The organism is Natronolimnobius sp. AArcel1 (genome assembly GCF_011043775.1).
GTDB lineage: Archaea > Halobacteriota > Halobacteria > Halobacteriales > Natrialbaceae > Natronolimnobius.
In genome coordinates, this window is the sequence record NZ_JAAKXY010000005.1 from 57,672 (window position 1) to 115,342 (window position 57,671).

Below are 57,671 nucleotides of genomic sequence, written 5' to 3' on the forward strand. Positions count from 1 at the left end.
ACCTCGTCGACATCATGATCGCCATTACCGATGCCGTCGTTATCACCGCTCAACCCACTTCGTTCGGTGTCCCAGTATGATTTCTCGACTGTTCCGTTGAAGTCGTCGAGGTTGAAGCCGACCAGCCCACCGATATCATCGTCTCCTGTGATAGTCCCAGTGGCGTAGGACTGCTCGAGTGTGCCCCGGTTGAAGCCGACCAGCCCGCCGACATTGTTTCCGTCTCCTGTGACAGTCCCGGTGGCGTACGACTCGCTGACTGTGCCTTCATCACTGTTCCAGCCGACCAGCCCGCCAACATGGACGTATCCTGTGACAGTACCAGTGGCGTACGACTCGCTCACTCCGCCAAAGTTGTCGCCGACCAGCCCGCCGACCGATAGGTCTCCTGTGACAGTCCCGGTGGCGTACGACTCGCTGACTGTGCCGTCGTTGTCGCCGACCAATCCGCCGACATCATTGTTACCGTGGATGTCGACATCTTCTAGTCCGACGTTCTCGATGCTCGCGTCTTCGTCAGTCCCACCAAACAGGCCCACATGGTTCTCGCCACTGCGGTTGATGATGAGATGCGAAATGGTGTGCTCGTCACCGTCGAACGCTCCTGTGAATCTGTCTATATCATCTCCAATCGGGTCGAAGCCATCCCCATCGTTCCAGTTCTCGGTATCGCTCGAATCAATATCGTTCCCGAGTTCGTAGTGTGCACTCAGATTACCACTCATCGCCTGCAACTCCGAGGCGTTCGTGATGATGTAGGGATCACCGTCGACACCCTCACCGTCCAGATCAGTATCGGGATCGAGGTCGACCGAATCGGCCGCTACCGCTCCCACAATTCCGACAGCGAAAACGCTTGCTGCGATGATAAAAACCATCGCCCCTAACCAAAGGACTCTCATTGCCCCTCCGGGGCCAGTATTGGTTCTGAAACAGTCTGGCGTCCTCGAGCACTCTGCCAATCAATCCAGAGGAGACGGACAGTCTCACACAGGTTTTGGCAATTCTGTGACAATCGAAGCCAGGTGGATACCGAGTGAAGAAGATCTTGCATTGCGTACGCAAACCGTACTGTTACAGTCATCATAAACTGAATACCAGCGGATAGTGGTATGCGAAAATGACGTGCTGAAACGGTTTCTGTCTACTACACGCCCATTATGTGTCTTGAATGACTAATGTTGAACCGATAAGGTCCTACTGCCCGATGAGAAAGACACGCATAAATTCATGTATATCACCGGGCTGCTCGCCTATGCTGGCTCAGCACTCATTGGCGGCCTGCTCGCCGTCTCGTTACTAGTCAAATACGACCGTCGACAGCCAGCCTTCACGTTCGGCCTGTTTCTGCTCGTTATCGGCTTCTGGGCAACTACCTACGTCGGCTATCTCGTCGCAACCACCGAGGCATGGCTGCTGTTTTTTATCCAACTATCGTATCTCTCTGTCGTCACAGCCCCAGTTGTCTGGGTCGTCTTCGCTCTCCAGTACACCGATCGTGAGGCGTGGCTCTCGCGACGGCGGATGGTCTTCCTATCGGTCGTTCCGGCAAGCGTTCTCGCGCTCGTCTGGACCGCTCCATACCACTCCTGGTTCTACGCCGAGATGTTCGTTCGGACGGTCGATGGTATCGCCTTACTCGAGACACCACCCGAAATCGGCCACCGGATCAATATCGTCTACTCCTACGGCCTGCTCCTGATCGGGACGGGCCTTATCGTCGGTGAGACCGTCACGAACAACCGGCTGTACAGACGCCAGTCGCTGGTGCTTTTTGGCTGTCTGAGCGCACCGTGGCTCGCCAATGGCCTGTTCCACCTTGGTTACCAGCCAATTCCGACAGCGGACCTCACACCAGTTGTCTTCGTCATCATCGGCATCCCACTGGCTGCCATCGTTCAGCGTGCCGAACTCACCGGGTTTGTCCCGGTTGCCCATGAACGAGTGTTTCACACCCTCGACAATCCGGTGTTCGTCATCACTACGTCAAACCGGATTTTGGATGCCAACCGTGCCGCACAGCGATTGGTCGATGCTGATGGCGACCAGGTTGGGGGACGTGACCTCACCACGATCCTTCCGGACCCACTGCTCGAGGGCGGCAATCTCCATCCGGAACTCGAGGAGGCAATGGAGTGTGTGATCGAGGTCGATGGCGTCCCACGGCAGTATATCGCCCGACTCAGGGGCACCGAGACGGCTCCCCAAGGAAATCCTCGCGGCTGTATCCTCTCGTTGACCGATATCACGCTTCAAAAGCGTCAACAGGAGAGCCTCGAAGCCAAAAACGAACAGCTTGAACGACTCGCGAGCGTCGTCTCACACGATTTGGCGACACCGTTGGCGACTGGCGAGAATCTCCTCCATCTGATAAAATCGGACCTGGATTCGTCCCACTCCGAAATGCAACAGTCGCTGTCGGATCTAGAAACCGTCCACCATCGGCTCCGAGCCTTTGCAGAGGGCCTTCCAGCGCTCGCTCGCGAAAGCACTGATGTGGAGACACCAATTGACTGTGATCTCGAAACAGTCGCTTGGGAAGCGTGGGAGGTGGTTGACACCGGCGATCTTCGCCTGTCGATTGACTCGACCGACACACTACAGGCAGACCCCAATCGGCTCCAGCAAGCATTTGAGAACCTGTTTGGGAACGCCGCCGAACATGCGGTCAGTGGGCAGGCAGGAGCGACAACTGTCCGAATTGGGCGACTGCCCGCTGCTTCGGGATTTTATCTCGAGGACGACGGGCCAGGAATTCCTGCGGGTAGACGCGAGGATTTGTTGGCTTTTGGGGTGTCGACCGGGAGCGGATCCGGCTATGGGTTAGCAATTGTCCGGACAATTGTTGAAGCCCATGGCTGGTCACTATCGATCACTGATGGCGCTCAAGGCGGTACGCGCTTCGAGATTGAGACAGCTTCACACGCTCGGCAAGCCAGTTCTTCCGTGTAGCATACCACCATGCCGTGGCATACGGTTTAATACTCTCTCCTAATACTATCAGCTGTGATGGAGTATATTCGAAATGGTGTGGTCGTCGCAGGTCCCAGTCAACGGGTATGTGGAGTGTGCCCGTGACCGAGACGGCAGATTCAGTTTCGCCACCCACGTCGCAGCGGTCGATTTCAGTGCTCCTAATCGACGACGACGAGACGTGGGCCCGGACACAGCGTCGACTGCTCGAACGCTCCCACGAGCACCTCACTGTATCGACGGCAACTAGTTTCCAGGCGGCCCGAGACGCGCTCGAAGCCACCGAACCGGACTGTATCGTCTGTGACTACCAACTCGGCGACGGCACCGGTGTCGAACTGTTGGCCGAGGTTCGTGCCACCGAGCCCGAGTTGCCGTTCATCCTGGTAACTGGACAGGGTGACGAGGCGGTTGCCAGCGATGCGATCGGCGCACAGGTAACCGACTACGTCAGAAAGATGGATCTCGGCAAGCAGCCCACCGGGTTAGTCCGGCGGATCGAAACAGCTGTCCAAGCTGACCGGAGCCGCCGGGCGTTGGCCCGTGAACGACGGTCCAAAGAGGCCCTTCTCAAAGCTGTAACCGCCTCGGCCACTCGCTCAGAACTCGGCGGAGTCATCTGCGAACAACTGGTCGACAGTGGATACGCCTGTGCGTCAATCGCTGTTCTCGACGATGACCGCGGGGTTGTCCCACTGGCGGCGGCTGGTGACACCGACTATCTTGAAGCTGCAATCACACCAGGGACACGGCCAGCCGACTGCACCGAACCCACCCTCCGCGCAGTCGACGAAACCGAACTGGTCGTCCACTCACTGACACCTATCGAGGAAATAAAGACTGAGTCGACCAACTGGGAGCAGGTTGCCGTCGCCCACGGGTTTGGGTCAGCGGCTGCGGTCCCGATCAGCCACAATGACGTCTATTTCGGTGCGCTAACAGTTTATAGCTGGACACCACAGATCGACGACCGTGAACAGGTGTTGCTCACCGAGTACGCCGAGACAATCGGCTATGCCTTCCAGACGGCCGCCTGGAAGCAAACACTCCTCTCGTCTGGTACTGCGACTGTCGAATTTGCACTCAGCAATGGGTGCCATCCACTCCTCGAGCTTGCCGCAGCACTCCCTGAAAATCCGACGCTCCACGTCACAACGGTTGTCCCTCGAAGTGACCACGAAGTGCTCTACGTGACGCGTCTCGAGGGGGTCGCGGAAGCCACCCTCTCGGAAATCGTTGAAACGACCGAAATGATTGTCTCAATCGACTACCACCGAACCAATGATGCCATCCAGTGTGGACTCGTCGTCGAATCACCATCTCCCGAAATGCGACTCGTCGATGCCGGGGTCTCGCTATTTCAAACCGTTGTCGACGGCAGGCACGCACGGATTTCGGCCGTCCTTGGTGGGGAGAATACCGTCAATGGGTGTGTCGACGTCCTCTCGGACCTCTATGGTGAAGGTGCGGTGAAAACGCTCTGGACCACCGATGAAGCCACTATGTCACGAACCGAGCCGGTCGCCAATCTTACCGACCGACAGCGACAGGTACTCGAACTCGCCGTTGAGGCAGGCTACTTCGAGCGACCGCGTCACAACAACACGGGCGAACTCGCTGATGCCCTCGACATTTCGCGGGCGACTTTCACTCAGCACCTGCGGGCCGCCCAGCGGAAGTTGTTTGGATCGGGAATTCACAGGTGACTGGCTTCGAACTGTCAGTAACCCACGACTGAAGTCGTGGGCTTCCTCCTTGCATTTCTGTGAGTCGATTTCCTGGCAGGTCTTTCTTGACGTAGTAGTCTGCGGCGCTGTCACAAGTAGGGTTAGAAATTATACTTCTGTGAATTGACGGAAAGACAGTTATCTGCCCAGTCACGGAGCGTTAGACGGAACCGGCCACTAGAACCGTCTCAGGCAGAGACGCTCGCAGCGTACGATGGAATGCGTGGTAGTGTAGAACTCACCCGTGGAGTGTTGCTTGCCGCTGGATTGATGTATGTCACTGACCCGGATGAAGTGCCCGCTACGGAGGTGATAGAGATAATTGATCAGCTTTGAGAACTTGACGGAGCACTCGTCAAACAATCTGACGAAATTGAGCAAATATTCGCAGAAGTAGACGTTTCGGCTTCTCTGGTCGTCTCGCTGTCTACGGACGATGGTCCCAAGTTGGTGGCCATACGGCGAACGATCTCTGATATTACCCACGAGCTTGAAACAAAGCGGATAGATGGACAGCGATACGAGTTCGAAGTTTTCGTAGAATCCCCGGAGAGCGCCTGCAGACGAGGGGAAGACCTCCAACCAATTTTACAGGAAGGTGTTGTTCTCTCGGAGAACGAGGCACTGTGGGAAGTGAAGTACGATCTGTTCGGAGGTGGTGACGAATGACGTCGAAAAAGTTTGAGTCGGCGCTCGGTGATGCGGAAGATGCGTTCCAGAGAAAACCCACAAATCCTGAGGTCGGACTCGAGCACGTTTCCGACTCAACTGTCCTCCAGTTACGGAAGGCCTGTCACCTTCTCGATGCTGTAGGTTTCCTGCTCAATCGTAATGGGCACTTCACAGTCATTATCGAGGCGTGTTTCGTCTCTATCGAGCGCTCGATCCACTTCTACGTTGAAGAGAAGGGATATGATTGAAGTCGAAGAGGCAGCACCACTGAGTCGGTCCTGATGATCTACAGACTAGTATCAAACGCCGCTGAGACCAAATTGTGGACTTACAACAACTGTTCTAGGATTTTTCGCTGTCCAGCCCGGAGATGTTGGGTGAACGTGGCTCGAGCAATACCAAGATGATCCGAGAGCTCTGTTGCACTCGAGCCACGTGGAATCTCGAAGTACTCATCGTAGAACGCGTGCCGAAGGACCTCCTGCTGGCGGTCGGTAAGTGGTTCGAGAATCTCAGTGGTCGACCCAAAGGACTGGGCCTCTGATTCGGTCCCAAACCAGACAATTGAGGCAGTTACGTTGTCGTAGGTTTCCTCGAGAGAGTCGACAATGCTCGCGACAGAACTCGGCTCTGGAACGCTTCCAGAAAGGATGGTTTGCTCAGCAGAAACACTGGTACTGCGATACCTCACACCAGCTTCAGTGAGCGACGTTTCGGGTGTGGGTGGTGATGCAAGTAGATCACAACGGATCGTGTCTGACTCACGTGTCCACTCGAGAAGCTCGAGTCCTTCGCAGCTGTCTACAGCAGACTCGAGTTCGCCGGGGCGAACCCCCTTGACACGAGCCAGGTATAACGTCTGGCCATCGGTGCGCTCCAGGACCGATAACACAGCAATGTCGGTAGAAACTGCCACAGCGCGAGCTAACTGGACGAGAAGAATCTCTTCATCGGTAATCGTGACGTCAATTGAGACTGGGCGAGAAGTGAGAAGCGACTGTTTCCACTCATTTCGTTGCCGGGCGTATCCGATCAATTCTGCAAACTCCTGGAGGAGGGTTCGTTCCTGACTGGTGATCTTCGGTTCAGACGTGTAGACCCCAAGCACACCGAATTGAACGCCATCGTAAGAGATGGGAACGCCGACAGCACTGTTGAATCCATGCTTCAGAGCAATCTGTTGGTAGTCGCTGGTGGTCTCTGTCGCGTTCGAGACGACGAATGATCTGGCAACCAACTCGCCCGACTTGATTGCAGCAATTGCTGGATCCTGATCCTGCGAATCGGGACCGTTTCCCGCAATGACGCTCGTGAGGTATTCATCACACCCAACAGCTGCCTGTGGAACCACGGGACCAGACGCCGTCGCCGTGCCGATCCACGCCCCAGCATACTCGTGCTCTTCGGTTAATAACCGACAGAACTGCTCGAGAACCTCGGACGCGTTTGCCGTTGCAGTGAGCACCTCCACTGCAGCCGCTTTTCCGCTCCGTTCACGCCGGAGTTGTCGGTTGGCTCGATACGAACTGATAATTGTCCGGAGACGATTGGCCAGCACCATGGCCTGGTCGTCGTCGTGGTCTTTGGGGAGGTAATCGGAGACCCCCCTTCTGATGGCTTCACTGGCAATGACCTCATCGCCCCGGCCCGTGATGAGCAAGAACGGCAGATCTGAATCGACCCGGCGAACGTCCTCGAGGAGGCTGAGTCCGGTATCATCACCGAGCTGGTAATCACACAGGACACACTCCGGCGTACGGTTCTCGAAACGGCGCTTTCCTTCGGTGTAGCTATTGGCGACCGTAATGTCGAACGCGGGTTCGGTAGTTTCGAGAAGTCGGGCCGTGACGCGAGCCCACTGTTCGTCATCGTCAACCAGCAAGATGTCTACAGGCTGTTCGAGGGCTTTTGTGGGTTCGCGCGCGGTGTTATCTCCGCTCATCGGGCAGGACACCGCTAGAAGCGATTTCGACCGTCGCAATGGGACGGTGGGTGGTCAAGAGTGTGCGTTCGTCTGAATCCCGATCAATGAGTGTCACGGTTACACCTGTCCTCTCATTTCCTGACGTATGTCGAACTTGGCTAAATGATGGTCGTTTATGTTTGAAAGAATTAGACCGTGAACGTACATACCACTCGCGACGATTGTCGAACATATATAACCCGCACCATCATGTGTCGGTATAGGCCGTGCTGATCTCGAATCGAGCGCCTCCGGTTTCACTGTCAGTCGCCGAAATTCTCCATCCGTGGGCTTCGACGATCGTTCGAACGATCGCCAGGCCGAATCCCGACCCATCGCCCGTCCCCATCCCGTAATCGAAGATCTCGTCGAGCGCGGTGGTACCGATTCCGGGGCCGTCGTCGGCGACGAAGAATCCATGGGGAGTAGAGCCAACACGAACGGTCGTCGCAGCCGAACTGTACTCCCCGGCGAGGTCGTTGCCGCTCGGTGTCGACGATAGTCCACCGTCGCTTTCGTCTCCACCAACGCCGCTTCCCTGGACCTCAGCTACGGCTTCGACGCCGTGACCGACGACGTTCTGAAACAGGTTCTCGAACACCTGCTGGAGTCGACTTGGATCGGCTTCGACGGCACACGTACTCTCGACGACGAGTTCGAGTGAGTGCGTGTCGACGACGTCCCAGGCTGCGTCGGCGACGGCCGCAAGCTCACACTCGCTCGTGTGTTCGACGTTCGTACTCTCGCGGGCAAATCGGGGCAGGTACTCGGTGAACTCCCGCAGTCGGTGATGGATCTGTTCCAGATCGTCGATCGTCTGTAGCACGTCCGGCTCGGCGTCGTCCAGTTCCATGCTCAACAGCGTCGTCGTCTTTTCGGCAGTCGACAGTGGCGTCTGGAGGTCGTGGGAGATGATGCCTGCTAAACGCTCGAGGGTTCGGTTGTGCGCCTCGAGTCGCCGTTCGTACGTTTTCGATTCCGTCACGTCGATGCTCGCGAGCAACACTCGAGAGTAGTCCTCAGCCGTGGTCTGGAGGACGGTGAGTTCGAACAGTTCGTGGCGAATCTCACCGTCCAGGGTTCGATACGTCGTCTCGTCCCGGAGTCTGCAGGCTCCATCCAGCAACTGCTGGACGAGCTGGCGGTTCGTCTCGAGTGACTCGGCCGTCTGGAGATCGGGGAGTTGCTCGACAAGGTCTTTTTTCGAGGACGCACCGTAGGCGTCGAGGGCGTTCTGGTTGACCTCGAGGACGTCGACGAGTTCCAACACCCGTTCGTATTCCTCCGGATGGTCCTCGAGATACGTGGTGAGGTCCGTCGTCTCTGCTGCGATCGATTCCGCCCGATTCATCGCCGCCGAGAGGTCGAGCTCCCAGAGAACGATCGGACTACTCTCGAAGAGCGACCGATACCGTTCGCGACTCGCTTGCAGCGCGTTCTCGCGGGTGACCCGTGCTGTAATCTCGCGGAGGACTATCTGGTGGGCCTCGAGTGTCCCATCCGGTGCGTACACTGGCGAACTCGTCACGTCGAAGTGTCGCTCGCCGTCGCTCTCGGTGTCGAAGGCGACGGTGTCGACGGCAGTCAGCCGTGTTGCCTGCCGAGGAGCGTGGTGAAAAAACTCAGCGATCGGCATCCGTTCCCAGTCCGGCCCAACGGCTGCCAGCTGACGGGCAGCGGGGTTGCTGTCGATCACCGTTCCCCGTGGATCGATCGTGACGAAGGGGTCGGTCATTCGCTCGACGGCGCGGTACCGGGCGGCAGGGATCACGTTCAGAAAGCTGGCGTAGAACAGCACCCAGATCAGCGCGAACGCCTGTGCGAGCCCACCGATCGGTGCCAGATTGAGCGTCGTCAGATCGAGATCCGAGAGCAGGTACAAAAACGAGGGTGGAAAGGCAGTGGCGAACAGTGCAACGCTCTGGAGACGGCGTCGGCCACTCGAGCGAACGGCTTCCCGGAGTGCCAGCATCAGCGCGATGAGTATCAAACTGTAGCCGATCGTTGCGTGTCCCCAGATCAGTATCCGGGCCGCTTCGTGCGGTCCCGTCATCGCGGCGGGATTCAGCGTCTCGTAGGGGTCCCACGCGAGGTGGTGAACCGAGTTGCTCCAGAGGGCGAGCTGAACCGTCACCGGATACATTGCGGCAACGAGGAGCGTTTTGCGCGTGGTTTTCAACACGTTCGCGTAGTCTGCAACCACGAGCGCGTATCCCACGATCGAGAGCTTCGCCCCGAGGAGCGCCAGATTCGCCGCGTAGGTCCACTGCTGTGGCGTCGTGACGCTCTCGGTCAGCCCGAGTCCGACGGTGTAGGCGATGCCACCGACGATCACGATCAGGAGCCCGGGTGCACTCGAGTGGTGTCGATTGCGATAGACCGGAACGAGCAAGATGGCCAACAGGACGACGACGAGGCCACCGACGAGCAGGTAGAGTTCTTGAATCGACATCCGGTCTGACGTGTCCCTGAGTTTATCCGTCTCGTATTTGAGTGTTGTCGTGCCCCAGACCGGCCGCTCGCCTGCTCACCCACGCGTACTCGTCGCCGTGGCGTACTGGTCGCTCGCGGCGCTCTCTAGCATATGATGGTATCGAAGTTATAGCGATCAAGATAGTACGGACGGACTAGATGACGCGTACAGGCTTCGAGTCACGCTGTGCTCTGGAACGGCTGCAGTGGGGGACGTGGCTCGCTCGAGCGGCGGATGCATGTTGGCAGTCCGTCTGTGGTGAGATGGAACGGGCGAACTCGTCGAGAGAGGGACGAACCGGGTGGTCAGCGTGAGGCGTATGGTCGGTCTCGTGGTGGTTCTCCTCGCGGCTCTGGCGCTTGGGATGGCCGGGACGGCAGCGGCCGATCCGACCGCTCCCGACTGTGAGGACGTCGAGTACGAGGAGAACGGCGACTGGTACGAGGTCGAGAACCTGAGCCAGTTACAGTGTATCGACGAGCACGGACTCGAGAAGGACTACGTGCTCGTCGACGACATCGAGGCGAACGAAACCGAAGAGTGGAACGACGACGATGGCTTCGAGCCGATTGGAGACGGTGACAGCAGCTGGGACGTAGAAGGCGACGCATTCAACGGCACGTTCGATGGTAACGACCGGACGATTGCCAATCTGACCATCAACCGCAGTGGAGATGACTTCGTGGGGCTGTTCGAAGTCATCGGTTCCGAAGGAACGGTTTCGGACCTCACACTCGAGTCTGCAACAGTTGAGGGAAACATCAATGTAGGCACTCTCAGTGGAGAGAATTATGGAACGGTTTCGAACCTGACACTCGAGTCTGCGACGGTTAGGGGGAACGATGATCGTATAGAGACAGGGACCCATGGTGTTGGTGGCCTCATCGGTGAGAATGAAGGAAAGATTTCGAACGTCTTCATGAGCGTCGACGTAACGGCTTCAGGGGATACCGGTGGCGTTGTCGGATCGAATTTCGGGGGAACCATTACTGGGACAACCGTCGAGGGAACAGTCTTTTCTGAGCAGGATGCGCCCTTTTCTCGTGTTGGCGGGATCGTTGGCTATCACCAACCTAGCTCCAGTATCGATTCGAGTTCGTTTACGAACGGAACGGTTGATGGGGACGACGAGAAAATCGGCGGCATCGCTGGCGAAGCCGATGGTAGTCCGATCACGAACTCGAGTGCGAACGGAACGATTGGAAACGAGGATGCAGATTCGGTCGGCGGGCTCGTCGGATTCGCAGGGAATGCCGACCTCTCCGATTCGTACGCCACGGCGACCGTTCGCGGGAACGACTCGGTTGGTGGTGTCATCGGTGACGCTACGGGTAGTGCCCTCGAGCGAACGTACGCAGTCGGGGAAGTCGATGGGGACGGAGACGCTGTTGGCGGCCTCGTCGGGGATGGGTTATCGCATTTTGATATCGAGGACTCCTACTGGGACACCGAAACGACAGGGGTGAGTAAATCCTTCGACAGCGACGAGGAAGAACCTATCACCGACGACGAGTACGGACTGACCACCGACGAGATGACCGGCGCGAACGCCCCGCAGAACATGGACGGCTTCGGATTCCCGGACGGCGACGATCGCTGGCACGCCGTCGAAGACGACTATCCCGTCCTCTCGTACGAGGACACCGACCCCGTCTACGGTGTGGAGATCACCGGCACGAACTCTGCCATCGAGGAGGGTGAGATACTCGAGGTTGACGCCACCGTCATCAACTGGGGCCCAGACGGCGGCGCACAATCCATCGAACTGCGGGACTTCGACGGCGACGAGGTGGACACCGAGGAGGTGACCCTCGATAGCGGCGAGGACATCGAGCTGACACTCGAGTGGGAGACCGAAGAGGACGAGGGTGATCTCGACGATGTGACGGTTGCAAGTGAGAACCACACGGACACCAAGACAGTGTCCGTCGGCGCTGGTGAGGTGATCGCACAGTGTCAAAGCATCGATACTGCGGGAGCGTACGAACTGACCGGCGACATCGAAGCGAGCGGGGAGTGCATCGAAATCGAGGCCGATGATGTCTCTCTCGACGGCAACGATCACACGATTTCCGGCAGCGGAACGGGCATCGTTGCGAATGACAACTCCACCGTCACCATCACCAACGTCACGCTCAGCGGATTGGACGTCGGCATTGAGATGACTGAAATTGAGGACGCGACCGTCACCAACACCACCGTCGAGGAGAGTGAGAGCAGTGCCATCGCTCTCGGGGGCGTCGAGGATGCTACCGTCAAATACAACACTATTGAGGGGAGCGACGAGTCCGGACTCGTATTCGAGGACGTTCAGGGCACCACCATCGCCAACAACACGGTAACGTCGGGTGCCACCAGCGGCATCCATCTCGCTGACGCTACAGACACAGCCGTCGAGAACAACACGCTCAGGGAAAACGACGAAAACGGAATGCACGTTGTGAACTCCGAGAAACTCGTCGTCTCGAGGAACGAAGTCGTCGACAACGGGGATGAAGACGAAGATGCAGGTATCTACTTTTCGGGAACCACAGACAGCCATCTCGAGGCAAACAACCTCACGGCCAACGCCCAAGCCGCACTGTTCCTCGAAGAGTCAAGCGAGGATAATGATATTCTAGGTAACGTTATTAACGTATCAAGTATCGATGGGAGCGAGCATTGGAGAGGAATTAAAATTGATGAGTCTTCAGGGAACATAATTTCCGATTCGGTGATCACGGGTAGTGAGCAAGTTTCTATATCGGAATACGGCGAGGATCTCATCTACGTTGACAGCGCAGAGACAGTCGTCACACATAACGAAATCTACGGGCACGCAGGCGTTGGCATCGATATTCGTGGTGAGTCGAATACTGTTGACAATAATTTCATCTCTGGTTCCTTTGTTTCCGTGGCTGGTTTGTATGATACCAACGGCCACGCAATACGAGTTTCCGGCACTGATGATGACTGGTCGGTGACGAACAATTCACTCACCGGCGCGGAAGTATGGGGAGACAACAGCGCAGGAATCGCCACGGTCGGCCAGGAAACCGTCGAAATGCAAAACAACACCGGGACAAAATCTGGCAATGACCTGCAAATTACCCATGTTGAGCAGTCCGTCGAGAACCAACAGCTCACGACACCGGCAGGCGAAACAACGGTGACGTTCACTGGAGTGGAACTGCTTCTCGATGGGAAGGATGAACCACCGAGCATCGAGAGCCCCGACGATGTCGAATCAACTGGCTACTTCTTCAGAGTCTACGAGAGTGGCAGCCAGTTCGGATACATGGATCTCGAGCTCGACTACAACGAAACGCGACTCACAACAGGAGACACAATCGACCCCGAGACGCTCTCGCTCTGGCGACTCGACAACCAAGAGTGGGAAGAGATTGATGACTCCGGTGTCGACACCGACGAGCAGGTTGTCACCGGCAACGTCACCGAGGACAGGAGAATCGGCGTCTTCGGCGAGGAACCAGCCCTCGTCGATCTCGAGGTCGACGACGTAACCATCGAGCAAGGCGAGCCACTCGAGGTCGACCTCGAGGACGCCGAAGACTCGATCGGGGATCCTTATGACGACGAGAGCGAAGTTGTGTTCGGGGCTGGCGTCTTCGACGAGCCGGTCACAAAGAACATCACGTTCGAGGATGGGGACGCAAGCGACGTGGAACTCCTCGGTGCAGATGAGACGGCGGACCTCTCCAAAGCGAGCCCGATCGTCGAAGTCTACACCAAAGACCAGGTCCAGGCAGACACGTTTAACCTCACCGTGGAGGGCGTCCTTGCTGACTTCGATGTCGACGACGACGTAGCAATCGAGCAAGGAGAACCACTCGAGATTGAGCTCGAGAACGCCGAAGACAAGGCTGGCGACCCATACACTGACACGGTCGGCCTGACGGGTGACGATATCCACGGACAGGAGCTGTTGGCCGACGGCGTCGAGTTCGAAAACGACGGTTCCGTGAGCGAGATCGAACTCTTCGAGGCAGAGATCACAGAAGAGATTTCTGCGGGAGCGTACGATGACGTCACCATCGAAGCCGACGAGACCGACGCAACGACCCAGATCAACGTAACACTCGAGGCTGTGCTCACGGACTTCGCCGTCGAAAACGAGGGACTCGAGCAAGGTGACTCACTCACCATGACGGCTTCTGACGCGGTCGACCTGGCCGGAGATGAGTTCCACGGTGAAAAGCCGATCAGCGTCTCGACCGGCGACCTCGAAGGTGTCGAGACAGATATGGAGAAGTCCGTTGACTTCGCGGGCACTGACGACGTAGAATTCGAACTCCTCGAGGCAGACGAGACGGCTACTCTTGCCGCACAGGAGACGAGCATCGACCTCGAGTGGGCTGAGGACACCGACGTGGAAGCGACGTCAGAAGTGACCATCACGGCGGTGCTGGACAAATTCACCGTCGAACCAACGAACGAGGGTATTGAGCAGGGTGATGACTTGACAATCGACGTCACCGACGCCGAAGACATCGCTGGAGACACGTTCACTGGCACCATCGACTTGATGGTCGACGATATCGATGAGGAAGACCCCACCACGACGGACGTCGAAATCAGTGAGGGGGTGGCAACCAGTGTCGAACTGTTCGACGGCGAAACACCAACCCTCACCGCAGGATCGTACGACGACCTCGCGGTGACGTCCCAAGAAGTAGGCGACGAGTTCGACGTGACCGTCGATCCCGTTCTCACAACGCTCGTAGTCGAGAACGCGACGATCACTCGAGGTGAGCCATTGGACATCACGATCACGGAGGCATTCGACCTGGCTGGCGACCCGTTCGAGGAAGAGCGCGAGGCCACCATCAAGATGGACGACATCGGGGGCATCGACAACGAGACCACGTCGGTCGTATTCGACGGCGATGACACCGTCGACCTCACCGGAGTACTCGACGGTGAGACCACACTCGATATCGATGCCGACACGTACACGCTTGAGGTGACTGCCGAATCAGCTGAGGAGGAGTTCGAGCTAAACGTGGAAGACCTCTTTGCCGACGGTGACGGGAGCGCGGACGACCCTTACCTCATCGAAGACTGGGAGCACCTCGACAACACTCGATTCGTACTGGACGCGAACGTCACCCTGGCGAACACTCTCGATGCCGACACGCCCGGTTACAGCGAGGTTGCCAGTGAAAGCGCCAACGACGGTGACGGGTTCGAGCCGATTGGAGAGAACCTTGACGCCTTCGAAGGATCGTTCGACGGGGACGGATCGACGATTTCGGATCTGTACATCGATCGTACTGATGAGTCAGACCTCGTGGGTCTCTTCGGCCAGACGGGCGGGGCGGCCACTATCGAAGACGTCCACCTCGAGAATGCGACTGTTCGAGGCACATCGAACGTTGGCGGGCTCGTCGGCTCTGCAGACGGCACGGTCGCGAACGTCAGCGCGACGGTCGATGCCGAAGGAGACCCGGGCAGTGAACCTGGAGGTCCGTTCGAAATCGGCGGTCTCCTCGGGACCAATAGTGGCCAGGTCGACAACGCCACGGTTGAGGGCTCGGTCACTGTCGAAGACGGAAGCGAGGTCGGCGGCCTCGTCGGATACAGTGCGGAATCTGGCGGCGGAATTGGCGACATCACAGATTCCCACGCGTCCGTCACCGTCGACGCCGAGGACAGCACGAACGTCGGTGGCCTGCTCGGAAACGCTGGTCCGGGTGGCACAGTGAGTGTCTCGTCTGCGACAGGCACCGTCGAGGGCGAAGAGAACGTTGGCGGGCTCGTCGGCGTGGCCCAAAGCGACATCGACAGTTCGTTCGCCAACGGGACAGTTAGCGGGACCAAGAGCGTCGGCGGACTCGTTGGATCGAACAATAACGGTATCGTACAAGAGACGACTGCAAACAGCCCCGTCACTGGTGATGAGAACGTGGGCGGGCTCATCGGAGAGAACGCTGGCGACGTCTCGCAGTCGTATGCCACCGGCGGAATCGACGAAACGGGGGGCAGCATCGGTGGGCTGGTTGGATACGATGAGGGCGACGTCTCTGACTCCTACTGGGACGTCGACGCGACTACCCAGTTTGCTTCCGCAGGCTCAGATGCCGACGAGTACGGCCTGCGGACGGCCGAAATGACTGACCTGAATGCGACCGACACGATGGACAGCCTCGCCTTCCACGATAGTGAGGGGACCTGGTACGCTACCGACGACTACCCCGCCCTCGAGTGGCAAGAAACGGATCCCTTCTTTGAGGTAAACATCACTGAGACGAGCACACCAGCCGAAGAGGGAGACTCACTCAAGGTGACGGCCAATGTTACTAACTGGGCTGACAATGGTGACCAGCGCCTCACCCTCACGAGTGACGCGACATCGATCAATCTCGACGAGGATGACATTGACCTTGTCAGTGGTGAGCGTGCCGGCCCAGTTTCACTCACCTGGGACACTGAAACCGGTGACGCTGGAGATCACACCATCACCGTCTCGAGTGAGAACCATAGTGAGACCGAATCGGTGACTATCGAAACCGCGCCATCACCCTCACCATCGCCACCTGCCCCTGATCCTGCCGATATTTCGGTGACTGAGGCGACTCTCGAGAACACGACTGCCCTCGTGAACGGCCCAGTTCCGGTGAACACTACCCTCGAAAACAACGGAGACGAAGATGGCGAGCATACGGTCGTCTTCTACGCTGATGGCGATGCGTTCGCGAACGAAACCACAACGGTCGAAGGTGGCTCGAGTACGACAGTCACGGCGAACGAAAGTGTCGAGGAAGTTGGCACGTACACCATCACCGCCGATGACGTCGAGGCAGGAAACGTAACCGTTGATCGCCCCGCCTCGTTCGATCTCGAGGCAGTTTCGTTCTCCGAAGACGAAGTCAAACCCAGTGCGGCCGTGACACTTACAGCTGCAATTAATAACTCGGGGACGTTATCAGCTGACCGAAACGTCACCGTTGCCTATCTCGAAGACGGCAAAACAAACGAGACGGGTGAGGACTTAGACAACGAATCGCTCACACTTGAGGGTGGTGAAAACGAGACCCTCGAATTCGGTTTCAAGTCACCCACGACAGAGGGGAACGCGAGCTATCGCGTCAAGACGGGTAATGACGAGGCGATGGCAAATCTCTCGGTCATCGAAGACGAACAATCCAAGTTCACGATCATCTACGCGGACGCAGACTACGGGATTCTCGAACCCGGCGAAGAAGAACGAGTGATCGTCACCGTCGCCAACCAAGGCGACGAAGCAGGCGACGCAAACGTCGCACTTGATCTCGAGGGTGAAGAACAGTCAGAAACCCTCGAGTTGGACCCCGGAAGGGCCGACGATGCCGAGTTCTCGCTGAGTGCTCCCAACGAAGCGGGTGAGTACGAGTATACCATCACCGTCGGTGAGGAAGAAACAACCGAGACGATGATCGTCGAAGCACTAGAACCATCCGAGCCCGACTGGCGCGTGAGTGCCATCTATTCCGAGCCGACTACGGCTGTACCCGGGGAGGATGTGGACATCTGGGTCACAATCGAAAACGAGGGGGACGAAGATGAGACCGTCGAGGTCGAGTTCTATTTCGACGAGGAGACGTCGGAGATACAAACCTTCGATATCGAGGCCGGGGATGGCGAGCTCGTCGAAACTACTCTTTCGGCCCCAGAAGAGGAAGGTATGTACGACTTTGGGGTCGTAATCGCGGAAGGAGAGAGCTTTGTAGACGAAGTGGAGGGGACAAAATCTGTCTCCGAAGACGCTGGCTACGACGATGACGCTGACGACGGATCGGATGGTGAATACGACGATGGACAACCGGGCTTTGGAATCGTCGTGACCCTCGTGTCGATAGCCCTCTTGATATTTACAATCAGATATCGGCGACGGTGACTGCGTACCAGAACCACTTACAGCACTGACTATTCGCATATTCTATACAATAAGAACCACGGATCAACGGCCGTGTTGAGCCGGTCGTTCGCTCGAGATAGGTTTTCACCCCCGAGAGGGCGACGGGGCAACCAAATCACTGCTTCGTCGGAATGGACGATCACTCGAGAGCATCGCAGCAGCAAGCGTCTATGCGGTCTGTCGGTGCAACGGACTCGGACGAAGCCTCGAGGAGATCAGTCATGTAGCGGTGTGTTCACAATCGCATCTCGAGTGTGCGTATGCAGCGATGAACACCGAATTGGAACTGCCCACTGTCGTTCCACAGCCCCAGAGCGTTCTTCCACGACTCGCAAGCGAGCTAGGAGCACCAAATGACGTTCAACATCGAGCACTCGAGTTGGCGGCACTTGGAACGGAGGCCCGAATCACGACTGGTCGTCACCCACACGGATTCGCTTCGGCCTGTCTGTACAGAGCGGGACAAGAACGTGGCTGGCTGGTCACACAACAGGAACTCGCCGCGGTCTCGAACACGTCTCCGAAAACGATCCGAGCGCACAGAGATGCGCTTCTCGAAATTCTCGAGAGATAGAAAGCGGTGTGATGACGGTTGAGTTCGGCTCAGATCTACTGCTCGAGAGTCGGTGTCTGCAAGTCGCGTTTGTCGAGGGAACCTCGACAGGCTGTCAGACTACGTCTGACAACGTCGTTGGAGCAGGAAGCCCCTGCCTCAAGGAACCAGCTTTTGCTGGTGAGTAGGCAGGGGTAGTTCACTGGGGCAGTCAGCGTGACTCACGTGGCGTCCGTCTTCCCGTTATCGTCGTTGAGCCACTGCAACACTGGGAAGCGATCGGGATCAGCTTGGGTGACCCACGTTTCCTCAAAATCTAGCGCGTTCATGTTCTCCGCAGCCCTCTCACCTTGCATCTCGTCGGTTGACAGCCCAACCACATTTCGGTCGCCCTCGCCGTCTCCGACTCCCTCCGTCTGACCCGTCGCCTCGGTGTCCCAGTAGCCCGAAGATACCACAGCGTCTTGCTCCCCGGCGAATCCGCCACTAGTATCGTCGCCAATCACATCGACGGCAGCCCACGATCTCACCACCTCGCCTCCGGCGTTCGCTCCAACAAAACCGCCGACCTGGTCTTCACCAGTCACGTCACCACCAGCACACGATTCCAACACCTCACCGGTGTTCCGCCCGACGAAACCGCCGACCGAGGTCTCACCAGTGATATCGGCCGCACACGTAAACGACTCCAACACTTCTCCGTCTCTGTTCTCCCCAACTAGGCCGCCAACAGTACGCTCGCCCGTGATGTTGGCTTCACACACAGATGACTCCAACACTTCTCCCTCCTCGTTCCTCCCGGCGAGGCCGCCGACATTACGCTGGCCCGTAATATCGGCGTTAGTGACTGTGATATTCTTGATTGTCCCCATATTCCAACTGAAGAGCCCCATCCCTACATGCGATGTCCACCGGCGGTCAATCTTTAGGTCAGCAATTTCGTGGCCGTTTCCGTCAAACGTGCGGTTAAATGCCGACGTAGCATTGCCGGACGGCCGGTTCCCGATCGAGAGCCAGCCCCCATCAGAATTGCCGACGTGTTCGTCGTAGCCCGCGGTTGCTTCATCAAGGTTGGTGATCAGAACGTATTCATCGATGTCAGGGTCCTCGTCGCGGACGGCATTGAGGTCGTGCCAGTCTTCAATTTCCTCGACACCATCATCAGAACCCAAACACCCCGTGACTGCGACTGTACTCACAGCACTGGCAACAAGGAATGCTCGACGATCCAGACCGTGTCGACCGTGTTCCGGGGAGGATCTATCGTTCACACTATTATTTTTAACACACTTGGTATAAGAAAGACGAGCTATATCTTCTGGGAGAGTGAATCCGAAAAGCGCGTTATTCGCTCTCGAGGAGTTCGTCGACGTATTGATCTTCCCACTCACGGCGGGCTTCGATCTCACGTTGACCACGTTTAGTTAGTGTGTAGAAGTTCGTTCGACGGTCTTCCTGGCCTTTCTCGACGAGGCCTTTGTCAACGATTGTATCGAGGTTCGGGTACAACCGACCGTGGTGAATCTCCTTTTCATAGTAGTCCTCGAGTTCGTCTTTGATTGCGAGCCCGTGTGGTTCATCCTGACCGGCAACAGTGTACAAGAGGTCGCGCTGGAAGCCTGTGAGATCGTACATACTGAGACTTTATCTATCGAAGACTAAGTAATTGGTGAAAAATGATACTGACCAGTAGTTAGGCTTTAGACTCTTTGATTAAGATAGTGTCTGGAACTCAGATCTCGTCTTCACCAACGGTCGTGATGCGCAGTTTCTCGTTCACTTCGTAGAGGTAACCACGCTCAATCAGCCGTGTCACTGCGTACTCAGCATCTCCCTGCTCGAGGTCGATCTCGTTGGTGGTTCGTAACAGCGAAATAGTATCGTCGCGCTCGAGTCCTGGGACCTGGCTATTCTTGTCATCATGTCCCTGCTGAGCAATCGCGTCGGTGAGGACATCATATACCCCCATAACCCACTTTGAAAGTGGTGGACGAGGATCGGTAGCCAAGGACATCTGTCTGGACACCTAGTACTAGCCGATTCGGTGTACTCCTGCTTAATTCTACTCCCCAAATTCAGCACTCATGGCAGGCCGAAAGTCGCCTATGGCCTCGAGACGGGACACATAGAGTCAAAACCCATCACACACACACCCATTTCCAATTGATCAACAAGAAATGAGAGCGCCAGACAACGATCTAGTCTATAATAGTAGAATCGTATTTTCTGACTCAGAATGTGGTAGCGATGTTATTGATGTTGTGACGAGAGCATATTGAATAACGATCCGAGAATGAAAGAAGCTACTGCCGAAGAAGTCAGAGACGCAATCCTGGCCCTCGAGGATGACGAGGACGCCGAAGACACTGACGAAATCATCATTGCTGACGAGTGACCGGAGGTGAGGTCAAGGGTCCAGTTCGACCGTCCCGTCTCTGTAGTGTCCCCAAGGGGACAAAGCCGAAAAATACATTGCCACGCCGCTGGCAGGGGTGAAGATATCTTCCTCATGGCGCAAGGAACGACAAGGGATCAGATCTGAAGCATCGCTCTCAATCGGGCAATACGGAAAGAGGGAGCCGTGTACCCTGCCGATGTAGCCGAAAAGGTGGATGTGTCAGAGCGAACGGCTCGAGACTGTCTTAAGTCGATTGCTGGAACCACGAGATGAGAGGGAGTATGGAAGGATGATCCGTCACGATTTGAGTTCCGCCGACGTGATGAACAGGACTCGGTTGTTGACTGTTGAATTGACTGATTCACCGCCTTTAGGAGATCACAGACCACCCCGTAGTGTTGGTAGGTAGTGAAACCTCGAGCGACAGTAATTCGGTCGAGTAACCGCTGGCTGGGTGCAATCCGAGCAAGTGCAGTTGTTGTAGCGTGGCCATTTCCATCAACCCAAAAGGCAGGCCCATTGTAGAGGAGGAGATGATCGAGGACAAGCGACTGTAAGACCGGAACCCCTCGGTCGCCGTCGACGTCCAGGAGCGTCATGCCACCCTCGAGAGAGGGCAGTAGGAGATCATCAGTCGCCGGGTCCGCTCGCTTGACGAGGTCGCGATTGTGATCGGCACCTCGAGTCTGTCGATCGGTCACAAACTGGTTCGACATCGACGTGTCGTTTCTAGACATACTCGACTAGACATCCACTCTTCCAATAAGCCGAAGCGTGTGGCTTCCATGTTTCAAGGAATGCTGATAAAGCGATATTTCGACGCTCTATGCCTGTGTTCCGTATTTTGACCGTCGTTTCCGAGATGGTTTCCTGATTTGGACCGTTCTCGATCTTAACCAACAACTGGCGATAACATACAGCGTTGTGGGTTAACTCTCACAGTTCCAGGATGGCAGCTATCTTCGATATAGCACATCGAAACAGATTCTACAGGCTGTCCGATCCGAGCAATCAGCTTCCTCGCTCCTCACGGTCGGTGATGACTTCGTTCGTAACCCGGTCGCCTGAACTGATCGCTCCTTCCATGAAACCCCGCCACTCGAGTGCGGTCTCTGAACCAGCCCAGTGTACGCGACCGACCGGTTCACGGAGCACGTCGCCGCAGGTTGTAAGCGTCCCCGGTGTCATCGCTGCATTATAGCCGCCTGTCGACCACTGTGTCTTTGACCAAACCTCGTCGGTGTACGTCACTGGTTCGTTCGCTCGAGGCCCGAAGTAGCGACTGAAGTCCTCGAGTACCCGTTCACGGCGCTCGGCCGTGGGTCTATCGCCCCACTCGAGGGCGTTGGCTCCGGCGATGAACCCGACGAGGAGACCCCGATCCGTCTTGGAATGGGTCCCGTCTGCAATCTCCGTCACTACACCGTCGGCTGAAAGCACCGATCCCGAGTAGCCATCATCGCGCCAGAATGGCTCCTCGTACGCAGCAAAACATTTGATAATTGAGCCCATTGGCATTCGCTGGATCAGCCCTTGCCGACGGGCGGGGAGCGGTGGTTCGTGGTCAATGCGTCCGATCAGCGGCGGCGGAATAGCGATGATCGCATCCGAGACGGCATACCTCCCGTCGTCAGAACTAATCGTTACATCACCACCTCGTCGATCAATCCGGCGGACTGGTTCGGACAGTCGAATCGCCTCGACGAGGTCATCAGCCAGTCCTCGGGCGAGCTGCTGGGTGCTTCCAACGAGGCGGTACTCTTCGGCGGCACTGACAGAATCGGCGTTCATTCCGAATCCGCCGGCTGCGTCGACGGTGTCGAGGAGGTACAACAGTGAGATCTGGCTCGGTTCAACGGTGTACTCGGCCCGAACGAACGCGTCGAACGCCTCCCGTGCGGCCTCGGTCTCCATTGTCTCTCGTTTCCACGATTCGAGGGTCGTTGCGTCCCACTTGTCGGAATCGGGTCCCTGGTGAGGGACGTCCCGTCGGAGTGTCTCAATCTGCTCGAGCGCTTCTCGCAGTTCCGCGGCTGATTCTGGTGGCAGCGCCTGGAACCGATTCTCGTGATCGAACAACTCCCCGATAGCACCGATTCTATCGGTACCTGAATCGTACTGCTCGCACAACTCGAGATTGAACTCTTCGACCAGCCCGAGAACACGTTCGTGCTCGGCGCCGATCCACTCTGCGCCACGGTCGATTTCGTCGCCGGTCGACAGTGAGCCCGCAGCTGTTCGGCCACCGACACGCTCTCTTGCCTCGAGGACGACCACCTCGAGTCCCATGTCGGTCAATTCTCTCGCCGCTGTCAGCCCAGCAAGCCCCGCACCGACGATGCCGACATCATAGTGTTTGGTTGCTCGAGAAGCAGTCATATGCGGCTCGTGTATCCGTCCGAAAATAGCGTTTAGGGTTGCAATTTCTGGACTTGGTCGACTCGAGGCAGTGAATGAAACATTCGTTGACTGGACGGCAACCTCCAACAGTGGAGGGCTTATCCGGACGGGGTACATCTAGGGTGTAATGAGTTCGACACCGCTGACGGACACTCTCCGAAATACACTCGCAATCTTCGAGGAAGGCGGGGCGCCTCGGACGACGACCGAGGTCGCCGAACAGTTCGACCTTGGTCGGCGGAGCGCCTACGAGCGACTGGAGCGCCTCGTCAACCACGATCAACTCGAAACCAAGAAAGTCGGTGGAAACGGGCGCGTCTGGTGGCGGCCAGTTGCGGACGAAAGAGCGACTACACGAGGTGCGCAAGATAGCGACCTCGGTGAGGTCTTCGATCGAATCTCGGACAGTTTCTACGCCCTTGACGATGAACTCCGCTTTCGCTATCTGAACGACACCGCAGCAGAGCTTTTTGGACTGGATGAGGATGCAATTGGTTCGGACATTCACACCGTGAATCTCACGGAGACGTTCGAGAACGCGCTGTACGAAGCTCTCGAAACGAAAGAGCCCGTAACCTTCGAAGACTACTATCCGCCGTGGGACGAGTGGTTCCACAATGCCATCTATCCCTCAAAATCAGGCCTGTCGGTATTCTCCCGCGACATCACCGACCGGAAGCAACGCGAACGGGAACTGGCCCGCTACGAAACGATCGTCGAAACGAGTCCGATCGGTATCACGATCGTCGGCAACGATGGCGAGATGCAGTTCGCCAACGACCGTGCTGAGGAAATATACGGTCGGAGCAAAGCCCAGATCGACTCCCTCAGCTTCGACGATTCCGACTGGAGGGAAGTCGACGCTGACGGCGACCCGCTCTCGCGCGACGAGAAGCCCTTCCCGCGGATCATGAAGTCCGAAGAACCGCTGTTCGACCAGGTCCATGGCGTATCAAGACCGGGAGGGGAGCGCGTCTGGATCTCTATCAATGGGGCACCGGTCTACGACGATTGCGGAGAGATCGAGAGCGTCGTGTTCAGTACCGAAGACATCACTGACCAACGGGAACAACAACGCGCGCTCGAGGAGAGCGAACGTCGCTACCGGACGCTCGCCGAAAACTTCCCGAACGGGGTCGTCACCCAGTTCGACGAGGAGCTTCGGTACACGCTTGCCGAGGGGCAGGCATTCGACTACCTCCCACATTCGCCCGACAACGTCGAAGGTCTGGGCCGACGACGTGGCCGAAACGATTGAACCCCTGTATCAGGCCGCACTCGAAGGCGAAAAGCAGTCCGTAGAGGGCGAGTCCGAGGAGCGCGACTGGATTCTCCATGTCGTCCCCCTCGAAGATCAGGATGGTCAGATCCACGGAGGAATGACGATAGCACTCGACATCACCGAACGCAAAGAACACGAACGTGCGCTCGAGGCGTCCGAACGGCGTTATCGGACGCTCGCCGAAAACTTCCCGAACGGTGCAGTCGGCCTGTTCGACGATGACCTGCGGTACACGGCCGTCGGCGGAGAGTTGCTGGACGTGGTCAGTGTCTCTCCGGAGGATCATATTGGAAACAGCGTCTACGACATCTACCCGGACGATCTCGTCGAGGAGAACGAACCGTACTTCGAGGCCGCGCTGGAGGGCGAGGCGAACTCGTTCGAGGTCGAGTATCTCGATCGAAACCTGTTCGTCTACACCTTGCCCGTCAGAAACGCTGACGACGAGGTCTACGCGGGGATGATCGTCGTGCAAGACGTCACCGAACGACGGGAGTACCAGCGCAAACTCGAGGAATCGAACGAACGCCTCGAACAGTTCGCCTACGCCGCCTCCCACGACCTGCAAGAGCCGCTGCGGATGGTGACGAGTTACCTCCAATTGATCGAGAATCGGTATGGGGATGCACTCGACGAAGACGGTGAAGAGTTCCTCGAGTTCGTCGTTGACGGCGCCGAGCGGATGCGCGAGATGATCGACGGACTGCTCGAATACTCCCGAGTCGAGACGCACGGCGATCCGTTCGAACCGGTCGATCTCAATGATGTCCTTGATGACCTTCATCAAGATCTGCGGCTGCAAATCGAGGAGAGTAACGCCGATATCACAACTGACGATCTCCCGCGTGTCGATGGCGACGACAGCCAGTTGCGCCAAGTCTTCCAAAACCTGCTGAGTAATGCGATCGAGTACAGCGGGGACGACCCGCCGCAGGTCGATATTTCTGCCAGGCGTGATGACGACCAATGGATCATTTCAGTACAGGACAACGGTATCGGGATTGATCCAGATAAACAGGAGAGAATCTTCGAGGTGTTCCAGCGACTGCATACACACGAAGAACACTCGGGGTCGGGTATCGGCCTCGCACTCTGCCAGCGAATCGTCGAACGTCACGGCGGTGAGATCTGGCTCGAGTCAGGGCCAGACGAGGGCTCCACGTTCTCGTTTACGCTTCCTGTCGCAGGCGGGAACAAGACGTGACTTTTCTGTACGGAGCGATCACCACTTTCGCAAATCAAGCCAACTCTCGTGCAACATTCGCGCCCTGTACTCAGCAGAGACTGAACGTTCTACTCAGATTCTGTCAGAAACCGCGTGCTGAATCCAGAGGATGAGTCCAGCACTACCGTCAGTAGGATGCGAAAGATGAGCGAGGATCGAGCCACGCCGATTCAGATGCCAGAACATCGATGTCGGCGCTCGCGTCACTCGAGCGGCTCGGCTTCGGGGAACTGATAGCTCCCGTCGAGAATCTCCTCGCGGGGCCCATAGAGCCGGACCAGGTAAAACCAGTCCTCTGGGGTGTAGAGGTAGTTCGGTTGATCGGGGTCACCGCCGAAGTGGATCGTGATACTGCCGTCGTCGTCCGGCTCTGCAGTCACGTTGTTGAACGAGTACGCGTCGTACTCGTTTTCCTCGAGAAACCCCTCGCTGTTGTAGACGGTGACCGACCAGAATCCGTCGACGGGGACGTCGTCGACGGTGAATGTGTATGGCGTGTCACCGTCGTTCTGGTCGGGGACCGCTGGCATATAGATCGTGTCTGGCTCCGGAACGCCGCTCGGTGTCACACTGGCGAGCAAGTACTTCACGGGGTCGACCTCGTCGGCGTCGCCAATCGCGTCGCTGAAGTCCTCCATCGTTTTCATGACGGTAACGAGCGCGCCGAAGAGTTCGTCATGTTCCTGGCGATCCCAGTTGGGGACTTCGAACGTGCCGGCCGAGTCCTGGCTCACTGAGAGTTCGTCCTGTAATCCATGGACGGTCTCTACGTCGTCCGGATCGGTCGGGTCGACGAACGTGCGGATCATGACCCACGTGTACCGCGTCCCGATCTCGTCCTGAGTCAACGTGTACTCGCCGGGATCGTGGTGCGTCTCTTTCACATACGCGTCCTCGTCGAGGACGACCATCGACTGATGGCGGTCACCGACGTCCGGTTTGGTAATGGTGACCGGCTCGGTCAGGTCGAAGACTCCACTCGAATAGAACGTGTCACGGTTGGGTAAGGCCAAGAACCGCACGTCAGGGTCAACTACCGTTCGGAAATGATGAAGCTCGCCGAACCCGCCCTGTTCGACAAGGTTCTCCATTATTAGATGTATCTCTGACCGTGGAAAGTTCTCCCACGTCACTGGGACTGTCTCGTCAGCTGCTGACGTCTCGTTTTCAGCCCCCTGACTGTTCTCCTCCGAGGGATTTTGGCTGGCAGTGACACTGCTACCACCCAGCGCGAGCAGTCCGGCGAGACCTGCCCCGCGAAGCGCGGTTCGGCGCGTTGCCCGCAACAATTCGGCGTTCGATTCTGGCGTCGTATGGTGTGTTTCGTTGCTCATGGCTCATGCCGCTCCGAGTGGCCCACCGCAGCGGTTGGAACCGACTCACACGTTCGCACTCCTCCATTCCATATAATACAGTAGCGAGACTCGAGAAGAGTTTCATGACATGATCACAGTGTTATAAGACGAGAGTGGATCGCCGTTCCCGGCTCACGTTCACCGTTGAAAACGCAGTCTCTTCTGGATGGCCAGTGACGCTCAGATCGGCGTGTGCACGGACCACTTCGGGCCCGCCGACGTGGTGAATAGGGTCACCAGCCGGCTGTCCTCGGGTCCATAGCTTAGATCCGAGACGTAGACTTCGAGGACATCGGTGATCCCCTTGGGGCCAACGTCGATCAGAACGAGGCCACGTTCCGTCTCGACGGGTGTGGCGTGCTTGGCAGCTCGAGGTCGCCGTACTCGACGGTGGACGCCAGGGCGTGAACGTATCCTGATTCTCCCATATCGGGAGATTCGATCAGCGGCCCAACGCGTTCGATATCGAGGCTCAGAACTGTCTCGGCCAGCGCCTGCAAGTGGTTGCACTATTACCGATATCGCCGTTGGTGACAATTGCATGACTGAATCTCCCCTGAGTCGACGACGAATTATTCAGATCGGCGGCGGCCTCGTGGTGGTCAGTGGCGTCGGAGGTACTACGGCCGCCTCGAGTGACCACGAACCAACCGACCAGCCAACCGATACCGGCTTCCGGACGCGAAGTGCACACCTCTCACCCGATGCACCTACCATCGACATCTACGTCGACGGAGAGCGGGTTCGCGAGGACATCTCGTACGGAACGGTCACCGACTACCGCGACCTCGAACCCGGTACGTACTCGGTCCAGGTCGTGCCCACCGGTGAAGACCCGTCCGAAGCAGTGCTCGAAGAGACCGACGAGATCGACGACGCGGATTCCACTCTCGCGGTAGTCGGTGAAGTGGCCGCCGAAAACCAGCCCCTCGAGGCACTGTTTCTCGACGATGATAACAGCCCGGTCGATCCGGGTACCGCTCGCGTTCGCGTCCTTCACGCTTCACCCGACGCGCCTGCGGTGGACGTGGTTGCCGGTGAAAACGGGGACACGCTGTTCGAGAACGTCGCGTTCGGCGAGTCCGGCTACGTCGAAGTCCCCGAAGGAGAGTATCCGCTCGCCATCTATCCGGCAGGCGACCGAGAGACCAGCGTCTTCGAAGTCGACGTGTCCCTCGCCGGTGGAACCGTCTACTCCGCGTTCGCGATTGGCTACCTCGAGCCGGAGGAAGCACCCGCCGATGAGCCGTTCGAGATCCTTCTCACGGAGGATTCCCTCCCGGACGACGAGAACGTTGAGTCGGACGAAGCGAAGCTCAACGAAGACGAGCCGGAGAAAGAGCCTGAAGAGGAACTGAAAGAAGACGAACCAGAGAAAGACGAGACAGAGAAGAAGGCTACGTGATGCTGCCGCCTGCCCGCCGTGGAACATTCTTGCTGCTATGGGGGAGTGAACGTTTTCACGCAGGTACAGACGAACGGTTGAGCAAGTGATGCGGATAACCGCTGTTATTCGTGACCGTTCACGAAATACTACAAATCATTCTCGAGCCGGTAGTTCCAACCTCCTTTTTCAGGAAATAGGACGTACAATAGTGAAATGAGACAATCATTGAACCCGCTTCGATCGGTGCTACACGTGATACGGTACGTCTCCAATGGACGACTCCGGATGCCGAACGACCGAGTCGGTGACGTTGTAAGGACTGCTGACGGCCAGTCGTTTACCATCTACCGCGAAACAACCGTCGAACGACCAGCCGACGAATCGTCAGTATCGGAAGCCGTCCTCGCGTTCCAGTTTCAACTCCGGTTCATGCCGGCTCCGAGTGTTCCCTATGCAACGCGAGTGTTCGAACCGCTCTCTTTCCTCACGACGCCCTTCTTCGCCGGGTTACCCGGATTTCGGACGAAGCTGTGGCTATTCGACCACGATACTGGCGACTACCTCGGGATCTATCAGTGGGAGACGTTGAACGATGCGAGACGCTACGCCCAAGCACTTCAGAAACTTATGGCCGTGCTTTCGTCGCCGAATTCGCTCTCGTACGAAATCGCTGAAGAGATGTCGCTCGACGAGTACCTCGCTACTCGTTCTCCGAACCCGCGTCACTCGAGTGGTTCGGCCTCGGGAAACTGATAGCTCCCGTCGAGAATTTCCTCGCGCGATTGCTAGAGCCGGATGATATAGAGCCACTCCTCCGGGTGTAGAGGATGTTCGGGTTGTCGGGATTCCCGCCGAGATAGATCGTGAAAGAAGCTTCTGACGGCCGCGGGACGCCGGTCCACCTCGACGCAGATTCCTATCGCTTGTGTCGTGTTTCATCTGGCGAGGTACTCGCTATCACGTTCCGCAATACTGATCTCGTACCAACGACCGACGAACAATAATCAAGAAATTCTGTCACCGATGGTCTCAAGAGGGTATCTACACAGTGTTTTGAAAGGAACGATAGTAATGCAGATTCCCGACACCCTACGATGTCTATTCAGTGCTAGCGTGACAGAACAACGCGATTCGTACGTTATTGAAATTCCTAAGTCTGAGATTACAACCGGAAATATTCAAGAGGACGGAGTATATCGCGTTGGACTGTTTGAAACGGAAACCACTCCTGACGAGGACAGTACACAGAGACCAGAGGAAGACACTCTAGAGCCACCTGTTTCGGAAGGCGAAACTCGAACTGTAGACATTGAAGGTCTCGGAGAGCAAGGTGATGGCGTTGCTCGTGTCGAGCGAGGCTATGTGATCATTGTCCCCGATACGGAGAAGGGAGAACGAGTGACCATCGAACTCACGGATGTCACAGAAACAGTTGCCTTCGCCGAGGTTATCGAACGCGAGGACTATTATCTGTGAACTGATTCTCACTCAGCAGCGTTAGCTGTGAATTCCCATTGCAGCGATTTGCTCTTGATAGCGATTTCGGATCGTGACCTCAGTTACTTGCGCAACATCCGCGACTTCACGCTGGGTCTTTTTGCTGTTGCAAAGGAGCGAAGCGGCATAGATGGCCGCTGCGGCATATCCAGTCGGTGATTTGCCTGACAGTAACCCTTTCTCGGCTGTCGTATCGATGATTTCGTTGGCTTTCGCTTGGACCTCTTCGGGAAGTTCGAGTTCAGAACAGAATCGAGGGACGTATTTCTTCGGATCGACAGGCTCCATCTCGAGGCTTAGTTCCTGTGAGATGTACCGATATGTGCGGCCAATCTCCATCCGGTCTACTCGTGAGACAGCCGCAATTTCGTCCAGGGATCGTGGGATCCCTTCCATCCGACAGGCAGCGTATAACGTACTGGTAGCCACACCTTCGATTGAGCGGCCTCGGATGAGGTCCTCATCGAGTGCACGTCGATAGAGGACGCTTGCAACCTCTCGGACAGAGCGGGGCACACCTAGGGCAGAAGCCATTCGATCTGTCTCAGAGAGCGCAAACTGGAGGTTTCGTTCGCCGGCATCCTTTGTTCGGATCCGCTCTTGCCATTTCCGCAGTCGATTCATTTGCGTGCGCTTTTCCGAGGAAAGTGATCGACCGTAGGCGTCCTGGTCTTTCCAGTCGATTGTCGTCGTCAGCCCCTTATCGTGCATTGTCTGGGTCGTCGGCGCACCAACACGTGATTTGCTGTCACGCTCGGCTGCGTTGAACGCTCGCCATTCTGGCCCTCGGTCAATCGCCTCCTCTTCCAAAATCAGACCACAGTCCTCACAGCTAATTTCGCTTTCATCCGAACTTCTGGTGAGCGTCGTTGAATCACATTCAGGACAGGATCGAACGCCTTCCTGTCCAGTGGTTTCATCCTCAGTTTCGTCCTCACGCTCTTTCTGGCGGGTCAGGCGTTCCATTACCCGGAATAAATCGTTCTATACGGTTAAACACTGGGTGCCGTATGAGACGAGAACATGCAAACGCCCGGCAGCGAAACAGCCGTGAGCGGCCCGGAACGTGAAGAAGGTAGTGGGTGATCGGTGTATGTTCCCACAATTGTTGAGGTGCGAGTTGGATGAACGTTGACAGTGAAACCGTTCCCCATTAATCAATCTGTCAATATCCAGAAGCAGTCACGTCGTCGTCCCCGACCAAGGTCCTGTATGACTCGATCGATCGCAGCTCCCTCGACGGAGTCCAGCGAAATGTCGACCGAGAGGGGGTCGTACACAGCAGCGGCGTCGTAAAGTATAATCGTTCGATAACCCTCACATCGATATCCCCCGTCTAACTCTGTAAGCGCCACAAGTGCGATGACGTAGGGGCGGTGAGAACCATCATCAAACGAGACAAACAAGTCATACCAATCTCTCTTCCAGCTTCTGCTGGATATTCGTTGGCTGACTTTGATTCTATACCACACATATCTGATGTTTTCTAATATATCTATGATAGCCGACCATATATGAGAACCTACTAAAGCGACTCAGCAGTGTCGAGTCGCTTGACCAAACTATAGATTGTCTGTAGCTAAACGTCGTCCCACTTGGCTAGCTCAGTCTCGTGAGATTATCTTTGGACATGTTTTCTAAGAGCCGTTAAATCAGCTCGTTCACCCATATTTTCGGGTCTCTTGTACTTCCTCGGTCGAAATTTCGTCGAAATGATCCACCGTATCCACGACCACTCGATGGGTGAAACGTGCTAACGGTTACTGTAGTATCTCTCGCCGGATGATTTCTTCAAATAGTTATTTCTATATAACTGTAATTATCATAATTATCGATTGCTCAATGAGCTATCGAATTTGGGTTTTCGATTGCAATAGCCAGCAACTCAATAGGGGTCGGTGGCTCGTCCCGATCAAGCGGACTGCCAACGAGCGCACTCTCCGCAGGAACCGGATTGAGCGCTCTCTCACCCAGTTGGGTTCGACACGATGCCCCAGGTGCAGTAACGACCGACGCGTCACTATCTGCAATCTGCTCGAGCAGAAGGTCGGCGATTGACTGACTCATCGAGTAGTGTTCGGCCTCGTAGCCGAACGTCCCAGCCATGCCACAACAGGTCGAATCGAGCGGGTCGACGGCGTAGCCAGCCCGTCGTAACACGCCGACGGCGTGATGATCCTTCGCGTGAGCCTTCTGATGGCAGTGGCCGTGGTAGGCCAGCGACTCGCTGGGGGCGTTCCAGTCGATGTTCTCGTCAAGACGGAACGTATCGAGATACTCACAGACGCCGTAGCTGTTCTTTGCAACCGTCTCGACGCGGTCGCCCGACAGCAAATCCAACGCGTCGGACTGGAACATGACCGCATCTGATGGCTCAGCGAGGACAACGTCCCACCCGTCGTGGACTCGAGGAGCGAGTTCTGCGACGTTTGTTTGCATCGTCTCGCGAGCCTTGTCGATGAACCCCTTCGAGAGCGCTGGTCGACCGCTGTCGGTTCGCTCCATGACGTCGACATGAACACCGGCAGCCTCGAGCACCCTGATCGTCGCTTTCCCGACGTCTGGGTGGCTGTAGTTCGTGTGCGTGTCAACGACGAAGACGGCGTTCCGGTCGGCCACGGATTCGGGGACGCGTGACCCACCGCGGGCGTCGAACCAGTGCTGGACAGTCTCCCGGTGAAACGTTGGAAGCGAACGCTCTCGGGCGATACCGACGGTCTTCTCGGCGATGGTTCGCGACCCCGGGAGCGACGTGACAACGTTCGAGACGGGGGCGAGTGTACTGGCGATTCCCGCGAGCGTGTCGAAGTTCGCAAAAAGTCGATCACGGAGACTCGAGCCGTGTTCCTGATGGCGGGAGTGCATGACCTCGGTCTTGAGCTTGGCAAGGTCGACCTCACTCGGACAGTCGTGTTTGCAGCCCTTGCAGCCGATACAGAGGTCGAGCACCTCTTCGGCAAATTCGTCGTCGGTGGGATCGTCGGGCAAGTCACCGCTCATGGCCTGGCGGAGCATGTTGGCTCGGCCGCGGGTGCTGGTAAGCTCCTCGTCAGCAGCTCTGTAGGTCGGACACATGACACCGCCGGTCGTCTCCTGAGAGCCCCGACAGCTACCACAGCCGTGACAGAGTTCGACCATGCCCTGCATCCCGTTTTCGTTGGACCAATTCAGTGATGGGTCAACGGATGGGTCATAGCTGTACTCCTCATCGTATCGCAGGTTCGCCGTCATATTGTGGTTGCCACAGACGTTGCCCGGATTGAGCAGCCAGTCAGGGTCGAACGCTGACTTCAGACTCCGGAACGTCTCCCAGAGATCATCGCCGTAGAGTTTCCGGTTCCACTGTGTTCGAGCGCGACCGTCGCCGTGTTCGCCGGAGACGCTGCCGCCGAAAGAGACGACCATATCGGTCACCTCGTCAGCGATAGCGACCATGTCCTCGCGGTCGGCGTCGGCTTTCGTATTCACGAGTGGCCGCACGTGAAGCACACCGGGTCCGGCATGCGCGTAGAACGCCGCGTCGACGTCGCGGTCCCGGTCGGCCAACAGCGACTGGAACCGCTCGACGAACTCCGGAAGGTGTTCAGGCGGGACCGCACAGTCCTCGATAAAGCTGATATGTTTCTCGTCGCTCGTCCGTGAGAGCAAGATCGGCAGCCCGGCCTTGCGCAACGTCCAGAACTGCTCCCGGTCGGGTTCGTCGTGTGCCTCGAGGCCGGCAACGGCGTACTGATCATCGGCCGTTGGGCGGTCGTCTGGAGGCATCACCCCGGAAGCGAGGTCAGGGTCAGGAACCCGATCCATGAGGAGTCCGGCCGTCTGCTCACGTCCGTGATCGTCATCCGTGGCGTAGAACTCGACCAGCAACGCTGCAGAGACTCCGTCGGGAACCAGTGCTGCAACATCCTCGAATCCAGCTGTGTTCCGTGCCAGCCCCAGGAGGACGTCATCGATCAGCTCGACCGCTGCGGGCTCGTGTTCGAGGACGTGCTGGACGTCGGTAACGGCCTCGAGGACGCTCTCGTAGAATAGCAGCGACACTGCCTTCGTCTCGGGAACTGGCTCGAGGGAAATTTCGGCTTCGGTGATAATGGCGAGGGTGCCCTCGCTGCCAGCCAGCAAACGGGCAAGATTGACGACACCCCGTTCGGCTTCCTCGACAAGCACGTCGAGGTTGTACCCCGAAACGTTGCGCTTCAGATCAGGGAACCGTTCGCGGACCTCGTCGGCGTCCTCGTCGATAATCCGGACGACCTCGGCGAAGACGCACTCGAGGATGGTGCCCTCGGGATCTGCACGAGTTCGGAGTTCCTCGAGGTCGATTTCGCCGAGTGTCGCGACGGTGCCGTCGGCCAGAACGACCTCGCACTCCTCGACGTAAGCGTCGGTCTTGCCATAGACGAGTGAATGGGCACCCGTCGAGTTGTTTCCGATGGCACCACCGATGACGCTTCGGTTGCCCGCGGCCGGGTCGGGTGCGAACTTCAGTTCGTGGGGTGAGAGCGTGTCGTTGAGTTCGTCGAGGATAACGCCTGGCTGGACCCGCGCCCGTTGTTCGTCCGGTTCGACAGAGACGATGTCATCCATATATCTGGTGAAATCGAGGACAACCGCCTCGTTGACTGCCTGTCCCGCAAGGCTGGTGCCGCCACCGCGAGGCAGCACTGGAATCTCGCGGTCTGCACAGTACTCGACGACGGCAGCGACGTCTTCAGTCGACGTCGGGAAGACGACACCGATGGGCGTCATCCCGTACGCGCTCGCGTCGGTCGCGTACAATTGGCGGGTATAGCTGTCGAAACGGACGTCGCCCGCGATCAGGTCCTCGAGATCGGCAACCAGTCCGGGTTGGGCAACCTCGCCCGAAGCGTAGTCGTAGTTCGCTCGAGTGTCGGCGTCGGGGCTCGAGTCTCCTCGGTTGAACGAATTCGAATTCGCCGTCATATCGCCCTCGCTCCAACTGGGAGCCCGTGTTCGATTCGTGTTCGACACCGCACGAGGTCAGAATTAACTCGCACAAGCACCGCTGCTGGCGTGGTCCGCATTCGCATGGGTACTCTATCTCTCCGGACAATCGAGTTAGTGGTTTCGGTCCCCCTACTCATTCGTTGAACCCAAACCATGGTAGTGTCCTATGAGACACCACTGCTGGTGGAGAACATAAGTTCAGGTACGTGTTCGGGGGTAGCCTTATTTCAGTTCGGCGGAGATGATCCTCCATATGAGTTACACGCGAACGTGGACAGTTCGGTTCTCGGATACAGACCCGTTCAGCATCGCCCACTACCCCCGGATGATAGACGCAATTCACGAGACCTCCGATATGTTCATGGAGGAGATCGGCTGGTCGTTCTGGGAGATGACCGAACAACACGAAATCGGGCTCCCGCTCGTCTCGATGGACTTCGATTTCAAACAGCAAGTGAGCGGTGGAGATCAAGTTCAGATCGAACTGACGACCGATGTCGGCACCTCGAGCGTTCAGTTCGTCTATACTGGGACCCACGATGGGGCCGTCGTGTTTACCGGCACGGAGCACCGGGTCTGCGTTCCAGTCGGCGGCGATCAGAGTGTCCCAGTTCCGGACGAGTTACGCGCTGCGCTGAAATCGACCTCGGAATAAGACCCGTTCTCCCGCCGTCTCAGCCCTTCTAATTGTCTTTGCAACCGCTCCTGGCTCGTTCTGACTCGTGAGGGAAGAGACCTGTCCAAAGAACTGAGACAGGTACTGTGTTCGCCAATAGAGAACACATTGTGAGACAATAACAAGGATAGTCGGCGTCATTTTACTAAAGTACTTGTGTAAACAATTTAGAGCCAGGATTTCCGCTCATCAGCCGAATACCAGCACCTCAGCTTCGTATAGCGAAGTTTTCTGATAGGGAATCCAGTCCGTTTCATAATAGCGAACGCCTCTCTGTCCATCCCCCATATCATATCAGTGTTTTTTCGAAAGTGATTATGTAATCGGAGATAAACCACATTTATCATGAAGGAGCGCGCGGACGATGGACGGGCCATCAAATCGAACGAAACGCTGTTCGCTATCGTCGAAACACTCACAGAAACCGGCGGTGCGGGCGTCACCGAACTCGCAGACCGACTCGACCTCGCCAAGAGCACAGTCCACAAGCATCTGGTCAGCCTCGAGCGACGACGCTACGTCGTCAACGACGGGCACCAGTACCGACTCGGCTTGCAATTTTTCAACACGGGCGTCTCCGTTCGCAACCAGTACGATGTCTACCACGCGGCAAAAGACCGTATCGAACGCCTGGCAGCCGAGACGAACGAGGCCGTCTGGCTGATCGTCCACGAAAACGGCCGCGGAATCTTCCTCTATGGCGTCTCGCGCAATGACTCGTTCTCGTTCGATTCGACTATCGGAACATGGGTTCCGCTACACGCCAACTCGGCTGGAAAAGCTATCCTGGCCCACCTTCCCGAACAGGAAGTCGTCGAGATCATCGAGCACCACGGCCTGCCATCCCAAACCGAGAATACGATCACCGACGAAGAGACCCTGTTAGACGAACTCGAGGCCACTCGAGAGCGAGGCTACGCGATGAACTTCCAGGAGGACATGCGTGGCCTCCACGCGATTGCGACGCCCGTAATCGAGGATGGACGACCGATTGCGGCCGTCACGATTGCTGGGGCGGCCAACCGACTCACTGAGGAGCGAATCGACGCAGAACTCTGTGAGCCACTGTTCGAAGCAGTCGACGACATCGAACTACGACTCGTCTACGGCTGATCCGACTCGAGAAGGGAACCAGACGACCACGGGACAGAATGAGACGACACGTTTACGGGGAAAACGCTTTCACCCAGTTACGACAACACACGGGTATGACCGCGACAAGTCTGTTCGACCCCAGCGGTATCGCCGTCGTCGGGGCGTCGAAGACAGAAGGGAAGATCGGCTACGAGGCAATGCAAAATATGGCTGCGTTCGACGGCCCAGTGTATCCAGTCAACCCGTCGGCATCGGGGACCGTCTGTGGCCGGCAGTTCGTCTCATCAGTGACCGAAATCGACGGCGACTGTGACCTGGCGCTGCTCTGTGTCCCGGCCCCGGTCGTTCCCGACGTGATCGAAGAATGTGGCGACGCCGGGATCGGCGCGGCCGTCGTCTTCGCCGGCGGCTTCGCGGAGGCCGGACCCGATGGGGAACAGTTACAGGAACGACTCGAGGCGGCCGCAGCCGAGGGTGACGTGTCGGTGCTCGGACCGAACACGAGCGGCTTTCTCGTTCCCTCGGCGGAGCTGTACGCGACCTTCGCGACCGATGTCGAGTACGTCCCACCAGGGAACGTCGCAATCGTCGCCCAGAGCGGTGGACTCGCCTACTCGCTGGCGTTTCACGCGGAAAACGAGGGCCGAGGTGTCTCCGCGATGGTTGGTCTCGGCAACCGCGCGACAGTTGGCTTCGAGGAGGCACTCGAGTACTTCGATTCCGACCCACAAACCAATGCCATCATGCTACACGTCGAGGGGACCGACGACGCCCGCGGGCTGCTCGAGACCTGCCGATCCGTCGAGACACCAGTCGTTGCCTACAACGTCGGCGAGCAGGACGTCGGCGACTTCGCCGAATCACACACGGGTGCGCTGACCGGTTCGTATGAGCTGTACGAGGCCGGCTTCGCCCAGTACGGCGTCCCAACAGTTCGGTCCGTGTCCGAGCTGCTCGACGCTGGAACGGCGCTTGCCACCTGTCCGGAACCCGACGGCCCGAACGTTGGCGTCGTTACCGCCCAGGCCGGCCCGGGGATTGCCATCGCTGATCGTCTGAAGCGAGCCGGAGCCACGCTTCCCTTGCTCTCTGGAGAGACTCAAGACGTCGTCGAGGAAATCCTCCCGGGGATCACCTTCTCCGCAAACCCAGTCGACACCGGCCGGCCGATGCCCGCGTTCGGCGACGTCGTCGCGGCCGTCGCACGCGACGACAACATCGACATCATCCTCGTCTACGAACTGTACGAAGCCGCGCTGGGCTACCCCACCGACGCGCTCGAGGAACTCGTTACGACGGTCGACAAACCCATCGTCTTCGGGACGGCCGGACCCGAATCGGTGATCGACGACGAGGTTGCCGAACTCGAGGCCTGTGGGGTGCCGACGTATCGAACACCCGAGCGAGCTGCCGACGCCGTTGGGGCGCTCGTTCAGTACGCAAAGCGAAACCGCCAGCCAGACGCGATGGCCGCAGATGGGGAGGTGACCGCCGATGACTGACGCTGACCCAATCGAAGCGGCGCTCGCGGACGGGCACGCGACGCTGACAGAGGGCGACGCCAAACGGCTGCTCGCAGATTGGGGACTCTCCTCGCCCGATGGCGAACTCGTCCATTCGGCAGCCGCTGCCGTCGACGCAGCTGATCGGTTGGGGTATCCCGTCGTCGTAAAGGTCGCCGCGCCGACAGTCCAGCACAAAAGCGAGTGGGCCGATGGGGCCGGCGTCGCCGCCGGACTCGAGGACGCCGAGGCGGTCCGTGAGGCCGCCACCCGCATCCTCGAGGCCGCTGAGGAACACGACGTTGCGGCCGGCGTCTACGTCGAAGCAGGTGTTGACCTTTCGGGAGGCCTCGAGGTGATCGTCGGCGGGACCCGCGATCCGTCGTTCGGCCCCACCGTCCTCGTCGGGCTGGGTGGCGTCGCTGTCGAAGTGTTACAGGACACGAGCCACCGAATCGCCCCGATCTCGACCGCCGAGGCGCTCGAAATGACGCACGACCTCGAGGCCTCACCACTGTTCGACGGCTACCGCGGGTCGCCGGCAGTTGACCGGGAGGCAGTCGCCGAGGCTATCGTCACGGTTGGCGACCTGCTCGTCGAACAGGAGTCGATCACCGAGGTGGAGGTTAATCCGCTACTCGTGCGTGCTGAGGACGCGGTTGCGCTCGACGCGCTCGTGACACTCGAGGACTGACTGTCGGTCGTTGCTCACTCGTCCTGCTGACTCTTCTGGACGTTGACGTCCTCGAAGGCAACATTGCGTTCGGAGACATCGACAGTCATCGCGCCGACGTTCTCGATTTCGGCGTCGATGGTGTCACCGCCGGAGAGTGCGCTGACGCCTTCCGGCGTTCCGGTCGTGATGACATCGCCGGCTTCGATAGTCGCACCGATTGAGGCGTACTCGACGACATCGGCACAGCTGTAGATCATTCCGCCTGTGTTTTGCTGCTGTTTGGTCTCGCCGTTGAGCTGGAGCTCCATCTCGAGGTCGTGCGGGTCACCAACCTCGTCAGGCGTGGCGACGCAGGGGCCGATGATCGTGAACGTATCGTAGGATTTGCGGTTCGAACGGTCCTGATCGCCACGAACGGAGACATCGAGCAAGATTGTGTAACCAAGGACGGCGTCCCAGACGTCCTCCGCATCGATGTCTTTGACATCCTCGCCCATCACGAACGCGAGTTCGATCTCGTGGTCGACCCGCCGATCTGTGAACGGGAGTTCAATGCCGTCTTCGGGGCCGGCGACGCTCGAGGGTGCTTTGAGGAAGTAGCCTTTGTCCTCGATGGTAAACCACTCGTCGGTGACGATGTCTTTGTCTGCGAGAGCCTCTTCGACGTGGTTCTCGTAGTTCAACGGTGCGGCGATCACCTTTCCAGGTCGGCGAACGGGTGACTCGATACGAACCTCGTCGCGGTCGTAGTCGGGGTCTGCGTCCGCGTACTCGCTCGCATCCAGGTTGTTCCGGGCGTACTCCTTCAGCGGATCGGCTGTCTCGAGCCCGAGTCGATCAGTGACGTCTACGATACCATCGTCGGTCAGCAAGCCTAGTCGGTCGTCGTCGAATCTGACGAATCGCATACTACATGCACTGCGAGCCGGCTACATAAATCATCCTTTCTCGGCGATGATCGTGCCGACTGATGAGTGCGGTCTCACTGCATCAGCCACCGGCTGCGGACTGAGAGCGCCCGTTCCTGGGGTGTGGGCCCCTCCAACACACTTATAGCATCGTTTGCCGAACACCAATGCATGGTACAGGAAGAGCCAGCGGACCTGCTAGAGCTAAGCGACGACACCCAATCCCTGCTCGAGCAGAACGACCTCCGTCCGCTCTGGGAAGTCGAAAACGACATGGGAACACTCATCGACGATCTCGAGCCGCGTATCTGGAAGTGGGAGGACATCCAGGCTGCTATCGACGGCATCGAAGAGGACGTTCCAATCGCCGACCTGCCACCGGGATTCCAGCGACGTGTCGCGGTTCCGATCAACGCGAAACACGCAATCTCGAATACGATCTACATCGGCGTGCAGACGGTCTCACCCGGCGAGACAGCGCCCTCCCACCGGCACGCGGCCAGCGCCCTTCGCTTTACTATCGATGGCCACGAGGACATGAAAACGGTCGTCGCCGGCGAGGAGTTCCCGATGAAAGACAACGACCTCGTGACGACGCCACAGTGGGAATGGCACGACCATATCAACGACGGCGACGAGACCGCAGCGTGGCTTGATGTCCTCGACCTGCCGCTGTTTCTCGACACGCTGAACAACTCCCACGTCTTCGAGAACCACGAACTCGAGCGCCAGCCGGTCACGAAGACCCAGGGCTACTGGGACTCCCAGTACGGGCGTGGTCGTCCTGCCGGCGAGAAGTCGGATGGCTCGATTCCGGGTCCGTTCGAGGGCAACAGGGAGCCGACGCCGCCGTATCGCTTCGGCTGGGACGAAATGGAAGAGACGCTGCGCCAGCGCGCCGACAACGACGAGCCGGACCCCCACGACGGCTACAGCCTCGCGTACGTCAATCCCGCTACCGGGGAGGCACCGCTGTTCCCGACGATGTCGTTTCGCGCTCAGCTGCTGAACGAGGGCCCAACTGATCCGCACTTCCACAACGCCACCGAGGTCTACTTCGTCATCGAAGGTGAGGGCGTAACCCACGTCGACGGCGAGGCCCTCGAGTGGGACCAGTGGGACATCTTCGTCGTGCCGCCGGACGCACCACACCACCACGAACCGGACGACGAGGCGATCTTGCTTGGCATGACCGACGAGCCGATCCTCCGGTCGATGAACTTCTACGCTGAGGCAGCCATCGATACGTAGACTGAGTTTCGCTCGCAGAGCCGCTGCAGTGTCGAATTGCTTCGAATCAACGGCGTCGGCGTGTCTCGTGGGTAATACTCTTATACACTGTTCCCAAACGTGTACGTATGGCTGAGTTCGACAATCCGTACGTCGACGAGGACCCGTTCGTCAGAGCCCACTTCGACTGTCTGGACTGCGGTGGCAAGCTCTGGGAGTACGCAATTCAGGGCCAGATGGTCTGTGAAGACTGTCGAAGCGTCTTCCCGTCGGAGCACGTGTTTGATGCCCAGATCAGCCACCCTGCAGACTGATACGGATTGCTGTACCGATGTCTTGTCGATCGCTGACCCCGGTGCTGGCAATCGGCGGTACGTGACTACAGCAGTCCATATGATGGGGCGCGGGAATCGGTTTGCGAAATGGCATGGATTTACGTACTCGCCCCTCACAACAGAGTGTATGGTACTCGAAACGGATCTCGAGGAGACAGCAGCGAAGCAAACCGACCTTCCAACCGCCGAAGACGTGTATGACCACGACGAAGAGATTCCCCTCGCAGCGGTCTTCGACGACGACTTCGTCGCTACACGGACCGAGTTCAATAGCTTCGACGAACTGGTCGCGGCTAGTCCTGGCGATGCTGGTTCAGCGGCCGAACTCGAGACAGTTACCGACGGCGAGTGGGATGAGTTCGTCGCCGAGCGAACCGAGTTCGCAGACGAAGAGGAACTGGTGATGGCCGCTCGCGACCACTGGGTGGCAAAGAAACTGGAACTCGTCTGATGTGGTCAGTCACACGCGGTCGTACTGGAACGTGCTAACCGGCACCACTGACCTGACAGAAATTTCCGTCGACTCGTGGCGGTGTGAAGAGCGTACACGCAGCGATTCCAGCCGTTCTCGGGAGCGCTGCCGTTAGATACTTAGTACCCGTCTGGAAACAGGGTGTACATGGCTACCACGACCCTCATTGATACTGAGGAGCTCGTCGATGACACCGATCTCAACGAGGTCGAACGCCTCGAGTACGAACGGGATCTCTGGCGCGGACTCTTCGACCAACTGGTTGATGAGTTCCCGGAACCGGCGTTCGTCGTCGATGACGGCGGCAGCATCACACACTGGAACGACAAGCACGAACCGTTGACCGGCATCACAGCGGATGAGACGCTCGGAGAGAACGCGATTGACGTCCTCGGGACCGAAGGCGTTGAGGAAACCCTCGCAGAGAAAATCGTCCGGACGGAGACGGAGATTCGTGAGGACCACATCCGCTCGGGCGGTCCTGACAATGATCGATGGCACCTCCGTGCCGCCGGGTCGCCGCTGCGAGCGCCCGACGGCGAGGTCGTTGGTGCGTTCGAGTACGTCAGCGTCGTCACGGAACTTGTCGAGCAGCGCAAGGAAGTCAAGCGTGTTCAGGAAGGCATTAGTGAGACGATCAACGAGGCCGTCAAGGACCTCCTCGTGGCGACCGAAACGAACGCCGAGACGAACGACGAACTCGAGGGGCTTGTCGATCACCAGGTCGAGAGCCTCGAGTCGGTTCAGATGCAGATGGAGTCACTCTCGGCGACTGTCGAGGAGGTCGCCGCCAGTGCCGAGGAAGTTAGCGGCCAAAGCGCCACGGCCGCAGAATTGGCGGACGAATCGAAGCAAGCGACCGACGAGATCGTCACCTCGGTTGCTGACGTTCGGGACGCAGCGGATACGCTCGCACAGACCAGTCGCACACTCGAGGAGCGAATCGAGGAGATCGACACCATCGTCGACGTGATCGACGGGATCGCCGACGAGACAAATCTGTTGGCGCTCAACGCCAACATTCAGGCCGCACAGGTCGGCAGTGGGGCTGAAGGGTTTAGCGTCGTTGCGAACGAGGTAAAGCAACTCGCCGACCAGTCGAAGGAGGAAGTCGAGACCATCGAACGGATCGTCGACGAAGTGCGTTCACACACAACGGAGACAATCGAGAGCGTCGAGACGACACTCGAGCACGTCGACGAGGCGATTGAGCACGCCGAAACCGTCGATACCAAACAATCCGAGATCAAGACCGCCATCGACGAGGCTACGACAGGAAGCGAGGAGATTGCCGACGCAACGGATGAACAGGCTGCGACGGCCGAAGAGGTCGCGACCATGCTTAGCAACAGCGTCGACGGGAGCCAGACCATCGCAAGCGAGATCCAGACGCTCGCCGAAACCAACAACGAACAGGCTGAGAAGGTACGACACGTTCGGCGCGAAGTCAGTGAACTCGAGTCGGAGCTATAATCTCTCAGAGTATGCAGTGTGGCCTCGCTCTCGTTGTGTGATTTTCCCTGTTCCGGGTTCGGTACGCCCCTCGTGACGACACGTTCTGGAATCTGAGTCCCAGTGACCGAATGAGTCGGTGTCCGCCAAGCGGATTCCTGTCAAACTGCTTGCTACTTGTTTCAGGCCGGAGACAGATCAAAACCCGCCCACACGTGTGCGTTCTTCCAAAGATATATGTGACACAATAACGGATAATTTCGTGATGAAGGTTGACACAGTGCAACGAGTAGCAGTACTTGGGGCCGGTAGTATGGGCCATGGTATCGCGGAGGTTGCCGCGATCGGTGGCTACGATGTGACGATGCGTGACATCGAAGAAGAATTCGTCCAAGACGGCTACGACGACATCGAATGGAGCCTCGAGAAACTCGAATCGAAAGGCCGGATTGACGAGTCCGCTGAGGCTGTCCTCGAGCGGGTCGATACGACGACAGACCTCGCTGATGCCGTCGCAAACGCTGACCTCGTGATCGAAGCCGTTCCCGAACAACTCGAGATCAAAGAAGACACGTTCTCGACGGTCGACGAGCACGCGCCCGATCACGCAATCTTGGCGTCGAACACCTCGAGTCTCTCAATTTCGGACATCGCAGCGGTGACCGACCGTCCGGAACAGGTCGTCGGCATGCACTTCTTCAATCCGCCCGTGAAGATGGATCTCGTCGAAGTGACCTACGGCGAGGCGACGACGGACGAGACGGCTGAACTCGCCTACGAGTGGGCCGAGTCGGTCGACAAGCGCCCGATCTACGTCCGCAAGGACGTCCACGGCTTCGTCGTCAACACCGTCCTCGTCCCATTCATGGAGGAGGCAGCCTGGATGCTCTCGAACGACGAGACGACGGTCCAGGAGACCGATGCCGCAATGGTCTACGAACGAGGCTACCCGATGGGGCCATTCGAACTCAATGACTTCGGTGGGATCGATATCGCCTACCACTTCCGCGATGAGTCCGGCCAGCCCGTTCCCCCGGCTATCGAGGAAAAAGTCGAGAACGACAACCTCGGCCGAAAGAGCGGCAAGGGATTCTACGACTATGCGGACGACGGCGACGGCGTCGACTATCAGCCCGAGGACGCGGGCAACTACGATACCCTTCGCACGGAAGCGGTGATGATCAACAAGGCCGCCTGGCTCATCGGCAACGACGTCGCCACACCCGAGGAGATCGATATCGGACTCCGACTTGGCGGCAGTTTCCCCGAAGGGATGTGCCGACGCGGCGACCGCCTCGGCCTCGACATCGTCCTCGAGAAACTCGAGTCACTGTACGACGAGTACGGTGCTGAGCGCTATGAACCAGCCGACTATCTCGTTGAACTTGTCGAGGAGGGCTGGACCGGCGAGGACGCCGGGAAGGGCTTCTTCGACTATCGGGTCGATCCGCCCACCCACTACATTAACTGGGAAATCGACGACGACGGCGTCCTCACGATTGAACTTGACCGCCAAGAGCGGATGAACTCAATGTCTGACGACATGTTCATGGAAGTCGACCGACTCCTGAAGAACGTTGACGACGAGGAAGTCTCCTGTATCGTCTTCGAAGGAGCTGGCCGAGCGTTTAGCTCCGGGGCAGACATCACCGGCTTCACTGCTGACGACCCAGCCGAGATCATGGACGTCGACGAGATGTTCCAGACCGTCTACGAGTTCGACCGGCCGACGGTCGCGAAGATTCACGGCTTTTGTCTCGGTGCAGGGATCGAACTCGCACTCGCCTGTGATATCCGCGTCGCGACAGAAGATGCAACGATTGGAACGCCCGAGACGAATCTCGGTGTGATCCCCGGCGGTGGCGCGACCCAGCGACTCGTCCGCCTCATCGGCGAAGCCCGGACGAAAGAGATGGTCTATCGCGCCCTGCAGTTCGACGGCGAGCAGGCCGAAGAGTGGGGCATCGTCAACCACGCCGTTCCGGCCGACGACCTCGAGGACACCGTCGACGACATCGTCGACGATTTGGTCTCGGGGCCACCAGTCGCGCTCAAAGCCGCCAAGCAGGTTATCCAGAACGGCCCGGAAGCCAGCCTCGAGACGGCACTGGAGATGGAGAAACAGGCATTTGCCGTGCTCGCGACGACCGACGACATGCTCGAGGGCGTAACGGCGTTCCGAGAGGATCGCGAACCGAACTTCACAGGTGAGTGAGATGGCGACAAGCAGAAATGTTGCGATAGTCGGCGGCGGTCACGCGAACTGGGGTGAACGGGACGCCACTTGGAAGGACCTCGCTCAGGAGGGCGGGAAGGCGACGTTTGACGCCGTCCCGGACGTTGGCCCTGAGGACATCGAGGGACTGTTCGTCGGCGCAGTACAGCCCGAGCGGTTTGCCTACCAGTCCCACGTCGCGCCGATGGTGGCCGAACTGCTCGGCATCGAGGTCACCGAGATGATCGCCCGGACCGAACTGGCGTGTGCGAGCGGGCAGGCCGCGTTGCGGTACGCCTGGCTGGCCATCGCCGCCGGGCAACTGGATGTTGCGCTCGTCCTCGGCGTCGAGAAGATGAACCTCGGCCGTGACTACATGCCGGAGATGCAGGGATCGATGGCGAACGTGCTGGACCGCGAGTTCGATGGCGTCAACGGCCTGTCTGCGCCGCCGTTTTTCGCCTGGTACGCCCAGCGACACATGCACGAGCACGGGACCACCCGGGAGCAGCTGTCCCAGGTCGCAGCGAAGAACAAGAGCAACGCCGCCAAGACCGACTTCGCGCACTTCCAGACAGAGATCGAGCCTGAGGACGTCACGGAGTCGCCCGAAATCGCACCGCCGTTGCACCTCTATGACTGCAGCGGTATTACAGACGGCGCCGCAGGCGTGATCCTGATGAGCGAGGAGAAAGCCCGCGAGGTCACCGACACCCCAGCCTGGATCACAGGCAGCGGGCAGTCGTCGATGGCAGGCAACTCGATCAACAACCTTCCGTCCTTTTCGGGCTGGCCACAGGCTCGCAAGGCTTCCCAGAACGCCTACGACCAGGCCGGTATCGAAGACCCACTCGAGGAGATCGATATCGCCGAAATTCACGATTGCTTCTCGATCAGCGAGATCATCGAGTACGAGGAGTTGGGCTTCGCCGAGCGCGGCGAGGGCGGACAGTTCATCGAGGACGGCCGCAGCCACCTCGACGGCGACGTCGCTGTCAACCCGCGCGGTGGGCTGCTTGGCTGTGGGCATCCACTTGGCGCGACGGGCATCTCGCAGGCCCTCGAGGTCACCCAGCAGTTCCAAGGGGAAGTATCGGAGGACAGACACGTCGCAGATGCATCGACCGGCCTCATCCACAACTTAAGCGGGAGTGGCTCGGTCCACAGCGTCATGGTCTTAGACCGTGATCCACAATGACAAACATGACCGACTCAGACGACGGGGGAGCGCGTGATCGGGTCTCGATTCCCGAGGAGATCGAACTCCCGCGACTGCTCGATTTCTACGAGTTACAGACCGCAGACCAGACGAAGATCCACGAGTTCTACGACAACCTCCGTGATGGACAGTTGACGACGACGCAGTGTCGCGACTGCGAGGCGATTCACTACCCGCCACGGATCGTCTGTCCGGAGTGTACGGGAGACGACCTCGAGTACGTCGACCTTCCCCACGAGGGAGAGTTGTTTGCCTTCTCGGAGGTCCGGGGCGGCCTCCCGCTGGGACTGAGCGAACACGACGTCCCGTTCGTCGTCGGCGTCGTCGACCTCGGCCCGGTGAAGCTGTCGGCTCGGATCGACGACGCCTCGTACGCCGACCTCGAGATCGGCGACGCGGTCGAACTGAAGATCGTCGAAATCGACGGCCCGACTGATCAAGAACGGGTATTCTACCGATTCAAACCCAAACACGCGACCAACGGTGAACACGAATGAAAGAGTACGAACTCACGCTGCAAGTCATGCTCGAGCGGGCTACAAGCCTGTTCGGCCACAAGGAAATCGTCTCGGAAGAACCCGACGGATCGACCTACCGATATACGTACGACGACGCGTACGACCGGATCAGCCAGCTCGCAAACGCGCTGGACGACCTCGGCGTCGATCCGAATGCGCGTCTGTCGGTGATGGCGATCAACCACCACCGCCACTACGAGCTGTACTTCGGGCTTGCCTGTAGCGGGCGGAGCATCCACATGACCAACCACATGCTCCCCGACGAACACCTCGTCGAGATCGTCAACGAAGCCGAGGACGAAATCGTCTTCGTCGACCCCGCGTTCATCGACACCGTCGAAAACGTTGCCGACCAGTTCGAAACCGTCGAGCAGTACGTGATCCTCGACGACGATGTCCCAGAGACCGGTCTCGAGCCGGTCATCGCCTATGAGGACTTGCTCGAGGGTCAGGACACCGAGTACGACTGGCCAACGCTCGACGAGGACCGTGAAGCCGGGATCTGCTATACGTCCGGCACGACCGGGCTTCCGAAGGGGGCGTCGTACTCTCACCGAGATCTCTATCTCCACACCGTCACCCACAGCCACGTCGATGTCTTCGGGATCAGCGAGAACGATACCGTGATGCCCGTCGTCCCGATGTACCACGTCAACGCCTGGGGGTTGCCCTACACCGCGACGATGTGCGGTTCGAAACTCGTCTTGCCGGGGCCAAAGACCGGTGCCGAGGAAATCGCCGAACTCATCGACCGGGAGAACGTGACCGTTACGGCCGCGGTGACGACAGTCTGGCTCGAGATGGCCGAGTTCTACGACGAGCGCGACGATGTCGAACTCGAGAGCCTCGAACGGGTCCTCATCGGTGGTACGTCGCCGCCGGAGTGGCTCATGGAGAAATTTGACAAGGAAATCGGCGCGCCGATCCAGCAGGGATACGGAATGACCGAGGCCGCGCCCCACCTCGTCAACACAATGACTACCTCCGAGGTGCAGGAACTCTCTGAGAGCGAGCGCTACCAGCAGCAAATGAAACCGGGCCTCCCCGCGCCCGGCGTCCAGATCCGGCTGCGGGACCCAGATGGTGAGCCCGTTCCCCACGACGGGGAGTCCACCGGCGAGATACAGGCGCGCTCGCCGTGGCTCATCGACGAGTACTACGACCGGCCCGACGAGACTCGGCAGGTGTTCACCGATGATGGCTGGTTCAAGACCGGCGATGTCGGCGTGATCGACGAATATGGCTACCTCGAGGTCGTCGACCGACTCGACGACGTCATCAAGAGCGGCGGGGAATGGATCTCCTCGCTGGAACTCGAGAACGAGCTAATGGCCCACGACGCCGTCGAAGAGGCGACGGTGATCAACATCGAACACGAAAAATGGGATGAGCGGCCGGTCGCTTACGTTGTCCAGCGTGCGAACGTCACCGAGGACGGACTGAAAGAACACCTCCTCGAGCGGTTCCCGAAGTGGTGGCTGCCGGACCAGATCGTCTTCATCGAGTCGATTCCGAAGACGACGACCGGAAAGTTCGACAAGAAGGTGCTGCGCGACGAGTTCGAGTCGGCGCACGGAACGCTGCCAGTCGACGAGTAGTGCAGATAGTGGGCTGAACGCTCTTTTACTCACTCTCTCAATTCGGTGCCGGTTCCTCGTGCACCCAGCGGAATCGACGTCTTCCCCGCCGTTGACTCGAGGTACACGTCCTCGGTTCTATCGAAGAGTTCGTCGAAAGAACCGCTCCATATCGGAGAGAGACGCGAGTGGCCCTGTCTTCGTTCGATCCGTGAGCAGTATCGGAATCAATGATCGACTCTCAGACGGAGCGTTCGATGAAAAGGACGACATCCGTGTACCAACGTCAACAAGCGACGCGCTCCTCAGTCTCCAGCTCAAAGTGAAAAATACCGACCGTACTTAGCCGGGAAGCTCTCGACCGTAGAGTCCCGTTGGTTTGACCAGCAACACGATGATGATCACCAGTAGCGCCGTCATCCCACTGAGTCGCGGCGAGACGGCAGAGATGGTAAACACCTCGAGGAAGCCAATGATGTACGCGGCAATGACGCTTCCGCGGATCGATCCAATACCACCGAGGATGACGATCGCGAACGCCAGAACGAGCGGCGTCATCCCCATATCCCACGATGCGGCCCGGAACGATCCGTAGAGCACACCGGCAGAGCCCGCGAGGAAGCCGGCTAACGCCCACGTCAAGAGGGTGATGTCGTCGGTCTTGATTCCAACGAGTGCGGCACCTCTCTCGTTCATGCTGGTTGCGATAATCGCCTGGCCGGTTTTCGTGTAGTTGACGAAGCCAAAGAGGGCGCCGATGAACACCCACGAGAGGCCGAATATCAGCAGGTTATTGTACAGGAACGAGACACCAGCGATCGATGTCGTGCCGCCCAGTAGCGATGGGACGGATCTCGGTTCGGATCCGATGGCTGCCAGGAAGCCATATTCGATGACGAACCAGGCCAACAACGTGAGTATCAACACGTTCACTGGGTTCTCGATGTGGCGGACGAACACACGGTACAACACGATGTGAAAGAGTGCTCCCGTGATGGTCGCAGCCGCCAGTCCGAGCCAGACGCCGCCACCAAGGCCGGCAACGTACCAGGCGGTAAACGCCCCGATGGTGATCGTCCCACCATGTGCGAGGTTCGCCTGACCGGCGACGCCAAAGATGAGAGTGAACCCCATTGCAATAAGGGCGTACAGTGACCCGAGGACGAGCGTATTTGCCCCAATGCTAACGATGTCGACCATAGGTTAGAACCACGACGGCTCTTGGTAGTCGGACGTGGCCAACTCATCAGGATGGATGACCTGTTGGATCCCCTCTCCATCCTCCTCTTGCCACTGGAAGTTGATTCGCTGGAGGTAGCCCTCGCCGAACCTCGCATCGTGGGGATACTCGTGATCTTGGTCATTGAATTCGATCACGCCGCGCGTCCCCTCATAGGACGCCTCGGCCAGCGCCGGGACGATTTCCTCCGCATCCGTCGTCCCCTCCTGTTCGACGACTTCTGCCCACATCATGAGACCATCGTATGTCGCGTACGAGAACGCATCGTTCGGATAGACATCGAACTCGTCGTTGTAGCGTTCTGCGAAGTCGGCCGTCTGATCGGTGAGGTCTGCAGTATGGACCGCAGGCGCGTTACTGATTGCGAACTCGTTGTCTCCGTCGAACGATTCGTAGGAACCCGGATCGATGATCTGTGAAATTTGCCCGCACATCGAGAAGTCTCGCTCTTCTTCTCGCCACTGGATCATCGCCGGCCCAGCAGTGTGGGCCTGTGCCATGACGACCGCGTCTGCGCCTTCGCCCTCGACATCATCGAACAGCGGCGTGAAGTTCTCTGTATCAGACGGATACCGTTGGTTGTATACGGCTTCCAGACCGGCGTCCTCGAGCATGTCCGGAAGGTCCTCACTAAACACCTGCGTCCACTCGTACTCCTCAGCGAGGATGGCGATTCGTTCCCAGTCCTCTTCGTCTTGCATGTTCTCAGCGAGATCCGTAATCGATTCGACCCAGTGAGTGGCGTTCCCGTACGGGCGGAACTGGTATCTGTACTGCTCGTAATCATCCGCGAGCATTTCGGCGATTGCTGGTGAGGTGTGGCCACCGCTCATATGGATCGTCTGATGGTCGGCGATATCGGACATGAGTCCAGTCATCGCCTCCGTCTGGAACACGCCAGTCGTGACGTCGACGTTATCTTCGGTGACAAACTCCAGGTAGCGATCACTGGTAGTTGAGGCCGACCCCTGTGTATTCGCCTCGAGCAACTCGACGTCCTCACCGAGGACGCCGCCGTCGTCGTTGAGGTCCGAAACAGCCAGTTCGGCAGCCTGCCGCTGGGCGGTCCCCTGTGGTGCGCTGCCCGGCTCGAACGCCAGCAGGCCGATTGTGATGCCGTCACTGGCTCCGTTATCTGATCCCCCAATACACCCCGCGAGCGAGACGGTCGCACCGGCCCCGGCGAGTCCGACAAACTGCCGTCTGCTCATTCGTCTTACACTATCAGTGCTGTGCACGCGATTACCACGCATATGAAGTGAGTATTTCTAATAGCAGATAAAATTATTGATGATCAATTGCCAGTAATCCGCTGGCAGTGATCGGAACATCTCAGTTCGAATGTGACTTAAATGGTATCTCACAGTAAGTTTTTGGAGAAACTGGTGTAAAACCCTCCGCTTCGGCTGGTGCTAGTATAGATGTACCGTGTGCGCAGTTCGGGAGTAAAATATATACAGGTGGGTTCGGACGTATACGGTAGAAGGCAAGTGATTACATGACACGGGTAGATCTCGAACCACGGTATATCGTCGGCATCGTATGCGTAGTCGGGTTGCTTTCAGCACCCTTGCTCATGCCGATACTCACACTCAGACAGCTCACCGCAGCACTGTTTCTTGGCATGTTCGCGATGAGCTGGGACTACGTCTCCGGCTACACGGGACAGCTGAGTTTCGGTCACAGTATGTTCTTCGGTATCGGCGGCTACACGGCAGCCGTCCTCAACCTCGAACTCGGCGTCAGTCCGCTGGTGGGGATTCTGATTGGAACGATATTCGCCGGAATTGCGGGACTCATTGTCGGATACCCGGCACTGCGTCTCGAGGGCCCGTACCTAGGACTTATTACGCTCATCGCGCCGATTGTGCTCGTTCAAATCGTTAATATCTTTCCGAACACCCTCGGTGGTGATGCGGGGCTTCCAAGTCCAGCAGGATTGATTCCGATTGAGGATACCATTGGTGTGCTTTCAACAATCGGGTTCGAGTCACCGTTCGAGCAACAGACAATCATCTACTACTACGTCGCACTCTTGCTGTTTCTGGCAATCTACGCACTCTTTTATGTGTTCACACGATCGTACATTGGCTCTATCTTCACGGCGATACACGAAGATGAGGACGCAGTCCGGTCCGCCGGCATCAGCGTTGCGAAGTTCAAGGTGTTCGCGTTCACAATGAGTGGCACTGTCGGCGGACTGGCCGGGGCAGCGTTCGTCCACACTCCTGTAGGAGAACCAAGCGTCGGGGAACTGCTCTACATCGTCGTCAGTATTGAGGTGGTTATCGTCAGCATTCTCGGCGGAATGGGGACGATCACCGGTCCCGCAGTGGCGGGGATTGCCTACTACTTCGTGCGAGATGCACTCCAGACCAGTGCAGTGACTATTCCACTGCTTGATGTCACCGTTGGTCACATCTCGATGGTCCTGTTTTTCGCACTTGCAATGTTGGTCCTCTTTTTCCTGCCGAAAGGGGCACTTCCATGGCTCGAGGACCTGACCCACGAACTGAACCAGCGACGAACAGATCAGTCAGAACCGACATCCTGACACACATACTAATGAGTACGCAATCAACGGATTCAACGGATAACGAGGCACAGACGGACGATGTTCTCCGACTGGAGAACGTCACGAAACAGTTTGGGAACGTCACCGCCGTGGATGATCTCTCGTTTGCCGTTCGTGAGGGAGAAATTCTCGGATTCATCGGTCCAAACGGCGCTGGCAAATCGACAACGTTCGACTGCGTATCGGGGACGATGGCACCGACTGACGGCACAATCTACTATCGCGGCGAAGACGTGACCGGACGGCCACAACACACACTCGTCAAAGCGGGGATCGCACGGACCTACCAGACGTTCCGGCCACTGAATGATCGGACCGTCCTCGAGAACGTCGCACTCTCACAGGTCCCTAACTCGGTGTTTTCGCTCTCAGACTTTCGCGCAGATACGGACCAGCGGGCACGAGAAATCTGCGAGCAAGTCGGTCTTGGCGACGTTACGTCCCAGACGCCCGATGAACTCCCCCACGCGGGACTGCTCCGACTCGAGGTTGGGCGCGCGCTTGGCACCGATCCGGACCTGCTGCTGGTCGACGAACCCTTTGCTGGGCTCACGACAGAAGAGATCGAACGCACTGCCGAGCTGTTCACCTCGCTCCGTGCAGAGGGCATGACCCTAGTCGTCATTGATCACAACATGCACGGCCTGCTTGATCTCGTCGACCGCGTTATCGTTATTTCGTTCGGTGAGAAGATTGCAGAGGGCACACCGGAGGAGATACAAAACGATCCGATTGTCCAGGAAGCGTACCTTGGAGGTGAAATATAGATGGCAGACTCGAGCGATTCAGTGCTTTCGGTGTCGGACCTCACAGTGTCGTACGGCAAGGTGACGGCACTCAGCGGTGTTGATATTGATGTCCAAACAGGCGAGACAATCGGTGTAATCGGTCCAAACGGCGCCGGCAAGTCGACGCTCGTTGATTCGATAAGCGGCTTCCTTGACTACGAGGGCTCGATCACGTATCGGGGCCAAGAAGTCTCAGAACTGTCAACGCAGACGCTCGTCGAAGAGGGGCTGTTCTACTGTACCGAGCGCCGGGACCTGTTCGGCCAAATGAGCGTCGAGCAAAACCTCCGGCTTGGCTCATACCTCAACGATAGTGGAGAGGACGAACGCCTCGCAGAAGTCTTCGATCTCTTTCCTCGCTTGGAAGAGCGCCGGTCACAAGAAGCCGAAAGCCTGAGCGGTGGTGAACAACAGATGCTCTCGCTCGGGAGAGGGCTGATGAGTGACCCTGATTTCTTGATTCTGGACGAACCGTCGATTGGACTCGCCCCAGTCGTCCTCGAGGACATCAGCGAAGCGCTCACTGCGATCACTGAACTGGACGTCACAATTTTGCTCTGTGAGCAGAACATTACGTTCGCGCTCGAACACGCCGACAGACTCTATCTCCTCGAGAATGGCGCGGTCCGTCGCTCGGGAGCGACGGAGTCGTTACAATCCGACGAGTTCGTCGAATCGTATATTGGAGGGTAAGCCGGGCGCAATTTTCTGGAGGCGTGTTTCGATCGAGAGAACCGAAGATGTTCGTGGTCGTCCAGTAGTAGTAGACGAAGATAGGTTCCACTGTTTTGGAGCGCTGTCTAGCAATCGAACAGGTGAGGGCCTGTCCTCGTGTATCGTATGTACTACGTTGAGTATTCGAATCAGTTTGTGACTTGTCTTGATGGCTAGACAGAGTCTACCCGTTCCTGGATCTCGTGCATTCCGTCTACTATTCTTGACCACTGTTTCCCCGTTATTTGGGATCAAACATGTTGAGTTCACATCGGCAGTCAGCAAAATTACACTGGTACTTTCGTAATTGATGTGGGGGTGAGACACACATTTGACGAGGAACTACCGTCTGACAATCATAGACGGAGCTGGTATCGGTTCAGTCGGTTCTTCGTAGACGAAACTGCGTCTAACAGTATCGGACGATTTATCACTGACGAAAATGAGGGTTCAACTATGACCGACGGCACACCCCCGATGAATTCGGTGCTCCGTGCGTTCGACGTACTGAACGTACTCTGGGAGGTCAACGGGGCAGGTCCCTCAGAAGTTGCGGCACAAATGAACGTTCCGAAGAGTACGGCCCACGTCTATTTGCGGACACTGCGAGAGACCGGCTACGTTGTCAACGACGGTGGCGAGTACCGACTCAGTCACCGGTTTCTTACCACGGGATCGCGGATCAAACACCGGAACAGCCTCTTTCAGGCCTCAGAAGCGAAGCTTCAGGAACTCGCGACGGAAACAGGCGAACTCGTGACGCTCGTGATCGAGGAGAACGGCCGCTCAGTGATCCTCGACATCGAGTCAGGGAATCGCTCACTCGAACTTGGAATCTACTCGGGAATGATCACCCCGCTACACTCGAACGCAACCGGGAAAGCCATCCTCGCACACCTTCCATCTGAGCGGACCGACGAAATCATCGACCAGGGACTCGAGCGACGGACCGAGGAGACAATCACCGACGAGGAGACGCTCCGTGCGGAACTGGAAACAATTCGAGAACAAGGGTACGCAGTCGACTGGGACCAGCAGGTCAAAGGAATGGCACTGATCGGCGCGCCGATCATCATCAACGGCCAGCTCAAGGGCTCGGCCGGTGTAGTCTGTCCAACTGGGCGCATCAAGGACGAGACGTACCAGCACGAACTCCTGCAGAAACTCGAGGGCATGGTTGATTCAATTACGATAAAGTACCGATACGGAACGTAACGCAGCCGTCGACACCAATGGGCCGACACACACTATTGCTGTGGGACGATTTGAACGTCGATGGCCGATGAATTATGGATTAGGGTCGGCGACTCAGAACGTGAAATAGGACCAAGAATGTAAGCTACCCACCCACGGATGCACTCACTACTTGTCCGGTGCGTCCCGATCTTCGGCGACGAGGACTGGGCGATCTGTATTGAGAATCACATCTTGTGTGACGCTCCCAAACAGCGCCTTTCCAGCAGGAGATCGTTTCCGGCCGGCCAAACAAACAAGATCAATATCGTGTTCTACCGCATGGTCACAGATTTCCGTAGCTGGGTCGCCACTTCGTTCCTCGAGTTGGTAGTCAATCTCCTGGCCGGACAACGCTCGTTTGACGGCTTTTGTTGCTCCCAACGTCTGGATCGTCGCTCCAGCCGGATTATCGGTGAAGACATGTACTACGTGTATTCGTACTGAATTGGTGTCCATCGGGATATTCACGACAGTGTCAACCTGTGACTGTGCGCGCGATTTGGAGTCGTCTATTGCGAGCAGTATCTCGTACATAGTCCGTGATACGTGAACATCAATCATAAATCCTCAGGGTCTTCCCGATCGTCGATAAGAGAGTGTGGCGTCTCAGATGCCAACGGACCCACCATATCATCGAGTCTGGTCTGCATTGTGTTACTTTGAATGGCGTTCAGTGGCCAGTAGAATGCTCATCTCCGTCGTTTTGAACACCATCTCAGATGGAATACTGCGGAAATTTGCCCGAACTGTACGTCCCTGTCGGGAGAAAAATCGTCGTTTGCCGTCTGTTCGAACCCGAACTCCACTCCGAGTAGCTAGTAGTTTCCAGTCGAGACGATTGGTGGCGACCCGTGGGGCCCGTACGGAGCGTCGTCAAGCCATTCGCCTGCAGTCTCGAACTGATCAGCCAATGAGGCGGCGACTTCCTTTCGGAGGACAGTCACCGGATCCTCACCCTGAAGGTATTCGAGGGCCTGTCCAGCGGCGTTGAGATTATACTCGGCAGCCGTCTCGCGTCGAGCAGCGTACAGTTCGATCTCGTCACGAGCAACGGCGTCCCGTCGAGCATCGAGCGCCACCGAAATCGCCGACGCAGCCTCGTCGGCGTCTGCGACACCGGAGTTCATCCCACGAGCGCCAAATGGTGCCAGCAAGTGTGCCGCTTCGCCAGCCAGCAGCACACGTCGGTGGTCGTCGATGAACGAATCCGCCATCACCTGTAAGAAGTAGTACGAGGAAACCCACTTCAACTGCTCTTCGTACTCCTCGCCCATGATATCCCGGACAAACTCACGCATCCGCTCATCGCTGCTGAGTTCTTCAGGATCGTCGTCTTCGAGACACTGAATGTCTAATCGCCAGCCGCCAGTGAAGGGAACAAGCAACACGTTGCGGCCGTCGGCCGCAGGCGCGTCGTAGTGGAACACTCGCTCGAGGTCGGGGGAATCATCATCAATTTCTTCGTCCGCAACATCGGCGATGAGGAACGCGTTCTCGGACTGATCGCCCTCGAAGTTTGCGCCGATTTCTTTGCGAACTGTCGAGCCACCGCCGTCGGCACCGACGACGTATTCGGTTTCCCACTCTCGTCCGTCGGCAGTTTCGACGCGGACACCGTCGGACGAGGAGTCAACGGTGACGACCTCGGACTCCCAATGGATATCAATTCCAACGTCCTCGAGCGCGTCGAGCATGTACTGCTCGGTGATAACCTGTGGGACGCTGGTAAAGTGGGGAATGTCGCCTGAGCCACCCGGCGAGTCATACGTTCGGTTGAACACCTCCTCGCCCTTGTAGAGCGTTCGTCGGGTTGGCCAGACGAGCCCTTCGTCGACGAGGTCGGTCCCAAGCCCTGGGTGGATCCGCTCGAGCGTCCGAAGCGTCGTTCCGTGGACGTAAATCGCGCGGCTTCCAGAGCGGTCACGGTCTTCCGGCTCTGCCTCGAGAATCGTCGTTTCGACCCCGCGTGCGTGCAATGCAAGTGCCGTGGTCATTCCGACAGGTCCAGCACCCGCTACAAGTACCGGCACATCGGCTGTATCACTGCCCATGAGACGAGGTAACAGGGCACTGCGCTATAATATTTGTGGTTGTGAGATCGTGTTTCCTTGGAGTCCATGCAGGAACGCAGCTACCGGATCAATGCCGTGGCCGCCGAATAACTGGGCATCGAGAATCAACCTTGTCTCGAGGTCTATTGCAGCGTACAACAAGACCATTCGCCGTTACTCTTGACAGCGGTCTCGTGGTCGTGTGTAGTTAAGGCAGAAGGATGAGGCGAGATGATTTTCAGCAGGTCTATGGCAAACATCGCTCGCGTCAGGGGTCGTAGCGACTGGATCGAATGAGACTTCGTGGAGCGAGAACAGACACCGCGCTAGCTGATGGCGCTCGAGATTCGGCTTCACCTTGCGTTCTTATCGCTTTCGGATACTAATCAGAATGTATAGACACATAGTATCGAACGGACGCT

Annotated in this window: 40 protein-coding genes and 4 pseudogenes (2 of these 44 cut by a window edge); 27 read left to right on the forward strand and 17 right to left on the reverse strand. The window is 57.8% G+C overall.

Going from position 1 to position 57,671, the window contains the following annotated elements:
* Window positions 1-902, reverse strand: partial view of a GLUG motif-containing protein gene (locus tag G6M89_RS15460; RefSeq protein WP_165162792.1) — the start only. Its footprint begins 3,196 nt before the window's first position; the window shows 902 of its 4,098 coding nt (coding positions 1-902); the start codon lies at window positions 900-902; its stop codon lies off the left edge, out of view.
* Window positions 903-1,230: 328 nt separating this feature from the next.
* On the opposite strand from G6M89_RS15460, the gene G6M89_RS15465 reads away from it, so the two are divergent.
* From G6M89_RS15465 to G6M89_RS15475, 3 genes are all read left to right on the forward strand, one after another.
* On the forward strand, window positions 1,231-2,952 hold the full coding sequence (locus tag G6M89_RS15465) for a histidine kinase N-terminal 7TM domain-containing protein (RefSeq protein WP_165162793.1): 1,722 nt from the start codon (window positions 1,231-1,233) through the stop codon (window positions 2,950-2,952).
* Window positions 2,953-3,074: 122 nt separating this feature from the next.
* Window positions 3,075-4,679 (forward strand): helix-turn-helix domain-containing protein, encoded by a 1,605-nt coding sequence (locus G6M89_RS15470; RefSeq protein WP_343162650.1) that lies wholly within the window; start codon window positions 3,075-3,077, stop codon window positions 4,677-4,679.
* Window positions 4,680-5,365: 686 nt separating this feature from the next.
* The gene (locus G6M89_RS15475; RefSeq protein WP_241175373.1) at window positions 5,366-5,620 is read left to right on the forward strand and encodes a hypothetical protein; all 255 of its coding nucleotides are present in this window, start codon (window positions 5,366-5,368) and stop codon (window positions 5,618-5,620) included.
* Window positions 5,621-5,700: 80 nt separating this feature from the next.
* On the opposite strand, the gene G6M89_RS15480 is transcribed toward G6M89_RS15475, so the two are convergent.
* Together G6M89_RS15480 and G6M89_RS15485 are read right to left on the reverse strand one after the other, a co-directional pair.
* Entirely contained in the window at window positions 5,701-7,314 is a 1,614-nt protein-coding gene (locus tag G6M89_RS15480) for a response regulator (protein ID WP_165162795.1), read from the reverse strand.
* 229 nt (window positions 7,315-7,543) lie between these two features.
* Window positions 7,544-9,787, reverse strand: a complete 2,244-nt coding sequence (locus G6M89_RS15485; protein WP_165162796.1) for a histidine kinase N-terminal 7TM domain-containing protein — start codon at window positions 9,785-9,787, stop codon at window positions 7,544-7,546.
* Window positions 9,788-10,127: 340 nt separating this feature from the next.
* On the opposite strand from G6M89_RS15485, the gene G6M89_RS15490 reads away from it, so the two are divergent.
* Together G6M89_RS15490 and G6M89_RS15495 are read left to right on the forward strand one after the other, a co-directional pair.
* Entirely contained in the window at window positions 10,128-17,684 is a 7,557-nt protein-coding gene (locus tag G6M89_RS15490; protein ID WP_165162797.1) for a right-handed parallel beta-helix repeat-containing protein, read from the forward strand.
* Window positions 17,685-17,823: 139 nt separating this feature from the next.
* Window positions 17,824-18,279 (forward strand): transcription initiation factor IIB family protein, encoded by a 456-nt coding sequence (locus G6M89_RS15495; protein ID WP_206335611.1) that lies wholly within the window; start codon window positions 17,824-17,826, stop codon window positions 18,277-18,279.
* Window positions 18,280-18,479: 200 nt separating this feature from the next.
* Here the strand turns inward: G6M89_RS15495 and G6M89_RS15500 are convergent, their stop codons facing one another.
* The 5 genes and pseudogenes from G6M89_RS15500 to G6M89_RS15515 all read right to left on the reverse strand — a co-directional run bounded on the left by G6M89_RS15500 (window position 18,480) and on the right by G6M89_RS15515 (window position 23,035).
* Window positions 18,480-19,430, reverse strand: a complete 951-nt coding sequence (locus G6M89_RS15500) for a hypothetical protein (protein WP_165162798.1) — start codon at window positions 19,428-19,430, stop codon at window positions 18,480-18,482.
* 172 nt (window positions 19,431-19,602) lie between these two features.
* Window positions 19,603-19,893, reverse strand: a complete 291-nt coding sequence (locus G6M89_RS15505; protein WP_165162799.1) for a PadR family transcriptional regulator — start codon at window positions 19,891-19,893, stop codon at window positions 19,603-19,605.
* 97 nt (window positions 19,894-19,990) lie between these two features.
* A complete protein-coding gene (locus tag G6M89_RS15510; RefSeq protein WP_165162800.1) occupies window positions 19,991-20,227 on the reverse strand; it encodes a hypothetical protein in 237 nt (78 codons plus the stop codon).
* A 677-nt stretch (window positions 20,228-20,904) separates the two neighbouring features.
* Window positions 20,905-21,393, reverse strand: a pseudogene (locus G6M89_RS22875) (hypothetical protein); the annotation flags it as partial.
* Window positions 21,394-21,667: 274 nt separating this feature from the next.
* Complete coding sequence (locus G6M89_RS15515; protein WP_165162801.1) at window positions 21,668-23,035, reverse strand: FAD-dependent oxidoreductase; 1,368 nt, start codon at window positions 23,033-23,035, stop codon at window positions 21,668-21,670.
* A 148-nt stretch (window positions 23,036-23,183) separates the two neighbouring features.
* On the opposite strand from G6M89_RS15515, the pseudogene G6M89_RS15520 reads away from it, so the two are divergent.
* A pseudogene (locus tag G6M89_RS15520) lies at window positions 23,184-25,542 on the forward strand (PAS domain-containing protein).
* Between the two features lie 224 nt (window positions 25,543-25,766).
* Here G6M89_RS15520 and G6M89_RS15525 read toward each other — a convergent pair.
* Window positions 25,767-26,897, reverse strand: a complete 1,131-nt coding sequence (locus G6M89_RS15525) for a DUF1214 domain-containing protein (RefSeq protein WP_241175374.1) — start codon at window positions 26,895-26,897, stop codon at window positions 25,767-25,769.
* A gap of 562 nt (window positions 26,898-27,459) precedes the next feature.
* On the opposite strand from G6M89_RS15525, the gene G6M89_RS15530 reads away from it, so the two are divergent.
* From G6M89_RS15530 to G6M89_RS15545, 4 genes are all read left to right on the forward strand, one after another.
* Entirely contained in the window at window positions 27,460-28,323 is an 864-nt protein-coding gene (locus G6M89_RS15530; protein ID WP_165162802.1) for a DUF4397 domain-containing protein, read from the forward strand.
* A gap of 267 nt (window positions 28,324-28,590) precedes the next feature.
* Window positions 28,591-29,058: a YdhR family protein gene (locus tag G6M89_RS15535; RefSeq protein ID WP_165162803.1), complete on the forward strand. Its 468-nt coding sequence runs from the start codon at window positions 28,591-28,593 to the stop codon at window positions 29,056-29,058.
* Between the two features lie 110 nt (window positions 29,059-29,168).
* On the forward strand, window positions 29,169-29,309 hold the full coding sequence (locus G6M89_RS15540; RefSeq protein ID WP_165162804.1) for a hypothetical protein: 141 nt from the start codon (window positions 29,169-29,171) through the stop codon (window positions 29,307-29,309).
* Window positions 29,310-29,376: 67 nt separating this feature from the next.
* Window positions 29,377-29,781, forward strand: coding sequence for a TRAM domain-containing protein (locus G6M89_RS15545; RefSeq protein WP_165163184.1), 405 nt, complete (start codon window positions 29,377-29,379; stop codon window positions 29,779-29,781).
* Window positions 29,782-29,802: 21 nt separating this feature from the next.
* On the opposite strand, the gene G6M89_RS15550 is transcribed toward G6M89_RS15545, so the two are convergent.
* Together G6M89_RS15550 and G6M89_RS15555 are read right to left on the reverse strand one after the other, a co-directional pair.
* Entirely contained in the window at window positions 29,803-30,768 is a 966-nt protein-coding gene (locus tag G6M89_RS15550) for a transcription initiation factor IIB family protein (RefSeq protein WP_165162805.1), read from the reverse strand.
* Between the two features lie 873 nt (window positions 30,769-31,641).
* The gene (locus G6M89_RS15555) at window positions 31,642-34,746 is read right to left on the reverse strand and encodes an FAD-binding and (Fe-S)-binding domain-containing protein (protein ID WP_165162806.1); all 3,105 of its coding nucleotides are present in this window, start codon (window positions 34,744-34,746) and stop codon (window positions 31,642-31,644) included.
* A 277-nt stretch (window positions 34,747-35,023) separates the two neighbouring features.
* On the opposite strand from G6M89_RS15555, the gene G6M89_RS15560 reads away from it, so the two are divergent.
* The 4 genes from G6M89_RS15560 to G6M89_RS15575 all read left to right on the forward strand — a co-directional run bounded on the left by G6M89_RS15560 (window position 35,024) and on the right by G6M89_RS15575 (window position 38,737).
* Window positions 35,024-35,425 carry a thioesterase family protein gene (locus G6M89_RS15560; protein ID WP_165162807.1) on the forward strand — a complete coding sequence of 134 codons (402 nt, stop codon included), beginning with the start codon at window positions 35,024-35,026 and terminating at the stop codon, window positions 35,423-35,425.
* A gap of 366 nt (window positions 35,426-35,791) precedes the next feature.
* A complete protein-coding gene (locus G6M89_RS15565; RefSeq protein WP_165162808.1) occupies window positions 35,792-36,559 on the forward strand; it encodes an IclR family transcriptional regulator in 768 nt (255 codons plus the stop codon).
* A gap of 95 nt (window positions 36,560-36,654) precedes the next feature.
* Window positions 36,655-38,043, forward strand: coding sequence for an acetate--CoA ligase family protein (locus tag G6M89_RS15570; protein WP_165162809.1), 1,389 nt, complete (start codon window positions 36,655-36,657; stop codon window positions 38,041-38,043).
* On the forward strand, window positions 38,036-38,737 hold the full coding sequence (locus G6M89_RS15575) for an acetate--CoA ligase family protein (protein WP_165162810.1): 702 nt from the start codon (window positions 38,036-38,038) through the stop codon (window positions 38,735-38,737). The genes G6M89_RS15570 and G6M89_RS15575 overlap by 8 nt, the downstream gene beginning before the upstream one ends.
* Window positions 38,738-38,751: 14 nt before the next feature.
* On the opposite strand, the gene G6M89_RS15580 is transcribed toward G6M89_RS15575, so the two are convergent.
* Window positions 38,752-39,627, reverse strand: coding sequence for a fumarylacetoacetate hydrolase family protein (locus G6M89_RS15580; RefSeq protein WP_165162811.1), 876 nt, complete (start codon window positions 39,625-39,627; stop codon window positions 38,752-38,754).
* Window positions 39,628-39,798: 171 nt separating this feature from the next.
* Between G6M89_RS15580 and G6M89_RS15585 the strand changes: the two genes are divergently transcribed.
* From G6M89_RS15585 to G6M89_RS15620, 8 genes are all read left to right on the forward strand, one after another.
* On the forward strand, window positions 39,799-40,878 hold the full coding sequence (locus G6M89_RS15585; protein WP_165162812.1) for a cupin domain-containing protein: 1,080 nt from the start codon (window positions 39,799-39,801) through the stop codon (window positions 40,876-40,878).
* Between the two features lie 107 nt (window positions 40,879-40,985).
* Window positions 40,986-41,171 (forward strand): hypothetical protein, encoded by a 186-nt coding sequence (locus tag G6M89_RS15590; RefSeq protein ID WP_054862506.1) that lies wholly within the window; start codon window positions 40,986-40,988, stop codon window positions 41,169-41,171.
* A gap of 148 nt (window positions 41,172-41,319) precedes the next feature.
* Window positions 41,320-41,643: a hypothetical protein gene (locus tag G6M89_RS15595; protein WP_165162813.1), complete on the forward strand. Its 324-nt coding sequence runs from the start codon at window positions 41,320-41,322 to the stop codon at window positions 41,641-41,643.
* A 168-nt stretch (window positions 41,644-41,811) separates the two neighbouring features.
* The gene (locus G6M89_RS15600; protein WP_165162814.1) at window positions 41,812-43,137 is read left to right on the forward strand and encodes a methyl-accepting chemotaxis protein; all 1,326 of its coding nucleotides are present in this window, start codon (window positions 41,812-41,814) and stop codon (window positions 43,135-43,137) included.
* A 244-nt stretch (window positions 43,138-43,381) separates the two neighbouring features.
* The gene (locus tag G6M89_RS15605) at window positions 43,382-45,331 is read left to right on the forward strand and encodes a 3-hydroxyacyl-CoA dehydrogenase/enoyl-CoA hydratase family protein (protein ID WP_165162815.1); all 1,950 of its coding nucleotides are present in this window, start codon (window positions 43,382-43,384) and stop codon (window positions 45,329-45,331) included.
* 1 nt (window position 45,332) lies between these two features.
* Window positions 45,333-46,529: a beta-ketoacyl synthase N-terminal-like domain-containing protein gene (locus G6M89_RS15610; RefSeq protein ID WP_165162816.1), complete on the forward strand. Its 1,197-nt coding sequence runs from the start codon at window positions 45,333-45,335 to the stop codon at window positions 46,527-46,529.
* 5 nt (window positions 46,530-46,534) lie between these two features.
* A complete protein-coding gene (locus tag G6M89_RS15615; RefSeq protein ID WP_165162817.1) occupies window positions 46,535-47,047 on the forward strand; it encodes a Zn-ribbon domain-containing OB-fold protein in 513 nt (170 codons plus the stop codon).
* On the forward strand, window positions 47,044-48,666 hold the full coding sequence (locus G6M89_RS15620) for a long-chain fatty acid--CoA ligase (protein WP_165162818.1): 1,623 nt from the start codon (window positions 47,044-47,046) through the stop codon (window positions 48,664-48,666). Before G6M89_RS15615 ends, G6M89_RS15620 begins: the two co-directional genes overlap by 4 nt.
* Window positions 48,667-48,987: 321 nt before the next feature.
* Here the strand turns inward: G6M89_RS15620 and G6M89_RS15625 are convergent, their stop codons facing one another.
* On the reverse strand, window positions 48,988-49,845 hold the full coding sequence (locus G6M89_RS15625) for a branched-chain amino acid ABC transporter permease (protein WP_165162819.1): 858 nt from the start codon (window positions 49,843-49,845) through the stop codon (window positions 48,988-48,990).
* A 3-nt stretch (window positions 49,846-49,848) separates the two neighbouring features.
* Window positions 49,849-51,096, reverse strand: a complete 1,248-nt coding sequence (locus G6M89_RS15630) for an ABC transporter substrate-binding protein (RefSeq protein ID WP_165162820.1) — start codon at window positions 51,094-51,096, stop codon at window positions 49,849-49,851.
* Window positions 51,097-51,461: 365 nt separating this feature from the next.
* Between G6M89_RS15630 and G6M89_RS15635 the strand changes: the two genes are divergently transcribed.
* The 4 genes from G6M89_RS15635 (at window position 51,462) to G6M89_RS15650 (ending at window position 55,177) form a co-directional block, all read left to right on the forward strand.
* Complete coding sequence (locus tag G6M89_RS15635) at window positions 51,462-52,439, forward strand: branched-chain amino acid ABC transporter permease (RefSeq protein WP_165162821.1); 978 nt, start codon at window positions 51,462-51,464, stop codon at window positions 52,437-52,439.
* Between the two features lie 11 nt (window positions 52,440-52,450).
* Window positions 52,451-53,227 (forward strand): ABC transporter ATP-binding protein, encoded by a 777-nt coding sequence (locus G6M89_RS15640; RefSeq protein ID WP_165162822.1) that lies wholly within the window; start codon window positions 52,451-52,453, stop codon window positions 53,225-53,227.
* Window positions 53,228-53,941: an ABC transporter ATP-binding protein gene (locus G6M89_RS15645; RefSeq protein ID WP_165162823.1), complete on the forward strand. Its 714-nt coding sequence runs from the start codon at window positions 53,228-53,230 to the stop codon at window positions 53,939-53,941.
* A 477-nt stretch (window positions 53,942-54,418) separates the two neighbouring features.
* Entirely contained in the window at window positions 54,419-55,177 is a 759-nt protein-coding gene (locus G6M89_RS15650; RefSeq protein WP_165162824.1) for an IclR family transcriptional regulator, read from the forward strand.
* 147 nt (window positions 55,178-55,324) lie between these two features.
* Here G6M89_RS15650 and G6M89_RS15655 read toward each other — a convergent pair whose 3' ends face one another.
* From G6M89_RS15655 to G6M89_RS15665, 3 genes and pseudogenes are all read right to left on the reverse strand, one after another.
* Window positions 55,325-55,732 carry a universal stress protein gene (locus G6M89_RS15655; RefSeq protein WP_165162825.1) on the reverse strand — a complete coding sequence of 136 codons (408 nt, stop codon included), beginning with the start codon at window positions 55,730-55,732 and terminating at the stop codon, window positions 55,325-55,327.
* Between the two features lie 281 nt (window positions 55,733-56,013).
* Window positions 56,014-57,249 (reverse strand): FAD-dependent monooxygenase, encoded by a 1,236-nt coding sequence (locus G6M89_RS15660; RefSeq protein WP_165162826.1) that lies wholly within the window; start codon window positions 57,247-57,249, stop codon window positions 56,014-56,016.
* 40 nt (window positions 57,250-57,289) lie between these two features.
* A pseudogene (locus G6M89_RS15665) lies at window positions 57,290-57,443 on the reverse strand (IS6 family transposase); the annotation flags it as partial.
* 109 nt (window positions 57,444-57,552) lie between these two features.
* On the opposite strand from G6M89_RS15665, the pseudogene G6M89_RS15670 reads away from it, so the two are divergent.
* Window positions 57,553-57,671, forward strand: a pseudogene (locus tag G6M89_RS15670) (IS6 family transposase) (it continues 453 nt past the right edge of the window).

Excerpts from the sequence above, each read along its gene's own strand:
- G6M89_RS15630 (WP_165162820.1), bottom strand. The coding sequence starts at position 51,096 with ATGAGCAGACGGCAGTTTGTCGGACTCGCCGGGGCCGGTGCGACCGTC.
- G6M89_RS15475 (WP_241175373.1), top strand. The coding sequence starts at position 5,366 with ATGACGTCGAAAAAGTTTGAGTCGGCGCTCGGTGATGCGGAAGATGCG.
- G6M89_RS15565 (WP_165162808.1), top strand. The coding sequence starts at position 35,792 with ATGAAGGAGCGCGCGGACGATGGACGGGCCATCAAATCGAACGAAACG.
- G6M89_RS15535 (WP_165162803.1), top strand. The coding sequence starts at position 28,591 with ATGCCGAACGACCGAGTCGGTGACGTTGTAAGGACTGCTGACGGCCAG.
- G6M89_RS15610 (WP_165162816.1), top strand. The coding sequence starts at position 45,333 with ATGGCGACAAGCAGAAATGTTGCGATAGTCGGCGGCGGTCACGCGAAC.
- G6M89_RS15635 (WP_165162821.1), top strand. The coding sequence starts at position 51,462 with ATGCCGATACTCACACTCAGACAGCTCACCGCAGCACTGTTTCTTGGC.
- G6M89_RS15515 (WP_165162801.1), bottom strand. The coding sequence starts at position 23,035 with ATGACTGCTTCTCGAGCAACCAAACACTATGATGTCGGCATCGTCGGT.
- G6M89_RS15615 (WP_165162817.1), top strand. The coding sequence starts at position 46,535 with ATGACCGACTCAGACGACGGGGGAGCGCGTGATCGGGTCTCGATTCCC.
- G6M89_RS15645 (WP_165162823.1), top strand. The coding sequence starts at position 53,228 with ATGGCAGACTCGAGCGATTCAGTGCTTTCGGTGTCGGACCTCACAGTG.
- G6M89_RS15575 (WP_165162810.1), top strand. The coding sequence starts at position 38,036 with ATGACTGACGCTGACCCAATCGAAGCGGCGCTCGCGGACGGGCACGCG.
- G6M89_RS15620 (WP_165162818.1), top strand. The coding sequence starts at position 47,044 with ATGAAAGAGTACGAACTCACGCTGCAAGTCATGCTCGAGCGGGCTACA.
- G6M89_RS15490 (WP_165162797.1), top strand. The coding sequence starts at position 10,128 with ATGGTCGGTCTCGTGGTGGTTCTCCTCGCGGCTCTGGCGCTTGGGATG.
- G6M89_RS15605 (WP_165162815.1), top strand. The coding sequence starts at position 43,382 with ATGAAGGTTGACACAGTGCAACGAGTAGCAGTACTTGGGGCCGGTAGT.
- G6M89_RS15650 (WP_165162824.1), top strand. The coding sequence starts at position 54,419 with ATGACCGACGGCACACCCCCGATGAATTCGGTGCTCCGTGCGTTCGAC.
- G6M89_RS15510 (WP_165162800.1), bottom strand. The coding sequence starts at position 20,227 with ATGGGGGTATATGATGTCCTCACCGACGCGATTGCTCAGCAGGGACAT.
- G6M89_RS15600 (WP_165162814.1), top strand. The coding sequence starts at position 41,812 with ATGGCTACCACGACCCTCATTGATACTGAGGAGCTCGTCGATGACACC.
- G6M89_RS15545 (WP_165163184.1), top strand. The coding sequence starts at position 29,377 with ATGCAGATTCCCGACACCCTACGATGTCTATTCAGTGCTAGCGTGACA.
- G6M89_RS15505 (WP_165162799.1), bottom strand. The coding sequence starts at position 19,893 with ATGTACGATCTCACAGGCTTCCAGCGCGACCTCTTGTACACTGTTGCC.
- G6M89_RS15530 (WP_165162802.1), top strand. The coding sequence starts at position 27,460 with ATGACTGAATCTCCCCTGAGTCGACGACGAATTATTCAGATCGGCGGC.
- G6M89_RS15465 (WP_165162793.1), top strand. The coding sequence starts at position 1,231 with ATGTATATCACCGGGCTGCTCGCCTATGCTGGCTCAGCACTCATTGGC.
- G6M89_RS15485 (WP_165162796.1), bottom strand. The coding sequence starts at position 9,787 with ATGTCGATTCAAGAACTCTACCTGCTCGTCGGTGGCCTCGTCGTCGTC.
- G6M89_RS15550 (WP_165162805.1), bottom strand. The coding sequence starts at position 30,768 with ATGGAACGCCTGACCCGCCAGAAAGAGCGTGAGGACGAAACTGAGGAT.
- G6M89_RS15595 (WP_165162813.1), top strand. The coding sequence starts at position 41,320 with ATGGTACTCGAAACGGATCTCGAGGAGACAGCAGCGAAGCAAACCGAC.
- G6M89_RS15585 (WP_165162812.1), top strand. The coding sequence starts at position 39,799 with ATGGTACAGGAAGAGCCAGCGGACCTGCTAGAGCTAAGCGACGACACC.
- G6M89_RS15570 (WP_165162809.1), top strand. The coding sequence starts at position 36,655 with ATGACCGCGACAAGTCTGTTCGACCCCAGCGGTATCGCCGTCGTCGGG.
- G6M89_RS15625 (WP_165162819.1), bottom strand. The coding sequence starts at position 49,845 with ATGGTCGACATCGTTAGCATTGGGGCAAATACGCTCGTCCTCGGGTCA.
- G6M89_RS15655 (WP_165162825.1), bottom strand. The coding sequence starts at position 55,732 with ATGTACGAGATACTGCTCGCAATAGACGACTCCAAATCGCGCGCACAG.
- G6M89_RS15560 (WP_165162807.1), top strand. The coding sequence starts at position 35,024 with ATGAGTTACACGCGAACGTGGACAGTTCGGTTCTCGGATACAGACCCG.
- G6M89_RS15590 (WP_054862506.1), top strand. The coding sequence starts at position 40,986 with ATGGCTGAGTTCGACAATCCGTACGTCGACGAGGACCCGTTCGTCAGA.
- G6M89_RS15660 (WP_165162826.1), bottom strand. The coding sequence starts at position 57,249 with ATGGGCAGTGATACAGCCGATGTGCCGGTACTTGTAGCGGGTGCTGGA.
- G6M89_RS15640 (WP_165162822.1), top strand. The coding sequence starts at position 52,451 with ATGAGTACGCAATCAACGGATTCAACGGATAACGAGGCACAGACGGAC.
- G6M89_RS15525 (WP_241175374.1), bottom strand. The coding sequence starts at position 26,897 with ATGAGCAACGAAACACACCATACGACGCCAGAATCGAACGCCGAATTG.
- G6M89_RS15555 (WP_165162806.1), bottom strand. The coding sequence starts at position 34,746 with ATGACGGCGAATTCGAATTCGTTCAACCGAGGAGACTCGAGCCCCGAC.
- G6M89_RS15480 (WP_165162795.1), bottom strand. The coding sequence starts at position 7,314 with ATGAGCGGAGATAACACCGCGCGCGAACCCACAAAAGCCCTCGAACAG.
- G6M89_RS15580 (WP_165162811.1), bottom strand. The coding sequence starts at position 39,627 with ATGCGATTCGTCAGATTCGACGACGACCGACTAGGCTTGCTGACCGAC.